Origin of the sequence: Rhizobium leguminosarum, assembly GCF_004123835.1 — a bacterium.
GTDB lineage: Bacteria > Pseudomonadota > Alphaproteobacteria > Rhizobiales > Rhizobiaceae > Rhizobium > Rhizobium leguminosarum_M.
Map to the genome: position 1 here is coordinate 399,466 of NZ_MZMU01000002.1, position 57,088 is coordinate 456,553.

Below are 57,088 nucleotides of genomic sequence, written 5' to 3' on the forward strand. Positions count from 1 at the left end.
CAGTTCCGTGCCGCATTGCTCAATAGCGTAGTGACATCAATCGCTGCCACGCTGCTTTGCGTCGCGATATCCTCTCTTGGGGCTTACGCGTTCACCAGGCTTCAGTTTCCCGGCCGGAAAGCGCTTTTTGTCGCTGTCGTCGCGACCCTGGCCATTCCTGCCTACGCTGTCTTGATCCCGCTCTATCAGATCATGATCACGCTGCATCTCGTCGATACCTATCTGGGTGTTTCGCTTATCTATGTCTCGGCATTTCTGCCCCTGTCGCTCTGGCTGTTGCGGAGCGTGTTCGAAGCTCTTCCGATCGCACTGGAAGAGGCGGCGCAACTCGACGGAGCGGGCCGGCTCTACATTTTCTTCAACATCGTCCTGCCGCTGGCCGGACCGGGTCTGACGGCAGCGGCAATCCTCACCTTTCTTGGCGCCTGGGGACAGTATCTCGTACCGCTCATTTTTTCGCCGCAGGCGACGAAGCCCCTAACGGTTCTGATTCCCGAATTCGTAACGAAGAACTTCATCGACTACGGCCTCATCACAGCGAGCGGCTCGATCGCGATCGTCATTCCCGCCCTCGTCGTCATTTTTCTCAACCGTTACCTCGTCAGCGGCCTGTTGGCTGGTTCTGTCAAATAATCGGAGACTTCATGAGCACGACCGAAAAGGTTATTTTCGAGCAATTTCCCTATTGGGAGAAGGCCATTGAATTGAATTCAGCCGACGACCGCGCGGAGCTGCTCGTCTTTGTCGGTTGCGGCACGTCCTTCAATCTTGCCCTCTCGCTGGCAGCCTATGCCAATATGGCCGGACGCAAGGCAATCGCAGTCCCTGGTGCCGAATGGCAGAACCGACCCTCGGCCTTCTGGCCGGAATGGCGCAACACGCATGTCGTCGCGCTTTCCCGGAGCGGCGAGACGACAGAAACAGTGGCCGCAGCAAAGGCAAGCCGCGCCGCCGGCGCCTTCGTGACGGCGATAACCGTCGAACCGGAAAGCTCTCTGGCGAAAAATTGCGATCGGATGGTCACGGCCGAAACCCATCCGGACGAAGGTATCGTCATGACGGTCTCGGCGAGTCTCATGGTCCTTCTCGGTTTGCAGATGATCGGGCAGAAGGTTCCTGCCTCTGTCGTGAATTCGGCCCGCCAGCTCGCGAGCGCTCTCGATGCGGCACTTCCTGGACTTATCGCCGACCGGTCGCACTTCGTCTTTCTCGGTGGGGGGCCTCTCTTCGGCGTCGCCCTGGAAGGAGCGCTCAAGCTCATGGAAATGAGCCAGATCATGACCCAGGCCTTCCACCCGCTGGAATACCGCCACGGTCCGATCAGCCTCGTTGACGGGAAGACGGTTGCGGTCATGCTGTACAGCTCCGACCAGAGGGAGGCGGAGACGAAACTGGTGCGAGAACTGAGAGAAAAAGGCGCGGTCGTCATCGGTGTGGGTGGTCCAGGCGATCTGGAACTCGCCGTTGATGTCGATCTGTCGCTTGCGGGTCTCGTTGTCCTTCCGGCGCTGCAGGTCCTCGGCGAACGCGCCGCGCAGGCTCGGCAAATCGACACGGTCTCTCCCCGTCACCTGACGAAGGTTGTAACGCTCGCATGACGCCGATCGAAGAGAACCGGCAGATCGCGCTGCGAAAGCTTTTCGATGCCCGAAACCTGCCTTTTCCCCATGGCGTCACTTCGGTCTGCTCGGCTCATCCGCTGGTCATCGAGGCAGCGCTTCGGCGTGCCGGCATAGAGCACCGGGCAGTCCTCATCGAAGCCACCTGCAATCAGGTCAATCAGGAGGGCGGCTATACCGCGATGACGCCGGCGGACTTTCGCAGGTTCATCGAGGCCATCGCCGCAGCGACTGACTTCCCAACTGAACGCGTCATCCTGGGAGGTGATCACCTCGGCCCCAACCCATGGAAAAAATTGGCGGCCGAGGAGGCAATGCTGCGCGCCGCGGCTATGGTGACGGCCTATGTCGAGGCAGGGTTTGAAAAGATTCACCTGGACACGTCAATGGGCTGTGCCGGTGAACCAACCGCGCTCGATGACGAATTGACCGCGGCGCGGGCCGCTCGATTGGCAAAGGCCGCTGAAGAGGCCGCTCTTCGTTCAGGCCGCCGTCCGCCGGTCTATATCATCGGAACCGAAGTGCCGCCTCCAGGTGGTGCAACGCACGCACTCGAAGAAATCGAAATTACGCGGGCCGATGCGGCGATGAAAACGCTGGCAGTTCACCGGGCGTCGTTTGCCGAAGCCGGCTTGGCGTCGGCGATGGAGCGGGTCATTGGAATCGTGGTTCAGCCGGGGGTGGAATTTGGCAACACGGACGTGGCGCTCTACAAGCCTGAACGAGCCAAGAGCCTCATTCGTTCGCTGAGCGACATGCCGGGCTTGGTTTTCGAGGCACATTCCACCGACTACCAACCGGCCGAAGCCTTGTCTGCTCTCGTTGACGGCGGCTTTGCGATCCTCAAGGTCGGACCAGGGCTGACTTTCGCGCTGCGCGAAGCGCTCTACGGTCTCGATGCGATCGCTGACGTGCTTGCGGGGAGGACGCCAGGAACCGGACTGGTGACGACCATGGAAAAAATCATGGTCGAGCAACCGGCAAGCTGGGCGGGCCACTATGGCGGCAGTCCCGATGAGGAGCGACTGCAACGGCATTTCAGCTATAGTGATCGAATTCGATATTACTGGCCGGATCCTCGCGCATCCGCCGCGGTCGGCGAATTGTTCACCCGGCTCCCCGATGAAATTCCCGAAACTCTGATCAGCCAATATCTCGGCCGACTGTATTCTGACGTGGCGTCAAAGCGGGTCGCTCCGAAGGCCCGCGAACTCTGCCTTGCTGCGATCGACGCGGTATTGGCACCCTATTCAGCCGCCACGGCAATCCGATGAGCAATCGACAGCCGTGTCAGACGAGCGGCTGCATCCGAAGATACCAACATTCAGCCGGAGAAAATTATGGCGTCAGTAAGCGTGGCGAATGCCCGCAAGAGCTACGGTCACTTCGAAGTTCTGCATGGGGTGGATATTGATATCCAAGACGGCGAATTCGTTATCCTCGTCGGTCCGTCCGGGTGCGGGAAGTCGACATTGTTGCGGATGATCGCCGGCCTCGAAGAGATTTCAGCTGGCCGGATATCGATCGGCAGCAAGGTCGTGAACAATGTCGCGCCAAAAGAACGCGATATCGCGATGGTTTTCCAGTCCTATGCGCTCTACCCCCATCTGACAGTGGAGGCGAATATGGGTTTTTCGCTGAAGCTGGCGAAAGCACCCAAGGAACAGACCAGGCAGCGTGTTCGAGCAGCCGCTGAAATTCTGGGGCTCGAGCATCTGCTCGATCGATATCCGAAAAACCTGTCGGGTGGCCAACGCCAACGTGTGGCGATGGGCCGTGCCATCGTCAGAAATCCGCAGGTCTTCCTGTTTGACGAACCATTGTCGAACCTGGACGCAAAGCTGCGTGTCCAGATGCGTTCGGAAATCAAGCAACTGCATCAGCGACTGAAGACAACGACCATTTACGTCACCCACGACCAGATCGAGGCCATGACGATGGCCGATCGGATTGTTGTGATGCGGGACGGCTTCGTCGAGCAGATAGGCTCGCCGCTCGATCTCTACGACCGGCCTGCAAACCTTTTCGTGGCGGGCTTCATCGGTTCGCCGGCGATGAACCTTATTCGAGGCCAGGTCAGCACTTCGGGGCCGCTGGAGTTGATCGCGGACGGCGGAGGCAGGTTGCCGCTGCCGGAAGCAGCGTCACTGGAACGCGGCGCGCAGCTTATCTACGGCATTCGCCCTGAACATCTCGCAATCGGACAAGGTCCTGTTGCCGCTGAGGTCGTGCTCGTTGAGCCTACCGGTGCTGAGATCCAGGTCACCACGAAGTTTGGTGAGGATCATCTCGTTGCGACGGTAAGAGAGCGCCTTGATCTGCGCGCCGGCGACCAAATCGTCATTGCCCCAGACCTTAGCAAACTGCATCTGTTCGACGCAAAAACCGAACAACGGTTGAAGTCTGTCTAACGTGACAATTTTTTCGGACTGGCGGAATGTGGAGGTCAAGCTGATGACAGGTCGGAGACGAGTTCGCCAACGCTGGCGAATGGTTCGCTGCAGGTCAGCGTTCAAGGCTGCCGGCGGCGGCGATTATCTCCGCCGCAGTCGGGAAGATGCAAAGGCTGTTCGGTCCGTCCAGCGCCTCAATTTGCGACCAGGCGATGGTGCCGTTCGCATTGACCAGGAAGTGCCCGACGAGCTGGGTAGCGTGGTTCGAGAAGATCGCCAAATCGGCTTCATCAAGCTCGAAGCGGTCCTTGGCGTTGAGTATCATATTAGCTTCCATCGGCTGTAGCAATTCCGGCAACTCGCCCGTGGGGTTGATGCGCGCCGCCTGGAACTGCGCCATCGTCGCGCTATAAGGCCATTCGGGCTGCTTGCTGCTCCCATCGGGCAGGAACTCAGCATGGGGCACACCATAGGCCCGATGTGTGTGGCAGTCGGGATCGCATAGCAGCGTTACTGGCGTCGGACGGTGGCGGAAATACAGGCGAGCGCGTTCCACCGGAGTGTTGATAACAGCCACGGTCTCCACTCCGGAGGCGCGCAGGGTGGGCTGTATGCCAGCAAGCTGTTCGACCTGGCGCCGACAGAACGGGCAGTGCAGCCCGCGAAAGAACCCGATCACGAACGGGCGACCGCTCAAATCGGCAAATGAGACCGTTCCGTCGAAGTTGGCCGTGGCTAGTGCGAAGGCGGGGGCGGTTTCTCCTGGTTGCAGCGGGCGATTCTGGTCTCCCATGGAATGATTCCTTTGTCGTATCGTCCAGGTGGACGACCGAAATTCAACTATATCACTTGTCGCAAGAAGGCCCAGCGCTCGATGTTGAGACCGCCGAATGTGGTTCGGCATGCCATTTGGCCCTCCGACCGGCGTCGAGAGCTTGCCGGTATCGATCGCCGCTCCTATCTTATTTAGAATAGACTGATGGAGAAACGAGATGGCGGAACTTGTGGCCGACACTCTAATCGACACGACGATCGAGATTATTCCACCGGAAGACACAAAGGAACAACCCGATAGTCGTGCTTGCCTTTGCTGTAAGCGCCGGCGTCAGTGGATGGACGATGACGGCTGCGGCATCTGTGAGGAATGCCTAGCCTCGTGATCGACACAAGAAGGGCACAACGCGATGGCAATCCGTAGCGCCGGACTTCTGCTCTACCGGCGTGTTTCCAGGGACATCGAAGTGCTTCTCGTCCATCCGGGCGGTCCTTTCTGGGCTGGGAAAGACGAGGCTGCGTGGTCGATCCCGAAGGGATTGATCGAGTCTGGAGAAGATGAGCTCGCGGCGGCAATAAGGGAGACTGCCGAAGAGCTGGGTGTAGCAGTCGATGGCAGGTTCACACCGTTGGGCGAATACCGACAATCTGGCGGAAAGATAGTTGTCGCGTGGTCGATCGAAGCCGATCCGGTACTGGACGTGAATGCGATACAGAGTTCCGAATTTCAAATGGAATGGCCGCCACGGTCAGGCCGGGTAAAGAGCTTTCCGGAGGTTGATCGCGCGGGGTGGTTTTCCCTGCCCGACGCAGCCGTAAAGCTCTTGAAAGGGCAGCGACCAATGCTTGCCGGCCTCCTGACGCAGCTGGAACAATCGGGCCGAAGTTATTGATTGAGCCGTCCCATCTGGCTGTACTATGCGTCAGGTGCGCGGCAGCCATGAGTTGCTTCTGAACACAGCCATCCTATCTGACAGTCACCGCCATGTGACTGAAATCGAGAAATTGGAGCTGCGATCCACCTTGGGCACGCGCGAGGAGACAATCATGAACGGCATTTCCAAAACCCTGAACGACATGACGCTTGTCGAACGCTCGAGCCTGCTCGACACCGTTGCCGACGCCTTGGAAGCAACGGCCGAGGAGGCGGAAGGTGAGGGCGACGCCCGCTTCGTCGCCAACTCTATCTGCGTCGCCAATACGATTCGCGGACTATCCGGCGATCTCACGCCGCGCGATCTGCAGGCAGCGGAGTTGCTCCTTGAGCAGGGCATCATGCTCGTTCACCAGTTTTCGAACCGGGCGAAAACGAACGGAGTGATCCACTAGCGGGGGCGAGGCGACCCTGTCAGCAATGCGCTCTGTCAGTGTGGACGGCGGCTGATGGATGGAGATAAAGCCGTTAATCCGCGCCGGCATAACGGATGCTGCCGGCCCCTGATGAGAACGAGCGGTCTCAGCCGCGGCAAACCGTTGGGAGCCCGGAGATTAGCAGACACGCCAGGAAGGCTTTATTTCCAATGGAGTGCCGGTTCAACGCGCAGCCGTATCGAATGGCCGATATAGCAGGGTTCACCTTTGTTCGATCAGGAGAAGCGTGATGCAGCCTGGTCGCACAGGCCTTGCGGTAGGCATGATGGTGGCCGCCGCTTTTTTAAATAGTCTCGACGCAGTCATCGTGCGTTTGCTGGCCGGTGACGTGCATCCATTGATGATCGGGTTTTTCCGGTCGTTTTTCGGACTTCTTGTCGTCACGCCCTGGATCGTGTCACGGGTCGACCTGAAAGCCTCTCCCTATCGTGTTCTGCATGTCGTGCGTGCGGGTCTGAAGCTTGCCTCACTGGTTGCTTTGTTCGTTGCTTTTGCGCACGCGCCACTCGCCGATGCCACGGCGATCAATTTCACCATGCCGATGTTTCTCGTTCTCGGTGCGTGGCTAGTGCTCAAGGAACATGTCGGCATCTCCAGTGTGGCTGGCATTGTCGCAGGTTTTGTCGGCGTCATGATCATCATTCGCCCTGGAGCGTCCGGTTTCGACCAATGGCTGCTTTTTGCGCTGGCAGGAGCGGTCTTGACGGCGGCCAGCCAATTGATGCTGCGGCGGATGGCATTGAAGGATAGTGCCGACCGGCTGGTTGCATGGAATCTGATAGCGACGGTGCCGCTTGGCCTGATCGTCATGCTGCCGGTCTGGTCAATGCCAACCTGGAGCCAACTCGGACTGCTTGCCATGCAAGGGGCACTCGGCGCACTCAACATGACGCTGATCACACGCGCCTTCGGTATGGCGGCCGCAAGCGTTCTGGCACCGCTCGACTTTCTCCGACTGCCCGTCGTGGCCCTGATGGCCTTCTCATTTTTCGCGGAAGTTCCGGCCGCACAGACTTGGATCGGCGCGGCGGTGATCATCGGGGCGGCCATTATTGGAACCCGCGGCATGACATGGCGACGCAAGCCGCCGGTTGATAAGCCCTGACGATTTTTGGGGTTCACAAAAATTTTAGATGCACTAATATTTCAGTTATAGCGACGTTCGTCGAGCCGTGCCTGTTGCCGGAGGGGTATGACAGGCAGCACAGACGAAGACGAAACCGGACATCATGGCCCCTATGGGGGTCACTCGGGAGGAGTGGCATGAAGAGTTTCATCGGCAAGCGCGCGATCGCCAGTGGCGTATCGCTCGTGGTGCTTATCGTCATCGTGTTCTTCCTGTCCCGGCTGACGGGCGATCCGACCGACCTCTATCTGCCGATCGATGCGACCACGGAAATGCGCCAGCAATTCCGTGAGATGAACGGTTTCAACGATCCGTTGATCATCCAGTTCGGCCGTTATGTCTCGGATCTTGCCCAAGGCAATTTCGGTCAGTCACTGCGACAGGCCCGTCCGGCCATGAATGTCGTGTTGGAGGCCTTCGTCTGGACCTTCTGGCTGGCTGCCATCACCATGGCGCTGGTCACGGTCGCCGCGATCGTCATCGGTTCGCTGGCGGCCTTTCGCGTCGGCGGCGTCTTCGACCGTCTTGCCACTTTCTTCTCGCTGATCGGCGCTGCGGCGCCGGATTTCTGGCTGGCCATCGTGGCGATCGTCATTTTCGCCGTCAAACTGCATGTCCTGCCGACATCGGGAACGGGAACTTTCTGGCACTGGGTCCTGCCGGTCAGCGTGCTGTTCATCCGGCCCTTCGGCCTGATCCTGCAGGTGGTCCGCGGCTCGATGATCAGTGTTCTGTCTTCCGCCTATGTGAAGACGGCCCGCGCCAAGGGGGTCCGCTCGAACTCGATCATCTTCATTCATGGACTGCGCAACGCCATGCTGCCGGTGATCACAGTCATCGGCGACCAGGCGGCCGCCATCTTGAACGGTGCCGTTGTCGTCGAGACGGTGTTTGGTTTTCCGGGCATCGGCAAGCTGATGATCGATTCCATTTTGCTTCGCGATTTCGCCGTCGTGCTGGCCGTCATCATGGTCTCGGCACTGGCGATCTTTATCATGAACCTGTTGATCGACATCGCCTATGCGCTGCTCGATCCGCGCATCCGGTATTGAGCGATGACGATGGCCGACACACAAATCCTCGCCGAGAAAAAACCAAGCGGCCCGATCGGGCGTTGGCTGACGATGCTGTGGGCGGACAAGCTCGCTTTTTTCGCGGCTTTGTTCCTCTTGATCGTTCTGCTCTGTGCGCTGTTTGGCCCGTTCCTGCTGGAGGCCATCGCCACCAAGCAGAACCTGCGGGGCCGGAACGCGCCGCCGTTCGATATCACCCGCGGAATGCTTTATGTCCTCGGCGCCGATGCGCTGGGCAGGCCGCTTCTTGCCCGCGTCATCGTGGCGTCGCAAAACACCATCCTGGTTGCCGCGGCAGCCGTGTTCGCATCATCCGTCGTCGGGACGGCGCTCGGTCTGGTGGCAGGTTACAGCCGCTCCTCCGCGGCTCAATGGATCATGCGCCTCGGCGACGTCATCATGTCCTTTCCGTCGCTGCTTCTGGCGGTGATCGTGCTCTACATGCTCGAGCCCTCGGTCACCAATATCGTCCTCGTCCTGGCGATCACCCGCATTCCCATCTATCTGCGCACCACGCGCGCCGAAGTGCTGGAAGTGCGCGAGCGGATGTTCGTGCAGGCGGCGAAGGTCATGGGAGCATCGTATTGGCGCATTGTCTTCCATCACATCCTGCCAGTGATCTTCCCCACGCTGGTGACCATCGCGACGCTGGATTTCGCCTTCGTCATGCTGGCGGAATCCTCGCTGTCGTTTCTTGGGATCGGCATTCAGGCGCCGGAGATCACCTGGGGTCTTATGGTTGCTCAAGGACGACCCTATCTCACCAATGCCTGGTGGCTTTCCTTCTGGCCGGGCCTTGCAATCATTCTGACGACGCTGTCGCTGAACCTTCTGTCGAATTGGCTGCGCATCGCGCTCGATCCGACACAACGCTGGCGCCTTGAAATGAGGGGCAGGAAAAATGGCTGAACATCTTTTGGAAGTGCGTGACCTCTCGGTCGAGTTCCACACCGCCAGCGGAACCGTCAAGGCGGTGCAGGATGTCAGCTGGCATCTCGATCGCGGCGAGACGCTGGCGATCCTTGGGGAAAGCGGTTCGGGCAAGTCCGTGTCGGCCTCGGCGATCATGAACCTGATCGACATGCCACCCGGCAGGATCACCAGCGGCACAATTCTCCTCAACGGCCGCGACATGCTGAAAATGACGCCCGAGGAGCGGCGCTCGATCAACGGTGCCAAGATCGCCATGATCTTTCAGGACCCTCTCGCCCACCTCAATCCGGTCTATCCGGTCGGCTGGCAAATCACCGAGATGATGACGACGCATGGTCAGTCGGCGGAACGCGCTGGCGAGAGGGCGCTCGAATTGATCGGGCGCGTCGGCATAAGCGATCCGCAGGCGGCGATGCGAAAATATCCGTTCCAGTTCTCCGGCGGCCAGCGGCAGCGCCTGATGATCGCCATGGCGATCGCCTGCAAGCCCGATATCCTGATCGCGGATGAACCCACCACCGCGCTTGATGTTACGGTGCAGGCGCAGGTGCTCGAACTTCTGCAGGAGCTGCAGCAGGAAACCGGCATGGGCCTGTTGCTGATCACCCACGATTTGGGCGTCGTTGCCGAGATCGCCGACCGGGTCGTGGTGATGAATTCCGGCTGCGTCGTCGAAACCGGCAATGCGGCCGAAGTCTATCGCAACCCGCAGAACGCCTATACGAAGAAGCTGATTGCCGCCGCACCGGGGAAGGGTGCGATGGCCCAGGAGCGTGACCGGCAGGGCGAACCGCTGCTGCGCGCCATTGGCTTGAAAAAGAGTTTTGGCGCATTCCAGGCGCTGAAGGGCGTGGATTTCGTCATCATGCCCGGCGAAACGGTTGCCGTTGTCGGCGAGAGCGGTTCCGGTAAGTCAACTCTTGCCCGGGCGATCGTTCGCCTCGATGATCCGCAGGAGGGCCAGGTTCTCTACCGCGGCAACGATCTGCTTGCGATGACCCCGAGAGAAATATTCGGGCTGCGTCGCGATTTGCAGATGGTCTTTCAGGATCCGACGCAGTCACTGAACCCGCGAATGAGCGTGTTCCGGTTGATTTCGGAGGCCTGGGTCATTCACCCGGATATCCTGCCGAAAGCGAGATGGAAGGAGAGAGTGGCCGAGTTGCTGGTCAAGGTCGGCCTGAAACCGGATATGGCCGATCGGTATCCACATCAGTTTTCCGGCGGCCAGCGCCAGCGCATCGCGATTGCCCGGGCGCTGGCGATGGAGCCGAAACTGATCATCTGCGACGAGGCGGTTTCGGCGCTCGACGTGTCGATCCAGGCACAGGTGATTGCCCTGCTTGAGGGCCTGCGTCGCGAATTCGGCCTGTCCTACCTCTTCATTGCACACGACCTGCCGGTGGTTCGCGATTTCGCCGATCGCGTCATCGTCATGAAGGCCGGCGAGATTGTCGAGGAGGGTCCGGTGGAACAGATCTTCAACGCGCCCTCCCACCCCTACACACAGGCGCTTCTTGCCGCGAGCCTCGATCCCGATCCGGAGATCCAGGCCACTCGACGCGCTGCCCGCCAACGACAGGAAGGACTCGTTTCCGCATGAAGCCCGATGTCATCGTCGCCTATCCGCTCCGGCCCCATCAGATGGCGATGCTGGAGGAGACCTACACGCTGCACCGGCTGGATCTTGTCAAAGGCGAAGATCGGGAGGCTCTCTTGCAGGAAGCCGGCCCGATCTCTTCCGCGCTGGTCTGCAACGGCCATGTGACGATCAACGAAGCCCTGCTTTCGAAGTTGCCGGCATTAAAGCTCGCCGCTTGTTCCTCGGCTGGCTACGACCAGATGGATGTCGAGGCGATGACCCGGCGCGGCATCAAGCTCACCAACACATCCGAAGTGCTGTGCGATGACGTTGCCGACATGGCACTGCTTCTGATGCTGGCGGCACGCCGGCGCCTGCCGGAAGGCGATCGCTATGTGCGCTCCGGCGATTGGGGGCAGAAAGGCATGATGCCGCTGACGACGTCGACCTCGGGCAAGAAGGCCGGGATCGTCGGCCTCGGCCGCATAGGGATGGCCATTGCCAAGCGATGCGAAGCTGTCGGGCTGACGGTCGGCTATTATGGGAGGACGAAGAAAGCCGGCAACGATTTTGCCTATTTCGACGCGCCGGTAAAACTGGCGGACTGGGCCGATATCCTGATCGTCGCGACCCCGGGCGGTCCCTCGACCGAAGGGTTGATTTCGGCCGACGTGCTGAATGCGCTCGGACCGACGGGCAGCTTCATCAACATTGCCCGCGGCACCGTCGTCGACGAACCGGCCTTGATCGAGGCCTTGCAGGAAAGGCGGATCGCCTCGGCCGGCATCGATGTCTACCTCAACGAACCCAATCCCGATCCGCGCTTCGCAGCGCTCGACAACGTTGTGCTCTATCCCCATCACGCCAGCGGTACCGAGGAAACGCGCGACAGGATGGCGCAATTGACGGTCGACAACCTTGCCGCCTTCTTCGCAGGCAGGCCGCTGCTGACGCCGGTCAACTGACCCGAGTGGAACCCACGGCGCCGCAGATCAGACGAAGTAGTCCGGGAACTCCTTCCGCAGGTCTTCCACTTTTGCGACGGTGCGGCTGAGATGCTCGCGGATTGCATCGACTGCACCCTGTTCGTCGCGAGCGGCAATGGCATCGATGATGGCATGGTGCCCATCGAGAATGCTGACGATCTTGCCCTTCTCGGGCAGATGCAGACGACGAATGCGCTCGAGATGGCCGGACCGCTCGCGTATCAATTGGTGGAGGCTACTGCGCTTGGCGCCTGCGAACAATGTCTGGTGAAAGAGCTCGTCGAGCTCCTGGAAGATCGCAATCTGATCGGCGTCGTCGGCGACTGCCGACTGCATCTTGATGATCGACCGGGCGCGGGTAATGACGCTCGGATCAGGATCCGGATCGGTTGCGAGGCGGCGGCAAACCTCCGTTTCCAGTGCAACGCGAAGGAAATGTGCCTCGTAAATCTGCAGGACGTCGATCCTGGTCACCACAGTGCGGGACTGCGGATAAATGCGAACCAGACCCTCCTGTTTGAGAAGCTGCAATGCGTCACGGATGGGAGTCTGGCTGACTTCATAAGTCTCTGTAAGTTCGGTGCGCGACAGCGTGGTGTCCGGCGGCAGCTGAATGGTGATGATGCGCTTTCGCAGATCATCATAGACCCGCTGGACCGTACTGCCGGCGACGACCGGAAAACCGGGTGCAGTCAGGCCGAATGTGGAGGCAAATTGGGAATTCATATGAGGCGTCCTTTTCGACTCCATTCATAGCTTTGCACGACCTAATGCACAAGAACGCAAACTTTCCATTGATATATATGTCAAACTAAAATATCAGTTTGGTCCAAACGCTGAGATAAGCAAGCGAAAAGGTGGGAGAAAGCCGTGACCGCGAGGAAAACCTACGAGCAATTGCGGTCCGCCCGATGGATGTTGCCGGATGATCAGCGCTCGTTCGGCCACCGGTCGCGGACCATGCAGATGGGTTACGCGCCGGAGGATTGGCAGGGAAAGCCTATCATTGCGGTGATCAATACCTGGTCCGATGCGCAGCCGTGCCACATGCATTTCCGTGAACGCGCCGAATGGGTGAAACGGGGAATTCTTCAATCGGGCGGGTTCCCCATGGAACTGCCCGCTCTTTCCCTTTCCGAAAACTTCGTCAAGCCGACCACGATGCTCTATCGCAATATGCTGGCGATGGAGACCGAGGAACTGCTGCGCAGCCATCCTGTCGATGGCGCCGTTCTGATGGGTGGCTGCGACAAGACAACACCCGGCCTTGTCATGGGCGCAGTCAGCATGGGCATTCCCTTCATTTATCTCCCTGCCGGCCCGATGCTTCGCGGCAACTATGCCGGCAAGACGCTGGGCTCCGGTACCGACGGCTTCAAATATTGGGACGAGCGCCGCGCCGGCACGATCTCCCAGGAGGAGTGGCAAGGCATCGAAGGCGGAATCGCCCGCAGTTACGGTCATTGCATGACCATGGGCACGGCATCGACGATGACGGCGATCGCCGAGGCTATGGGATTGACGCTGCCGGGCGCATCCTCGATCCCCGCTGCCGACGCCAACCACCAGCGCATGTCGGCGGCCTGCGGCCGCCGCATCGTCGATATGGTGTGGGAGGATCTGACGCCGGAGCAGATTATCACGTCCGCGGCCGTCGACAATGCGGTCACGGTCGCCATGGCGACCGGCTGCTCCACCAATGCGATCATTCACCTGATCGCCATGGCGCGGCGCGCCGGCGTCCCGCTGGAGCTCGATGATCTCGATCGCATCGGTCGCACGACGCCGGTTCTCGCCAACATCCGGCCTTCCGGTTCGACCTACCTGATGGAGGACTTCTTTTATGCGGGTGGCTTGCGCGCCTTGATGAAGCAGCTCGGCGACAAGCTGGATCCCACTGCGATTACCGTCACGGGCAAACCCTTGGTGGACGGCCTCGACCAGGTGAAGATCTACAATGACGACGTTATCCGGCCATTGTCGAACCCGGTCTATCACGAAGGTTCGCTGGCCGTGCTCAAGGGGAACCTGTGTCCCGACGGCGCGGTCATCAAGCCAGCGGCCTGCGACCCGAAATTCCATCGCCATTGCGGCCCGGCGCTGGTTGCCGATAGTTATGCGGAGATGAAGAAGATCATCGATGATCCCGACTATCCGCTGACGCCGGACACGGTTCTCGTGCTCCGCAATGCCGGCCCCCAGGGCGGACCGGGCATGCCGGAATGGGGCATGATCCCGATGCCGAAGGCGCTGTTGAAGCTCGGCCTGCGCGACATGGTGCGTATCTCGGACGCCCGCATGTCCGGAACCAGTTTCGGCGCCTGCGTGCTGCATGTCGCACCGGAATCTTATATTGGCGGGCCTCTGGCACTGCTGAGGACGGGGGACATGGTCGAGCTTGATATTCCGGCACGCAGCCTCAATATGCTGGTTTCCGAAGAAGAGATCACAGCGCGGCGTGCCGCTTGGGTGGCGCCGACGCGGCATTACGAGCGCGGTTACGGCTTTATGTTCTCCGGCCATATCGAACAGGCCGACAAAGGCTGCGACTTTGATTTCCTGACCACGGAATTCGGTGGCAAGACGCCGGAACCGGCCATCAACTGAGGCACCACGATGTTTGATCCCGATCGACGTACGATTCCCGCACAGCCTCCCAAGGCTGGCTTCGCTGCCGGTCCGTCCAAGCTGGACGCCATCCGATCGGTCACCCTGTCGCTCGTTTACCTGCCTTTGGCGCGGCCGATCAGTGATGCCAAGGTTTTGACGGGCCGGCAGAAGCCGCTGACGCAGGTGGCCTTTCTATTTTGCGAGATCGTCTCCGAGGCCGGCCATAGCGGTCTCGGTTTCAGTTACTCGAAGCGGGCAGGCGGGCCTGCGCTTTATGCACATGCCTGCGAGCTTGCCGACAACCTGATCGGCGAAGATCCCAACGATACCGCGCGCATCTGGGACAAACTCTGCTGGGCCGGGGCCTCGGTCGGCCGCTCCGGCATCGCGACCCAGGCAATCGCCGCCATCGACATCTGCCTCTGGGACCTGAAGGCAAAACGCGCCGGCCTGCCGCTCGCAAAACTGCTTGGCGCTCATCGCGACAGTGTCGCCTGCTACAACACCTCCGGCGGCTTCCTGTCATCGAGCGTCGAGGAAATCCGCGATGCCATCGATCACTCGATCGCCTCCGGCATCGGCGGCATCAAGATCAAGGTTGGACAGCCGGACCCGATGATCGACCTTCGCCGGCTTGATGCGGTGACCTGCCATATCGATGGCCGTGTTCCGCTGATGGTCGATGCAAACCAGCAATGGGACCGCACGACGGCCTTGCGCTTCGGCCGGCTGGTCGAGCCGCTCAATCTCGAATGGATCGAAGAGCCGCTCGATGCCTATGACGCCGAGGGCCATGCGGCACTGGCACGCGAACTCGCCACGCCGATCGCCACCGGCGAAATGCTGGCAAGCGCCGACGAGCACATGGCGCTGATCCGGGCCGATGCGGTCGACTTCATTCAGCCGGATGCGCCGCGTGTCGGCGGCATCACGCCCTTTTTGCGTATCTGCACACACGCCGAGGCGAAACGTATGCGCCTGGCCCCGCATTTCGCCATGGAAATCCATCTGCACTTGGCTGCCGCCTATGCGCATGAGCCGTGGGTAGAGCATTTCGATTGGCTGGCGCCACTGTTTAACGAACAACTCGATATCAAGGACGGTCGGATGATCGTGCCGGCCCGTCCGGGGCTTGGTTGCAGCTTGACGGGCAAAGCCCGTGACTGGACCGCGGAAACGCGCAGCTTCGGCGTCTGAATGAGAACGAGGAGAAGGAAATATGAATCCCGCAACCCGTGAAAAACTGATGGGTGTCTCCGTGGCGACGCTCTGCTCGGCCCTGTTCAAGCGCGGCCTGAGAAACCAGACGATCCAGGATGTTCGGCCGGTCCAGCCGAAGGGCCGCAATATGGTCGGACCGGCCTTCACGCTGCGCTACATGCCGGCGCGCGAGGACCGCAACGCGATGAACGTCTTTCGCAACCCGAAACATCCGCAACGGCTTGCGATCGAGACTTGCCCGGAAGGCGCTGTTCTGGTGATGGACAGCCGCAAGGATCCGCGTGCAGCCTCCGCCGGCGACATCCTGATTACCCGCCTGATGATGCGCGGCGGAGCCGGCGTCGTCACCGATGGCGGCTTCCGGGACGCCATGACGATCGGCGGCCTCGATATCCCCGCCTATCACCATCGTCCCTCCAGCCCGACGAACCTGACGCTGCACGAGGCAATCGACATCAATGTGCCGATAGGCTGTGGCGATGTGGCGGTCTTCCCGGGCGACATCATGGTTGGCGACGATGACAGCGTGATCGTCATCCCGGCTGAGATCGCCGACGAGATCGCCGATGAAGCGGTGGAGATGACCGCTTACGAGGATTTCGTCACCGAGCGCGTCAAGCAAGGTCATACGATCATTGGCCTCTACCCGGCCACCGACGAAAGCAATCTGACGCTCTTTGCCGAATGGCGAAAGGCAAACGGCCGCTAAGGTGACCCAACCTTGGACAACACTTCACGCATCAGGACGGAGTGAGGCTCCGCCGAGGAGAAGAACAATGAGCTGGACCCCTTCAGGCAGGCATTTCATCGCCGGCGAGTGGATTGCCGGAACGACGACATTTCGGTCCGAGCCGGCGCATGGGCAGGCACATGACTTTGCGGTCGGCACAACGGAACTGGTCGACCGCGCCTGCCGCGCTGCCGAAGCTGCTTTTGTAGCGTTTTCGGCAACGACACGCGAGGAGCGCGGCATTTTCCTCGAGGTAATAGCCGAGGAGATCGACAAGCGCGGCGAGGCCGTCACCCTCATAGGAACGCAGGAAACCGGGCTTCCGGAGGGCCGACTTAACGGCGAACGTGCTCGTACCACCGGCCAACTCAGACTGTTTGCCGACCATATCCGCAAGGGCGCGCATCTTGATGCGCGTATCGATGCGGCCCAACCCGATCGGCAACCGGCGCCGCGCCCCGAGATCCGTCTGGTGCAACGGCCGATCGGCCCCGTCGCCGTCTTCGGCGCTTCGAATTTTCCGCTGGCATTCTCGACGGCCGGCGGCGATACGGCAGCCGCGCTTGCCGCGGGCTGCCCGGTCGTGGTGAAGGGACATTCAGCCCATCCCGGCACAGGTGAGATCATTGCCGAGGCGATTGCAGCCGCTATCGAGCGCACTGGAATGCCGGCCGGCGTCTTCAGCCTGATCCAGGGCGGCCGCCGTGATGTCGGAACGGCTCTGGTGACGCATCCGGCCATCAAAGCCGTTGGCTTTACCGGTTCGCTTGCCGGTGGACGGGCGCTCTTCGACCTTTGCGCCCAGCGCCCTGAGCCGATCCCCTTTTTCGGGGAACTCGGCAGCGTTAATCCGATGTTCCTGCTGCCGGCCGCTACCGCTGCCAGGGCGGAGGCAATCGGTTCAGGCTGGGCCGGTTCAGTGACGCTTGGTGCCGGCCAGTTCTGCACCAAGCCCGGCATCGCCGTCGTCGTCGACGGGCCGGAGGCGGACAAGTTCACCAGTGCCGCCAAGGCAGCTCTTGAAAAGGTGGCGCCGCAGACGATGCTGACCAAAGGCATCGCCACGGCCTATCACGAAGGTGTCGACAGGATGCGGGCAAGCAATGCTGTCGCGCCGGTTCTCGCTGCAGAGAATGCCGGCCGCGACGCCGCGCCGAACCTGTTCGAGACCAACGGCTCGGCCTGGCTTGCCGATCACTCGCTCAGCGAAGAGGTGTTCGGTCCTCTCGGCCTCGTGGTGCGCGTCGGCTCGCCTGAAGAGATGCTCGCCCTTGCCGAAAGCTTTCAGGGACAACTGACCGCGACGATCCATATGGACGACGCCGATCTTGGCCTTGCCCGCGACCTGCTGCCGATCCTCGAAAGGAAGGCGGGCAGATTGCTGGTCAATGGCTTCCCAACCGGCGTCGAGGTTGTCGATTCCATGGTGCATGGCGGACCCTACCCGGCCTCGACCAATTTCGGCGCGACCAGCGTCGGGACCATGTCGATCCGCAGGTTTCTGCGCCCCGTTGCCTACCAGAATTTCCCCGCCGACCTGTTGCCCCAAGACCTGCGCAACTGAAACCGAGGAGTGCCAAATTGATTGCCCCGACGGAACTTCGCGAGATCATTCGCAACGGCCTGCTGTCCTTTCCCGTCACCCCTTTCGATGCCGAGGACCGGTTTGCCCCCAGGCCGTTTTCAGCGCATCTGGAATGGCTGTCATCCTACCCCGTTGCCGGCCTGATCGTTGCCGGCGGCACCGGCGAGCTGTTCTCGCTGACACCGGGTGAGGTGGTTGAGGTGGTAAAAGCCGCCCGCGCCGTGTCCGGCGATGCGCCCGTTATTGCCGGATGCGGCTACGGCACGCGCATTGCCTGCGACATGGCGCGCGACATCGAGGCGGCCGGCGGCGACGGCATTCTTCTGCTGCCGCATTATCTGACCGAGGCGCCGGCAGATGGCATCGCCGCGCGTGTACGGGCCGTTTGCAAGGCCACCAATATGGGCGTCATCGTTTATAATCGTGGCCAGGCGCGGGTGTCGGCCGAGCAGCTTGCACAGCTTGCCGACGAATGCCCAAATCTGATCGGCTTCAAGGACGGTACCGGCGACATCGATACGGTGCGCCGTGTCACGATCGCGCTCGGTGACCGGCTTTCCTATATCGGTGGCATGCCGACACATGAACTGTTTGCCCAGGCCTATCGCGGAGCCGGCATGCCGACCTATTCCTCGGCGGTCTTCAATTTCGTGCCTGAAACGGCATTGAAATTCCACAAGGCATTCCTTGCCGGTGACGACGCGGCCTGTGAGCAGATGCTGCGCGATTTCTACTATCCCTTTGCCCGTATTCGCGATCGCAAAGCCGGTTATGCGGTTTCCGCCGTCAAGGCAGGCGTTCGGTTGCGCGGCTTTGAGGCAGGACCAGTGCGGGCGCCGCTGACGGATCTCACCGACGAGGAAGTCGAGATGATGCGCGAACTGATGGCTTCGGCCAGGTAAAATGAAGCGTTCCAGACACGGTTGAGAGCTCCGCTCATCGGAGCGCCAGGGTTGAAGGTCGTCGCTAACTAGTATATTAGTGCACTTGTGCTTTGTAGAACTATGAGGAGCTAGATGCCGGAGCACCGGAAACGGGACGCAGATTCACTGTGAGGAGCGCCAATGGCGCATGGGAGGAGAACGAAATGAAACTGCATTTGTTAGCTGCCTGCTTTTCAACAACGGTGCTCGCGCTGAGCGGCTGTACGGCGCACGCTCAGGATGCCAAGAGCAACGTCACTATTGTGCTTGCCGAAACCGTCGATGTCGTCGAACCCTGTATGGCAGCGCGCCAGGACGTAGGCCGGGTCATTTCTGAAAACGTCAACGAGATGCTGGTGGAATTCGACTACGTCAATGGCGGCCTCAAACCTCGCCTGGCCACGGAATGGTCGAAGATCGATGACGACACCTGGGAGTTCAAGCTGCGCCCGAATGTCAAATGGCACGACGGCAAGCCGTTCACCGCCAAAGATGTCCAGTTCACCATCGAGCGCAACAAGAACAAGAAGCTCAGCTGTGAGACCGGCGGCAAATATTTCGGCGGCACCGAGTTCAACTTCGAGACGCCGGATGCCAACACGATCCGGATTACGACAAAGCCGGCGCAGCCGATTCTTCCGCTTCTGATGACCGTTATGGCCGTGGAATCGGCCGAGGCGACGCCAGCAGACGAATTCACCCGCAGGCCGATTGGCACCGGCCCTTATACGTTCGACAAATGGGAAATCGGCCAGTCGATCGTGCTGAAGCGCAATCCGGAATATTGGGGGGAAAAGCCGCAGGTGGAACAGGCGACCTATCTGTTCCGCTCCGACAGTGCCGTTGCTGCCGCCATGGTCGATGCCGGCGAAGCCGACATCGTTCCGGCCGTATCCGTACAGGATGCCACCAACAAGGAAACCGATTTCGCCTATCCGAATTCGGAGACGACATCGCTGCGCATCGATACGCGCGCAGCACCCCTCAACGACCGGCGCATCCGTGAAGCGATGAACCTCGCCATCGATCGTCAGGCGATGCTCGGAACGCTGTTCCCCGAACAGGCGAAGATCGCGACACAGCTCGTCGTGCCGACCACGATCGGCTACAATGCCGATATCCCCGCCTGGCCCTATGATCCCGAAAAAGCGAAGGGACTGGTCGAAGCGGCGAAAGCGGACGGTGTCCCGGTCGATCGTGAGATCCGCATCATCGGTCGCAATGGGCAATATCCCAATGCCACTGAAGCGATGGAAGCGATGATGGCGATGCTTCAGGAAGTCGGCTTGAACGTAAAGCTCGACATGTATGACGTCTCCGTGTGGAACGGCTATTTCGTTGCACCCTTTGTCGCCGATTCCGGTCCGACGCTGACCCAGTCGCAGCACGATAATGCGACCGGCGATCCCGTCTTCACCGCTTTTGTGAAATATGCGACCGACGGCTCCCACTCCATGGTTCGCGATCCCGCTGTCGACGCCCTGATCGCCAAAGCGACCTCTGCCACCGGCGACGAGCGCACAAAACTCTGGAAGGAGCTTTTCGCCAAGGTTAACACCGAGATCATCGCGGATATCCCGATGTTTCACATGGTCGGTTTCACCCGCGTTTCGCCGCGTCTCGACTTCAAGCCGACGATCGCGACGAATTCCGAACTGCAGCTGGCGCAGATCCGCTTCAAGTAAGCTGGTCTGTCGAACTTAGGCACGGGCGGCCGCCAACGGCGGCCCGTGCTTTCCATGACATGACGGATAGATGCCTATGCCTCTGATTGATCGCGTTGCCCTAACTCAATTCGCCGAGCAGATATTGACCCGCGCCGGCATGGAGCCCGACAAGGCGGAAACTACTGCCGCCGTGCTGGTGGAGGGCGACATGATCGGCCACGAAACCCATGGCGTCAGCCTTTTGAACTGGTATGTCGAGGCGTTGGAAGACGGCTCTCTGGCGAAGTCGGGTAGCTATGAGGTCGTCAATGACCGCGGCGCAGCCTTTGTTTGGGACGGCAAATCCTTGCCCGGTGCATGGCTGCTGACCAAGGCGATCGAGCAGGCCTGCGAACGCGTAGGCGATCATGGCGTCGTCACCGCCGCGATCCGCAACTGCCACCATACCTGCGCGCTTTCGGCCTTCATGCGGCAGGTGACCGAACGGGGTTTGATCGTGCAGCTGTCGGTCTCGCATCCCGCGGCGAGCCGTGTCGCGCCCTATGGCGGCACGAAGCCGCTCCTGACGCCCAACCCGATGGCCGCCGGCTTCCCGACGTCTAAGGATCCGATCCTGATCGATGTCTCGGCCTCGATCACCACCACGACCATGACGCAAAACCTGGCGAAGGCCGGCAAGAAATTTCCTGAGGCCTGGGCTCTCACCGCCGCAGGCGAGCCGACCGATGATCCACGCGAAGTGACCGAACGGGGCGGGACAATGATGCCTCTTGGCGGCCAGCTGAAGGGGCACAAGGGTTTTGGGCTCGGGCTGATCGTCGAATTGCTGGGGCAGGGGCTTTCCGGCAAGGGACGGGCCAACACCTCGTCCGGTGTGTTTTCGCAAAGCGCTTTTCTTCAGGTCATCGATCCCGCCTTTTTTGCCGGGCTGGATGCCTTTACGGCGCAGTCTGACTTTCTCGCGTCCGCATGCCGCAGCAATCCTCCGGCGCCCTGGAACAATGGCCCCGTTCGCATGCCGGGCGACAGCGCCGCACGAAAGCGCCGCTCGGCGTTGGAAGAGGGCGTGCCGGTCGGTGATGCAGCTTGGCAGAAGCTTTGCAAGCATGCCGAGATCCTGGGATTGCCTATTCCCGACGTCGCCGCGTGAGGAACACATGTCTGCTTCGAAACTTTTTTATCGGTCGCCGCAATGCCCGGTGTCGGTTGCAAATCAGATCGGCCAGACCAATAGCAGGATCGGCACACTGACGACCACCACAATGAGCGAGAGCGGCAGACCCAATCGGGCGTAGTCACCAAATCGATATCCGCCCGGTCCCATCACGAGCGTGTTGCACTGGTGTCCGATGGGCGTGAGGAAGTCACAGCCGGCTCCAATTGCCACCGCCATCAGAAAAGCATCGGGTCTAAAGCCCAGCTTCTCGGCAAAGGTCGCGGCGATCGGGGCCATGACCAGAACCGTCGCTGCGTTGTTCAAAAACGGGGTTACGGCCATGGCCGCAACCAAGATGAGAGCCAAAGCACCGAAGGGCGGGAGCATTTCGGCGGTTCGCGAGAGGAGGTCCGCGATGATGTCGGTGGTTCCTGTGGTCCTGAGCGAGTCGCTGATCGGAATGAGAGCGGCCAGCATAATCAGAATGGGCGCATCGAGATGCTGATAAATTTCCCGCAAAGGAACGGATCCGGTGACCACCATCAGAAAAGCGGCGGCGAAAAACGCTGTCGCGACGGGAATGCCCCCGAAGGCTGTCGCCCCCATCGTTGCCATCAGGATAATGACGGGGATCATGCCATTGCGGGCGTTGCCGAGCTTCATATCTCGTTCGACCAGCGGCAAACATCCCCATTCGCGTAGAAGATCCGGTAGTTTCTGCAAGTCGCCCTGCAAGACCACGACGTCGCCATTGCGGATCTTGATCTCGCCCAGGCGCTCGGTGAAGCGCCTGTCGCGGCGGCTGACGGCAAGAAGGTTGAGCCCGGTATTGTGGAAGAGAGAAACGTCTTTTGCGCTGACGCCGATCAATCGGGAATGTTCGCCAACGATAGCTTCAACAGAACTGATGTCTTGGCGTGTCTCGGGCTGGTGTTTACGGTCGGACAGTTGAAGCTTGGCTTCACTGACGATCTTGTCGAGGGCGCTCTGCTCCCCCTCGATAATAAGAAGGTCGCCATCCTTGAGCACCGTGTCGGGAAGGGGCGTTCGTCTTTGGCCATTGCCACCGATAATCGCAGTCACCATCGCATCGCCGCCCGCTGGCTTCTGCAGCCAGCTGACGGACCGCCCGATCGCCCCTGATGGCGTGGTGACCTTGGCCTCGGTCGTGTAGTTTTTGATCGCCACCGCCTCATCCATCGACGTTTCGACCCGTGATCTTTCAGGAAGCAGCTTGTAGAACAGCGCCAGAAAGACAACGCCGGCGACCGAGAGCGCCAGGCCGACAGGCGTATAGTCGAACATCATGAACGGCTGCCCGGTGATCTCCTCGCGCACCCGGGAAACGATGATGTTTGGCGATGTGCCGATCTGCGTCATAAGCCCTCCGAGCAGAGAGGCGAAAGACATCGGCATCAGGAACATCGACGGTGATACGCGTGATTTCCGGGCCATTTGCACAGCGACCGGGATCATGATCGCCAGCGCACCAATGTTTTTGATGAAAGCCGACAGGGCTGCGACAATGGCAACCAGAATGATCAGCTGCATCCGTGGCCCGCGTCGTTCGGGAGAAAATCGGCGCAAGGCGACATCCATGATCCCCGATCTGGATATCGCCGCACTGACGATGAGCGCGCTGCCAACGATGATGACAATGTCATCGGAAAAGCCGGAAAAAGCATTTTTGGCAGGGACGATGCCGACAATGATTGCAGCGAGAAGGGAGCTCACGGCGACTATATCGTATCGATAACGACCCCACAGGAAGGCGCCCATCATCAGCGCGATGATGAGAAGAGAAAGCCATTGATCAGCGCGCATGTTTGCATCCCGGTGGTAGCAATTAACGTTTCAAGCAAGAGAACGATGCGGCGAGGCGGAGAAAATTTTTCTCGTCTATCCCCAGCCATTTTATCCGCTGAGGGCTGGGGGAACACCCTGATGGAACTTCCAGCCGCCAGACGGCATTTCGCTGTCGGGGTTGCTTTCGGGAACGGCCATGGCCAGTGACAAACTATCGACCTATCGGTCGAAGCGCGACTTTCAAAAGACGGGGGAGCCGAGCGGCGATACGCAACTCGCCCGCAGCAATCGCCGTCGCTTCGTGATTCAGAAACATGATGCCACCCGGCTGCACTACGACCTGCGGCTCGAGTTGGATGGCGTCTTCAAATCCTGGGCGGTCACCAAAGGCCCGTCTCTCGACCCGCACGACAAGCGGTTGGCCGTCGAGGTGGAGGACCACCCGCTGGACTACGGTGATTTCGAAGGCACCATTCCGAAAGGCCAGTATGGCGGCGGCACGGTTATGCTTTGGGATCGGGGCTATTGGGAACCGGAAGGAAAGAAGAGCCCGGAGCAGGCGCTGGCGAAAGGCGATTTCAAGTTTACGCTGCAAGGCAAACGCCTGCACGGCAGCTTCGTGCTGGTGCGCATGCGCAATGATCGCAACGGCGGCAACCGGACAAATTGGCTGCTCATCAAACACCATGATGAATTCTCCGTCGAAAACAATGGCGAGGCGATCCTCGAGGAGAACGACACCTCTGTCGCCTCCGGCCGAACCATGGAGATGATTGCCGCCGGCAAGGGACGAAAGCCCAAGCCTTTCATGGTCGAGGATGGCGTCGTTCAGGCTGATGCCGTCTGGGACAGCAATCACGGACTGGCTGCCGAAGAGCGAAAAGAGAACGCCGGAGGCGGTCGGAAATCGAAACCGGCCACAAAAGTCGATCTGCCGGATTTCATTGCGCCGCAGCTCTGCCGGACCCTAGAACGCCCTCCGGCCGGGACCGGCTGGATTCACGAGATCAAGTTCGACGGCTACCGGATCCAGATGCGGGTGCTGGATGGCGAGGCGACGCTGAAGACCAGGAAAGGGCTCGACTGGACGGCAAAATATCCCGAGATCGCCGAGGCGGCATCGACACTGCCCGATGCGATCATCGACGGCGAGATCTGCGCCCTCGACGATAATGGCGTTCCTGATTTCGCGGCCCTGCAGGCGGCCCTTTCGGAAGGCAAGACCGGCGAGCTCGTCTATTTCGCCTTCGATCTTCTCTATAAGGGTGGCGAGGACTTGCGATCTCTGCCGCTCGTCGAGCGCAAGACGCGGCTTCAAAGCCTTCTGTCCGACGCCGGCAATGATCCGCGCATCCGTTTCGTCGAGCATTTCGACACCGGCGGTGATGCAGTTCTCCGGTCTGCCTGCAAGCTCTCACTGGAAGGCATCATCTCGAAAGAGGCGGATGCCCCCTATCAATCCGGCCGTACCGAAAGCTGGGCGAAGTCCAAATGCCGCGCCGGCCACGAGGTGGTGATCGGCGCCTATGCCAAGACCAACGGGAAATTCCGATCCCTGCTGGTCGGCGTCTACCGCGGCGACCACTTCGTCTATGTCGGCCGCGTCGGCACAGGATATGGCGCGAAGAAGGTTGAAACGCTGCTTCCGAAGTTGAAAGCGCTCGAGACGGCAAAATCGCCTTTCACCGGCATCGGCGCGCCGAAAAAGGAGGCCGAGGTCACGTGGCTGAAGCCCACGCTCGTGGCGGAAATCGAATTCGCAGGCTGGACCGCCGACGGTATTGTCCGGCAGGCGGCCTTCAAGGGCTTGCGGGACGACAAGCCGGCCAAAGAGGTCAAGGCCGAACGGCCGGCAAAGCCCTCGCAAACTGACGTGCCACAGCCGGCCATGGAGGTGAAGGCCAGCCCTACCCGCAAAAAAGGCGCCAAGGCGGAGGTCATGGGGGTGCTGATCTCCAACCCGGACAAGCCGCTGTGGCCGGATGCCAATGACGGCAAACCCGTCACCAAGGAAGAGCTGGCCCGTTACTACGAAGCCGTCGGCTCCTGGCTAATCGAGCACATCAAGGGGCGCCCATGTTCGATCATCCGCGCACCCGACGGGATCGGCGGCGAGCAATTTTTCCAGCGCCATGCGATGCCCGGCACCTCGAACCTTCTCGAACTGGTCAAGGTCTTCGGCGATAAAAAGCCCTATCTGCAAATCGACCGGGTCGAAGGCTTGGCTGCCGTCGCGCAGATCGGCGCCGTCGAGCTGCATCCCTGGAATTGCGAACCGCATCAGCCTGAGGTGCCCGGCCGGCTCGTCTTCGACCTCGATCCAGGTCCGGACGTGCCATTCTCCGCGGTCGTTTCGGCGGCCCGCGAAATGCGCGATCGTCTCGACGCGCTCGGTCTGATCAGCTTTTGCAAGACGACCGGCGGCAAGGGTCTGCACGTCGTCACGCCACTCGCAATCAACAAGCGCAAGCCACTTTCATGGGCGGAAGCGAAGAGCTTCGCACACGACGTCTGCCAGCAGATGGCGCGCGACAATCCCGATCTCTATCTGATCAAGATGACGAAGAGCCTGCGGAACGGCCGGATCTTCCTCGACTATCTGCGCAATGACCGCATGGCGACGGCCGTGGCGCCTTTGTCACCGCGCGCCCGATCGGGAGCCACCGTCTCAATGCCGCTGAGCTGGACGCAGGTCAAATCAGATCTGGACCCCAAGCGCTTCACCATCCGGACCGTTCCTGCGCTTCTGGCGAAATCGTCGGCCTGGGAAGACTATTGCGACGGCCAACGGCCACTGGAACAGGCGATTAAGCGCCTCGCTAAGGCGCGGGTCGCGGCTTGATTGAGGGGCTTACCGCGGACCGGTTCGAGGTGATAGTTAGCCCGAACCGGAATTGCTTTGGGAGTTCGGGTCCCGGCCGGCGATCCACCGTGGCGACAGCCGGGCCAGGCGTCGGATTAATGCCGTGCTGTTCAAGTTGGATTTGTTGCAGGCAACGACACTCGCCTGGCCACGATCGACAGTTTCCGTGGAGCAGTCCGAAAAGTCCATCGGTCGGAGGCTTTCGACGCTGATTGCTTTATCGAATCGTCGAGAGGTCACTCGCCTATCGGGCCGCTGCCTCGTGGTACAACTTCATCGCGTCTGACGCGGAACGCGCCATGCGTACCCCTTCCCTCGGAGGCGGGTTTACCGCCAATCGAACCACGGTGTCAGCAAGCCCGTCTTGCGCCGATAGGCTTCATATTCGGATGCCAGCGGTGATAGGGAGAACTTCCTCTCCTCATTGCGGGCTGCAATCACGTAGACAACCGTAAAAAATAAGACCGGCAGGATCGACCATATCGACCAAGATGCCAGCGCCCACCCCGACCAGAAGAGCAGGTAGGACGTGTAAAAAGGGTGCCGCAGGTAGCGATAGGGACCGTCGGTGACAAGACTATCTGGGTGATCGGGGTCGAACACAAAGCGCAACCTGGCCTCTCGCGACGCCGACACCGCCCACCAGAACAAGCTCGCCGCCCCGATTTCAAATCCCAGTCCTACTACCTGTACCCATAGCATCTGCGTCCCGGACCAAACCAGGTACAGGAAAAACGCCGAAGTCGCGATGACGACGACGGTGATCAGCTTTGCTCCGGCTTCCATCTTCGGCGAGTTGAAGTGGCCTCGCAACGACCACGCCCAGAACCCGACGATAGTCAGGCTGGTGATCGAAATAATAAAGTCCAGAAGAAATTGCATCTCGATGCCCACTTGAAAGGTTGGTTACAATTGCTGCTGCGACAGACCTAACCCGTATACAACGCCAAGGCAAATGATTGATGTATATACGTAACCGCACTGAAACGTGCCGTGATTGCACGACCTGGTTTAGATCTGGTTTACGATGATCATGCACCTGCCGTAGATATTTTCGTGCAAGACTTTGGCTGCGCTTTAGGGGTCGCAGCTTATGGACGTATTTCACTGTACAATCGACACCAGCCACGGCGCTGTGCGCATCAGTGACACTATTGATGGCGCTGCACCACTGGTTATGATACACGGTTCCGGCAGCTCACGGACGGTCTTTTCACAGCAACTACACAGCCCTTTGTCCCGGAATTGGCGTCTGATTGCACTCGATCTTCCGGGACATGGCGAATCGAGCGACGCTCGAGATCCGCAGTCAACTTACACCGTCACCGGTCTTGCCGACTGCATAGGAGAGGTGGCAGCCCGCCTGGGGCTTCATCGCTTTCCCGTGCTGGGATGGTCGCTTGGCGGTCACGTCGCGATTGAGATGGCGGGCAGCGGCAACGGCATTTCGGGCCTGATGTTGTGCGGCACGCCACCGGTCCCCAGCGGTCTCCTCGGAATGCTGCGGGGATTCCATCCGTCATTTGATATTCTTCTGGCATCAAAAGAGAACTTTACATCGCGTGACGTGGAGCGGTTTCAGTCTCTTTGCTTTGGAGACACGAGCAACCCCTCCTTTCGCGATGCTATAGCGCGCGCAGACGGGAGACTAAGGAGCGTTTTTTCTCGCGCAATGTTGCGGGGGCAGGGGGTGGATCAGCGCCGCACCGTCGAACAGGCTGATATACCCATTGCTTTTGTAAATGGATTTTATGACCCCTTTGTCAAACTCAGCTATTTTTCGGGCCTGAACATCCAGTTGCTCTTCGAAGGCAAAGCGCATGTAATGGAAGGTGCTGGTCACGCGCCCTTCTGGGAAAAGCCGGAGAGCTTCAACTCGATGCTCGACCGTTTCCTGAACACAGTCGCCGCTCATGAAGCCAATATCGATCTGAAAAATCATCACTTTCTTTCGAACAGATCAGTGTTCTAAGAGCGATCCGCGGAGCTGCGGTCTCCTGTGCTTACAGTTTCCGAAACATGTCGCGGGAAGATCGACGAGTGGCTCGAAAGACGACACAGGATCTTTCAGGGCAGGTAATCGGATCGGAATGCGAGGGATGTGGCTCGCCATTCGCCGCGGCCACGAGCTCGTACTGCAAACGACGTAGTTTCCATCGGTCGTAAAACAATATTTGACGTCTAAGTTCATTGTGCGACGGTCATGGTCGGGCAACCGTCATTGCCTTTCCCGCAGACCGATCCCGCCCTATCATTCAGAGGCGCCTGCATGAAATCCAGGGAGATGGGAGAGCGATGCGGAATTGTTTAGGCCTGCTAGCGGCAGGAGTCTCTCTCCTCCAGCTATGCTCCTTCGCCAACGCACAGGCACCGAATGCCCTGGAGAGGGCCATCGGAGATGCGCAGCCATGCAGGTCGTTGAAGACCAAGGTATCGAGCTTCGGCATCAGTGTGGAGGTAGGCGTCGACAAGCTCGATTCCGTGAAGATCGAAAACCTGCAATTGTCGGTGAATGGCAACACCGCGGAGGCGAGCGCCCGCGGCACGCTTGCTTGCAAGACCTCGGACGAAGCGCTGGTAGAAGGAGGGTTTTCAGCGACCGCTGAGGTTCGGCTGAAGGTCGACCTTACGACCTGCAAGATGACCGAGACCTCCATCGAGATCGTGAAGACCGGTGGCAGGTTCGGCGACATCGTCAAAGGACTTGAGACTGAAATCTCTGGCGCCCTCCGGCGAAGTCTGGAGAAGAACTTGGCCAAGCTTTGCGAGAAGTGATCAGCGGATCGACACCATTAGACAGAGTTGCGGATTGAAGCCGCCAAAAAGTGTCTCCAGCCTTAGGACAAAGGACATCGGTGAGACGAGGGATGGAATCACGCATTTTGTCTCGTCCTCCTCGCGAAGGAGAAATTCCGGAGAGCTCTATTGCAGCATGCCTCCACGTCTGTGATGCCGACCCGATCTTCAAGGTCGCCGAAATGCCTTCGGCGACTATTGGGAAGGGATCGAAGACTGCGTTGCAGAGGTTCCGCCGCCTTAGCGGAGCAACCCATCGCGACTGAACTCTTCCCAGCCGAGAGGTTTCGAACGTGACGCATCGTCGGGGTCGGCATCAGGTTTCGAAGGGGTCTTGGCCTTGGTCTTCAGCGAACGCGTCAACTTCGCTTTCAAGGCTGCCCGTCGTCGTTTCTCGGCCGTAGCTTCAGCATCCTCTTCGCGCCAGACTGTCACCAGGTCTCGGTCGAGGATGTCCTCCACCACGCGCGGGTCGAATACGTGGAAGGTAATTTTCCTCGCCCGCCCACGCAGCTTCACCGTGCGGGTTCCTGCACTGGGCAAGCGCCCGTCGCTGAGCCAGCGATGTCTCTCGGTAGTAGAGATCGTCAGGATATCCTGGATTTCACGGGGGATCACAGGCAGGCTTTCGATGTCTTCGAGCGCGTTGGAAACGACTGACGAAGCAGCACGGAACGCACTCTTAGCCGTTTCAGCCATCGCCAATGTCAGAGCACCCGCCTCGATTTCGAGCGACTTTCTCACCGCCAAAGGCAGACGTGCGCGAATTTCCAGCAGAATCCCCTTCGCGCGAACGGATGATCCGAGCGTGGCTGCGGTCGATAGGGGCCACTCCTTGATCAGCTCCGCATCGTCAGTGGTCTTGGGTTTTGCCATGTACGAGTAGATGGGCCTTCCGCTCTGCAGCGTCAACGACTACGCCAGGACGGAAGGCATCATGTGATTACGCTCAGTCGCGGTGCTCGGGCATCTGCTTGAGCTCGTCCTCGGTCCAGCTCGTAACGGCATGAACGTCGCCGTCTTCATCGCGCATGAACTCAAGATCCGAGATCGGAACTGCAACAGGCTTCGCGCCGATACCCAGAAAGCCTCCGACGTCGATGACCGCGGAGCCGCCGGCGCCCGCGCCATGGATATGATCGACCTTGCCGACTTTGTGATCGTCGGCTCCATAGATGGTGGCACCTTCGAGGAAGGCAGGGGTAAGTTCTGAAGTCGTCAAGCGTACGTGGTTGGTGTGATCCATGATCGTTTCCTCCTTTGTGGAGGAGGGGTAATCGAAGCGCAAACTGAATGTTCCGGCGACTACAGTCCGTCCGGCGCTGTGATCAGCTGGTCTTCTCGGTGTGCTGATATTGCCATTCACAAAACTGCTCCAAATAACGGTTGGGTAGATCGCGTGCCATCATGCGTTGACAATCCTCTTTTGCTCAGGTCTACTGGTCCACTTACCGGACCAGTAGACCTGAGCGCGGGGAGGGAAAAGCAATGGACGTTCGAGCGATGCTCGAAGACGACGTTGCGGCGCTCGGTGGAGCGCCGAAGAAGTCGATGAGAGACTTCGTCGTCCAGAAGATTGCGACCTTCATTGCCACCGGCATCCTCAATGGGCGATCCGCTGCCCAGCGAACGTGAACTCGCCTCCGCACTCTCGGTCAGCCGCGAGACCGTCCGTGGGGCGATCCTTATCCTTTCCACCCATGGCATTCTCTCGGTTGCGCACGGAACGCGCACGGTGGTGGCATCAGAGGATGTGGGCGAATTGGCCGTCCAGGCTGCGCGGTATCGCGACATCGCGGCCTACAGTCTCGACAATGTTCATGAGGCGAGGCTTCTTATCGAAGCACAGGTCGTCAGGGCTGCCGCGCTCAAGATGGAGCCTTCAACTCTTGATTATCTCCGCAAGTCGATTGCAGCACAGGAAGCCGCCTGTGACGATCCTGTTCGTTTTTTGATATGTGACCGGGAATTTCACACCGCCATCTACCGTTCCAGCGGCAATGCGGTGCTGGCTGATATGGCCGCCGACCTCTATTCCTATCTGCTGAGCCACCGAAGGCGCGTCGTATCGCAGCCCGGAAGTATCGCCACCAGCATCGCCGATCATCGGATGATCCTTGCCGGCTTGGAGACGCGGGATCCGGATGCCGCGTCCGCTGCCTTCGCGATCCACGAAACCCGTATTTATACGACGACCAAGCTGCTCTTTTCGTAGCTCGCAGGGAGGCGAAACACGATGCATATTCTCATTATCGGGGCGGGAGGAATGATCGGCCGGAAGCTCGCCGCCACACTGGGGCGCACCGGCTCCCTCGGCGGCCATGCGATCACGCGCATGACGCTCGCCGATATCGCGCCGCCGCCGGTACCCGCAGGTGTCTCCTGGCCGGTGGAAGCGCTGGCTGCTGATATTTCCGAAAGCGGTGCGGCGGAAGCCCTGGCGGCTCACCGGCCCGATGTGATCTTCCATCTCGCCGCGATCGTTTCCGGCGAAGCCGAGCGCAATTTCGAACTCGGCTATCGGGTCAATCTCGATGGCACGCGATCGCTGTTGGAAGCGATCCGCCGGGAAGGAAGCCGCCAAGCCTATGTTCCCCGGTTCGTATTCTCCTCGTCGATCGCGGTCTATGGCTCGCCGTTTCCGGATCCGATTCCCGATGATTACGTCCTCGCACCTCTTACCAGCTACGGAGTCCAGAAGGCGATTTCCGAGCTTCTGCTTGCCGACTATTCGCGGCGCGGCTTTATCGACGGCGTCGGAATTCGGTTGCCGACCATCGTGATCCGGCCGGGTGCGCCGAATGCCGCCGCATCGGGTTTCTTTTCCGGAATCCTGCGGGAACCGCTTGCAGGCCAGCGGGCTATTCTCCCGGTCGAAGAAACGGTCAAGCACTGGCTGGCAAGCCCGCGCTCCGCCATCAAGTTCCTGATCCATGCTGCGACGCTCGACACGGCGGCGTTGGGTGTTCGGCGCACGCTTACCATGCCGGGCGTCGCCGCCACCGTTGCCGACCAGATTGCCGCCTTACGCCGTGCTGCCGGTCCCGAGGCGGCGGACTTGATCGATCGTCGCCGCGACGAGGTCATTGAAGGGATCGTCGCCGGATGGCCGAAGTCCTTTGCGCCCGAACGCGCGACGCAACTGGGTTTCGTCGCCGAAACCACGGTGGACGAGCTGATCGAGGTCTACCTCGCCGAAGACGCTCCGGGTGCGTCCGGATGAGATTGGGCTGGGCTAAAACCGCCCCATAGGAGGAGAGTATCGCCCGGGCACACCCGCATATGCGGGATTGCAGCGGCAGAAGGACTTGAGAAGATAAGGCCGCAGGCAAGATATACGAAAATACGAATACATAGCATGTAGCGCTCGATTTCTGGGAGGAGTGGGTATGGCAGGCGTTCAATTCGCGGATGTGCGGAAATCATTCGGGGCATTTCCGGTCATTAAAGGCGTGGATATCGACATTGCCGACGGCGAGTTCGTGATCCTGGTCGGCCCGTCGGGTTGTGGAAAGTCCACTCTTCTGCGGATGCTGGCGGGACTTGAGAACATTTCCGGCGGCGAGATCAAGATCGGCGGGCGTGTGGTCAACACTCTGCCGCCCAAGGACCGCGACATCGCCATGGTGTTTCAGAACTATGCGCTCTATCCGCATATGACGGTGCAGCAGAACATGGGCTTCTCGCTGATGCTCAACAAGGCGCCGAAGGCGGAAGCCGAGAAGCGGGTGAAATATGCCGCCGGCATCCTCGGTCTCGACAAATTGCTCGACCGTTATCCGCGCCAACTTTCCGGCGGCCAGCGCCAGCGTGTCGCCATGGGGCGGGCGATCGTGCGCGATCCGGAAGTCTTCCTGTTCGACGAACCGCTATCCAACCTCGATGCGAAGCTGCGCGTTGCCATGCGCGCCGAAATCAAGGAACTGCACCAGCGGCTGAAAACGACGACGGTCTACGTCACCCATGACCAGATCGAGGCGATGACCATGGCCGACAAGATCGTCGTCATGCATGACGGCGTCGTCGAGCAGATCGGCACGCCGCTCGAGCTTTACGACAAGCCAGCCAATCTCTTCGTTGGCGGCTTCATCGGCTCGCCGGCGATGAACATGATCAAGGGCAGGCTCGATCCCGAAAACCCGACAAGTTTCAGGGCATCCGACGGCACTGCGCTCCCGGTCGCCAATCCGCCAGCCGACGCCATCGGCCGCGACCTCGTCTACGGGCTGCGCCCGGAATACATTTTACTCGATGCCAACGGGCTGCCCGGCGAAATCGTGGTGATCGAGCCGACCGGCTACGAGACGCATCTTATCCTCAGGCTCGGCGGCAGCGACCTCAGCTGCGTCTTCCGCGAACGCGTCAGCGCGCGGCCAGGCGAAACCTTGCGCGTTTCGATCGACGCCGCGCATGTTCATCTCTTCGACACCGAAACCGGGCGGAGATTGACAGACTGAGGCCGGCCGGCGGCGGCGCGGGGCGGAGGAGCCCTCTCGTCGCCTGCAGGCAGGCACGCATCCCCTCTCAGGGATGCAAGGACCGTCGTTCACCAAGCGGGGAAGTGAACGGCGGGGAGTTCGCACCCGCTTTTTGATGAGGAGGAATCTCATGAGGATCAGAAGACGTGACTTTCTTGCCGCCTCGGCTGCCGTCGCCGGCGCCGCCGGTCTTGGCATCCGGCCGACCTTCGCGCAGGCCGAACCGACCTACACACCGGAAAGCGGCGCCAGCCTGCGGCTGCTGCGCTGGACACCCTTCGTCAAGGGCGACGAGGAGGCATGGCTTGCCAACACCAAGAAGTTCATCGAGGCGACCGGCGTCGAGGTGCGCATCGACAAGGAAAGCTGGGAAGATATCCGCCCGAAGGCTGCCGTTGCGGCCAATGTCGGCTCCGGCCCGGACCTCATCATGTGCTGGTTCGACGACGCTCACCAGTATCCCGACAAGCTGGTCGACCTGACCGAACTCGCCAACTATCTCGGCAACAAGTATGGCGGCTGGTATGACGGTGTGAAGGGCTATGCCGCGCGCGGCGACACCTTCATCGCCATGCCGCTGGCGGCAATCGGCAATGCGGTGGTCTATCGCGACACTCACGTGAAGGCAGCCGGCTTCAGCGAGTTCCCGAAAGACACGGCAGGCTTCCTCGAGCTTTGCAAGGCGATGAAAGCCAAGGGCACGCCGGCCGGCTTCCCGCACGGCAAGGCCGTCGGCGACGGTAACAACTACGCCCATTGGCTGCTTTGGAGCCACGGCGGCAAGATGGTCGACGAAGGCGGCAAGGTGACGATCAACAGCCCGGAAACGCTGGCTTCGATCAACTATGCCAAGGAGCTCTATGCGACCTTCATTCCGGGCACGGAAAGCTGGCAGGACGTCAACAACAACCGCGCCTTCCTCGCAGGCCAAGTGTCGCTGATCGCCAACGGCGTCTCGGTTTATTACACAGCCAAGAACGACCCGAAGCTCGCCGAGATCGCCAAGGACATCCGCACGACGAATTTCCCGGTCGGCCCGGTTGGCCAGAGCGTCGAGCTTTTCCAGACGAGCTCACTGCTTCTCTTCAAGCATACGAAGTATCCGGAGGCGGCGAAGGCCTACATCAAGTTCATGATGGAAGCCGACCAGATGAATGCCTGGATCCAGGGCTCAAGCGCCTATTGCTGCCAGCCGCTCAAGGCTTTCGCCAAGAACCCGATCTGGACATCCGATCCGATCCACGCGCCTTATGCACGTGCCTCGGAAAAGCTGCGCCCGAACGGCTATGCCGGCCCACTCGGTTATGCCTCGGCTGCGACCATGGCCGACTACGTTCTGGTCGACATGTATGCGGCCGCCGTCACCGGCCAGATGTCGCCCGAAGATGCGATGAAGGAAGCTGAACGCCGGGCAAACCGCTACTATCGCGTTTGAGCCGCGCTTCAAAGCAAGCGGCATGCCGGCTTCGGCATGCCGCAAGCACTCTGCGAGTTCAAAACGTAATCTGGAGATAAGCAATGTCGATGGTGAATCCGGAGGATAGACGCGGGCCGATCTCTTCGCTCCTGCAGAACAACAACGTGCTCGGCTTCCTGTTCATGCTGCCGGCGGCGGTGTTCCTCGTCTGCTTTCTCACCTATCCGCTGGGGCTCGGCGTCTGGCTCGGCTTCACCGATACGAGGATTGGGCGCGACGGCATCTTCATCGGCCTGGAGAACTACCAGTTCCTGATGGACGACAGCGTCTTCTGGCTGTCGGTCTTCAACACTATTCTCTATACCTCCGTTGCCTCGGTGCTGAAATTCGCGCTCGGCCTCTGGCTGGCGATGCTGCTCAATCAGCACCTGCCGTTCAAGTCCTTCTTCCGGGCCATCGTGCTGCTTCCCTGGGTCGTGCCGACGGTGCTTTCGGCGCTGGCCTTCTGGTGGATCTACGATTCCCAATTTTCGATCATCTCCTGGTCGCTGATGCAGCTCGGGCTGATCAGCGGACCGATCAACTTCCTCGGCGATCCCATAAATGCGCGCATATCCGTCATCGTCGCCAATGTCTGGCGCGGCATTCCCTTTGTGGCGATCTCGCTGCTTGCGGGGCTGCAGACCATTCCGGCGTCGCTGCAGGAGGCCGCCTCGCTCGACGGCGCCACGAGCTGGCAGCGTTTCCGCTACGTGACGCTGCCGATGCTGACGCCGATCATCGCCGTGGTGATGACCTTCTCGGTGCTCTTCACCTTCACCGATTTCCAGCTCATCTACGTGCTGACCAAGGGTGGACCTGTCAACGCAACGCATCTGATGGCGACGCTATCGTTCCAGCGCGGCATTCCAGGGGGTCAGCTCGGTGAAGGTGCGGCGATCGCAGTCGCCATGGTGCCCTTCCTGCTCGGCGCCATCATGTTCAGCTTCTTCGGCCTGCAACGGCGCAAATGGCAACAGGGCGGCCAGGATTAGGGTCAGGGTTAGGGAGAGTGACGATGTCGATAAATTCAAACGCCGCCGATCAGGTCGTGACCGACAATGCCGAAGGTATGAGCTATCTGAACCGCCTGCCGCGGCGGATCGTGATGCTCTACCTGCCGATGGCCGTCTTCGTCTTCGTGCTGCTCTTCCCGTTCTACTGGATGGCGATCACCGCGGTGAAGCCGAACGACCAGCTGACCGACTATAACAACTACAGCCCCTTCTGGGTGGTGGGAGCGACACTCGAGCACATCAAATACCTGTTCTTTGAGACATCCTATCCGGGCTGGCTGTGGAACACGATGCTGGTCGCGGTCTGCTCTACCTTTCTCTCGCTGGTAGCCTCAGTCTTCGGCGCCTATGCGATCGAGCGCGTCCGCTTCACAGGCTCCCGTTCGGTTGGCCTCGTCATCTTCCTCGCCTATCTCGTGCCGCCGTCGATCCTCTTCATTCCGCTTGCCTTCATCGTCTTCAAGCTCGGGATCTACGACTCGCGGCTGGCGCTGATCTTCACCTACCCGACCTTCCTCATTCCCTTCTGCACCTGGCTGCTGATGGGCTATTTCCGGTCGATCCCATTCGAGCTGGAGGAAAGCGCGCTGGTGGACGGCGCCAACAGATGGCAGATTCTCACCAAGATCATTCTGCCGCTCGCCGTGCCGGGGCTGATTTCGGCTGGCATCTTCGCCTTCACGCTGTCCTGGAACGAATTCATCTATGCGCTGACTTTCATCCAGTCCTCGGAAAACAAAACCATCCCGGTCGGCGTGCTGACCGAACTGGTGCGCGGCGACGTCTTCGAATGGGGGGCACTGATGGCGGGCGCATTGTTCGGCTCGCTCCCGGTGGTCATCCTCTACTCGTTCTTCGTGGACTACTACGTCTCATCGATGACCGGGGCGGTGAAGGAGTGACATGTACCGCGGACACGCCTTGCTTCCTGCAGCATGCGACTGCTTGTTATCGCAGGAGGCGTGTCCGCAAAAATGGGATCAGGTGCCTGCCCCTCATGTATCTAAACCTCGTCTTGCCGAGATCGAATAATTGTAAATTGCCGCGTAGCTCGTCGATACGAGCAGCGGAAATGCGATGGTCTTGAGTATTTCCGGTGTGCCGGTTGCTGCATGGATTGCCACGAGAATGCTGGCTGAGCCGAGACAAGCAATGGGAGGCGGCGCCCAAAATCGTGCGGATCCGACGAAGCGCTTTGAAAGCCAGTCGATCACAGATTTCAGGAAAAGCGTCAGGCAGGCGGATATCGTACCCTGCACAAGGCCGGCATAGAGCGGCAATGGCATGGCGTGCGCGCGATTGGCGAAAACCGCCCAGCTGCCCATTGCCAAAAAGGCGAAGAGAACATGGACAACGCCGCTGCGGAGAAGCCGGTACAGTGCATTCGGCATCACAGCGACCACCCGTGGCGGACAAGATGGTGCAACAGGGTCAGAGCCTGTTCTTCATCGCGGCGCGCAATATATCGTTGATCCGATCCTGCCAGCCGGGGCCATCTTCCTGGAAAAAGGCAAGCACATCACTGTCGATCTTGAGCGAAACAAGCTCCTTGATATTCGGCAGCGCCGGCCGCTCGACAGCTTGTTCCGGCTTCTTCTTCGCGGGTTTGAACAACGCTTCGGCAGCATCCATTGGATTGACAGATCTGCGGGGCGGGTTTGCCATAGGTGTCACTTTCTATTGCCTGTCGGAGCGACATATGAGCGGCATACGTGATGTCGGCAGCTTCGTCGACTATTTATCGTGTTTACGACAGGGGGACTTAGCCGATCTGCTCGATCGCCAGCGTGCCGGCGGCAGGAACCACTTGTCCTTGCGCTTCCGGTCTTTCGCCTCGGTGGCCGCGTAAAAGCCGTCGGCGATGATCAGGCATTGACTTCACGAAGTTTGCATTGCCGGCAGGTTCTGGATGCGAGACCTGCCGACAATCTGGCCGTCAATCAGCCTTTTTGCGATACAGCAATGTCATGAGTGCGAGGACGCATCCTACGGCTCCGACTGATGCGAAGATGTAGAAGTTCCACTGCGGAGCCAGGCCTGCACCCAGAACCGCACCGCCGATGGCCGGTCCTATCATGCCGCCGATACGGCCGATGCCGAGCGAGAAGCCAAGGCCGGTTCCACGGATTTCGACCGGATAGAGGTTTCCAACGAGAACGTTAGCGAGGATCTGCGTGCCGATCGTTCCCGTACCTGCAAGTGCGACGAGACCATAGACCTGGAGGCCCTGATCCACCTGCGTCAGCAACCAGATCGAGCAGGCTCCGAGAAGAAACATACCTGCCACGACTATTTTGACGTTTCCGCGGTCGGCAATCCTCGCGCCGATCAGGAGGCCGATTGCGGCTCCGAGATTGAGCGTTACGGAGAAGAGCAGGGCAGAACCGAGGTCATAGCCCATCTTGTTCATGATGGTCGGAAGCCAATTGACCATACCGAATGTGAGCAGGAGCGAACAGAAGTGAATGCCCCATGCGTTCAATGTCGGCAGCAGGCGACCTTCGGAGAACAGTGACCGGATGCCGACCTGGCGTGACGCAACAGGCCTGGCTACGGGATTGGGCAGACCGTACTGGTTTGCGATCTGATTGGCTTCGGTCTGGCGGTTTTTCGTTGCCAGCCATTCGGGGGATTCGGGGATGAGGCGGATGAAGAAAGGCAGCAGCAGGATCGGTGCACCGCCGATGATCATCAGCGGCCGCCATCCGTATTTCTGCACCAGCAGCATTCCGAGGATACCCGAGATGATGCCGCCGGCCAGATAACCGAGAAGAGCAATCGAATAGGCCATTGCCTTCCGCTTCGGCGGAGAAAACTCGATGATCAAAGCGGTTACCGTAGGAAAAAGAGCGCCAAGGCCCAGACCGGCAAGGAAGCGTGTTCCCTCGAAAACGAGAAAGTTCGGCGCAAGACCGCTGCCGATCATCATCACGGAGAAGCTCAGCAGACTGGCTATGATGACCTTGCGACGACCTATCCTGTCAGCAAGTGTTCCGGCAACGAGAGCGCCCAGCAGCATACCGAACAGGGTGATGGAGGCAGCGCGTCCGACCATGCCCGGCGTCAGGCCCCAGCTGGCTTCACCGAGCAACGCCGGCGCGACTGCGCCATAAACGATCAGGTCATAGCCGTCGAACAGGATCAGCAGACCGCAAAGGGCGATGATGATATTCGGGCTGCGAACGCGTTCGTTGATAATAGCGAGATCTTGTATGGCCAATTTTCCCTCCCCATACATTTGCGTACAGGAAGTACGCTCCTGCCAGCGGCAGGTCCGCGTCGATCCGTGTACAAATCCTCCTGGATCGTTGCCGGCGTGGTTCCTCCCAGCGCCAGACTCACCCGCAAACGGGCTATGTCAAGACAACGATGACACGCTATTAAATACTTGCGAATAAAATATTTGCAACTGCAAACTTTTCAGCCCGCAACTTTTCCCTTTCCGGATATTGCCGGCAGGTTGCTGTGCATGCGGCGCAGCGCCTTCTTCAGTGCTGCGACCTCCTCGGCTGACATGTCCTGAACCGCGGTGCGTTCAAGCTCGACGGCAAGCGGCATGAGCCTTTCCGTCAGCGCCTCGCCCTGCGGGGTCAGTCTTACGATGACGATGCGGCCATTATCTTCCGGACGTGTTCTCGACACCAGTTTGCGCTTGGCCAGTGTGCCGACGAGGCGCGAAAGCGTCGAAATCTCGACAGAGACGACGTCGGCGAGATCCCCCAGGGTGCTCTCCCGGCGCTCCTTGAGCATGGCCAGAACCCGGTACATCGCCACGCTGAGATTGTCTTCGGCGATTCTCTGCGCGAACACTTCGGCTATCCGCACGCCGGCGCGATTGAGAAGATACGGAACGGAATCGGTAAGTTTGTACATGTCTCTGTCTGCTGACGGGATTCGGCTTGCTGAGGGCTCTCTCCGACATGCACCTAAATTACCGGGATGACAACACGATTGGCTTTCAGTCGCCGAGAACGGCTGGGTAGATCAAGCATTTTCCCGCTGACTTTTAAATTTGCGTTGACAACAGTTGCAAACGCAATAATCTAGATGCCAAGGAGACACGGGAGGAAATCATGTCTGCCACTGCTGCCCTCGGCATAGCGCCGGCCCCCGCACCCATCAGCGATGCGTTTCGATCGACCATGCGCCGTTTCCCGGCGACGGTGACGGTCATTTCCGCCTGTCGCAACGGTGCGGATCATGGAATGACGGCGACCGCCGTCACATCACTTTCGATGGATCCGCCATCTCTCATCATCTGCCTGAACAATCGCACCTATCTGCATGACATGCTGCTTGAGGTGCCGGAATTCGCAGTCAGCGTTCTGACCGACAGGCAGGCAGCCGTATCGGAAGGTTTCAGCGGCAAGATTGCGCCTGAGCGTCGGTTCGACGCTGCCGATTGGGTTCGCCATGAGCGCGGCATGATGGTGCTGGGCTCCGCTCATGCCTCGGTTGTCTGCCGCCGCATGGGCGCAGTTCCCTATGGAACGCACACGATCTTCATCGGGCAGGTGGTGGATACGCGCCATTCCGACGACACGATCGCACTGATGTACGAAAACTCGAAATATTGCGCGCCACAACACGCGCTTCCTGCATCCCAGAACTGAAGGTAGTTCCATGAACAATACAGCTGCCCTGTTTCCCGCCTCGGCGCGGGTTGAGAACGCATGTCTTGCAGATCGTATCGCCCCGGTGCTGGACGAAATCCGTGCCGGCGCGCGCGATACCGAAAAATCCGGCCGTGTGCCGGCGCGCAATATCGATCTGCTGCGCTCCGCCGGCTATTTCGATATCGTCAAGCCTGCCCGTTTCGGCGGCGACGAAGCATCCTTTGCCGAGCTTGTCGATGCAAATATCGAACTGTCGTCGGCCTGTGCCTCCACCGGCTGGGTTGCCGGCCTCCTTTCCGCGCATCAATGGCTCCTCGCCATGTTCGATGAAAGGGTTCAGCAGGAAGTGTGGGGCAGCAATCCGGATGCGCTGCTCTGCGGCTCCTATGCGCCGGTCCGCATAGCCGAACGCGTCGAGGGTGGTTTTCGGCTATCCGGCGATTGGGCCTTTGCGAGCGGATGCGAAAATGCCCAGTGGGCGCTCTGTGCGGCAATCATTCCGCCAAGCGGCGAGGGGGAGCGTCCTGTGCCGGCGTTCCTTCTGGTTCCCGCCAGCGACTATACCATCGCCGAGACCTGGGACGTGGTCGGCCTCGCGGGCACCGGCTCAAAAAGCCTGATCCTCAAAGACGTCTTCGTTCCGGAATACCGTATGCTGAGCTTTCCGGATGCGACCTCCGGCAGAACGCCGGGCGGACGTGGCTACAAGGGTATCGGCCTTTTCAACATTCCGCTGCTCATGGGGGTGCCGTTCTGCCTCGGCAGCACAGCCGTCGGTGCGGCGAAGGGCGCACTGGATAGCTATATCGACCACATGGGGGCCCGCGTGACACGTGGTGCGGTTGCCGGCGGCAACAACAAGATCGCAGAGTTTCCGACGATCCAGCTTCGCGTGGCGGAAGCCTCGGCATCCGTGGATGCGGCCCGCGAAATCATCCTGCGCGATATTGCCCGCGCGCAGCAACTGGCCCAGGCCCGCGAGGATGGCACCGGCGAGATCACCGAGGAAGATCGGATTCTTGCCCGCCGCAGCCAGTCCTTTGCGGTCAGCCTGGCCCTTCGGGCCGTCGAAGCACTCAATGCATCGACAGGCGGCCTCGGCCTCCAGATGTCCAACCCCGTCCAGCGGGCATGGCGCGATGCAAATGCTGTCGGGCGCCACATTTCCATGAACTGGGATGCCGTAGGCACCATGGTCGGCCAGCAGCTGCTCGGTCTTCCGCCCAAGGGACAATTCTAATCCGCCGTCCTTAGTATTTCGATTCAAGACAGGAAAGAGAGCATATCGTGCAAGGCAAGATCGCGCTTGAAGAACATTTCGCCATTCCCGAGACGCTGCAGGATTCGGCTGGATTCGTGCCGGGCGACTACTGGACAGAACTGTCCGCCCGTCTTCTGGATATCCAGGACAAGCGTTTGCGGCTGATGGATGCCCACGGCATCGAGAAAATGATCCTGTCACTGAACGCTCCAGCCGTGCAGGCGATCCCTGACAAGGCAAAGGCCCTGGAGATTTCCCGACGCGCCAACGACTTTCTGGCGGAGCAATGCGTTAAGAACCCGGACCGTTTCCTGGGATTTGCAGCTTTGCCCCTGCAGGATCCGGATGCGGCTGCGCAGGAACTGCAGCGCTGCGTGACGACACTGGGTTTCGTCGGCGCACTGGTCAATGGTTTTTCGCAGGAAGGCGACGGAACGACGCCGCTCTACTACGACCTGCCGCAATACCGTCCGTTCTGGGCCGAAGTCGAAAAACTCAACGTTCCCTTCTATCTGCATCCGCGCAACCCGCTGCCGCAGGATAGCCGGATCTATGCTGGCCATTCCTGGCTGATGGGTCCGACATGGGCGTTCGCGCAGGAGACCGCTGTTCATGCGCTGCGCTTGATGGGATCCGGCCTGTTTGACGAACATCCGGCTTTGCGGATCATCGTTGGTCACATGGGCGAGGGACTGCCATACATGATGTGGCGCATCGACAACCGGAATGCGTGGGTCAAGGTGAAAAAGAACTATCCGGCCAAACGCCCGATTGCCGATTATTTCAACGAGAATTTCTACATCACGACGTCGGGGAACTTCCGCACGCAATCGCTTATCGATGCTATGCTGGAAATCGGCGCGGACCGAATTCTGTTCTCGACGGACTGGCCATTCGAGAACATCGACCATGCTGCAAACTGGTTCGACAGCACGACCATCTCCGAAGCCGACCGGCTGAAGATCGGTCGCACCAACGCGGTTTCACTCTTCAAACTCGATCGATAGCATGGTTGCACCTTTCAGATACACGGTCAGCGCGGCCCAGGTGATATTCGGGAGCGGCTCGTTGAACCGTCTCGCCGAGGCGACTGCAGGGCAGGGCGGCAAACGCGCCCTGATCCTTTCGACCCCGCACCAGAAAGCGGAGGCTGAACGCATCGCCGCATCCCTCGGCCCGCTTGCGGCGGGACTGTTCCACGATGCGACGATGCATACGCCGGTCGATGTGACCGAGCGCGCGATGGCGGCATATAACGCAGCCGGCGCCGATTGCGTCGTCGCGATCGGCGGCGGATCGACGATCGGTCTCGGCAAGGCAATCGCCTATCGCAACGACGCGCTGCAAATCGTGGTGGCGACGACCTATGCGGGATCGGAGGTTACACCGATCCTCGGCCAGACAGAGAACGGGCAGAAGACGACGGTCCGCGGGCCTGGTATCCTGCCCGAAGTGGTGATCTACGACCCTGAATTGACATTGGGATTGCCGGTCAACATCAGCGTCAGCAGCGGGCTCAATGCAATGGCGCACGCCGTCGAAGGTCTCTACGCGCAGGATCGCAACCCCATTTCGTCAATGATGGCGGTCGAGGGTTTGCGTGCGCTGAAGCAGGCTTTGCCTCAAATCGTCAATGCACCTAGGGATATCGAGCCGCGAAGCGAAGCGCTTTACGGTTCCTGGCTGTGCGGCACGGTGCTCGGAGCGGTTGGCATGGCCCTGCACCACAAGCTTTGCCATACGCTGGGCGGCAGTTTCGATCTGCCGCATGCGGAAACCCATGCGGTCATTCTTCCCCATTCTGCTGCCTACAATGCCGCAGCCGCAGCGGATGCGCTAAAGCCCGCGGCCGATCTTTTTGGCGGCTCGCTGGGCAGCGGTCTTTATGATTTTGCCGCTTCGATCGGCGCCCCCATGGCGCTGCGAGATCTGGGTATGAAGGAAGCCGATCTGGATCATGCGGCGGAACTCGCCGCCCGGAACCCCTACTGGAACCCGCGCCCGATCGAACGGAAAGCGATCCGGGCTTTGTTGCAGAGCGCCTGGGAGGGCGCGCGGCCGCGTTAATGCTAGGAGGATGGCCAAGTGCCTGAATATTTCACTGAAGAGAGATCCGTGGAAGCCGTCAACTCGCGGATGGGGCAGGGCGTTGATCCGCGTCTGGCCGAAGTCATGGCGTCGCTTGTCAAGCACCTGCATGCCTTTGCCAAGGACATCAGCCTGACCCAGGAGGAATGGGAGCTGGCCATCGGCTTCCTGACCCGTACCGGCCATCTCTGTCATGAGGAGCGACAGGAGTTCATCCTGCTCAGCGACACGCTGGGTTTGTCGATGCTGGTGGATGCAATCAACAACCGTCGTCCGCCAGGCGCCACGGAAAATACGGTGTTTGGACCTTTCCATGTCGAAGGCGCGCCCGTACGGCAGATGGGTGAAAACATCTCGCTCGACGGCAAGGGCGAGAGCTGTCTCTTCATCGGGCGAGTGCTGGATCTTAACGGCAATCCGATCGAGGGAGCCCGGATCGATGTATGGTCGGATAATTCCGACGGCTTCTACGACGTTCAGCAGCCGGATATCCAGCCGAAATGGAACAACCGGGGCATTTTCGTCACCGGCGCAGATGGCGCCTATAGTTTCGTCGGCATAAAGCCGGTTTCCTATCCGATCCCGGATGACGGCCCGGTCGGCCAGATGTTGAGGTCCCTCGGCCGCCATCCCTACCGTCCTGCCCATACCCATTACCTGATCACGGCTTCAGGTTATCAAAAGCTCGTAACCCACACTTTTGTGGGCGACGATCCCTATCTGCAATCCGATACGGTGTTTGGCGTCAAAAACAGCCTGGTCGCGCCTTTCGAGCGTGTCGATCATCCGACGATCTGGCGCTCCGATTTCGATTTCGTGCTGACGCCGGTGGAGAATAGACAATGATCGTAGCCCGCTACGCGATATCCGACCCCGGCAAGGCTGCCGAACGCTCCCGATTGCTCGATGAGCACAAGGCCTATCTGCATGGCGCGGCGATCCGCATCCTGCTGTCCGGACCTTCCGCGCCGCCGGCGGAGGGCAAGGGTTCCACCGCAATCGTGATCGCGCAAGTCGAAACGCTCGCCGAGTTCGAGGCGTTCAGCGCAGGAGACCCCTTCGTCCGTTCCGGTGTTTACGCGAGCGTCGATATATTCGAATGGCGGCCCAGTTTTGGGCTTCTTCTGGAGAGTCTCTGATCGGTGAAAGCGATCAAATCTAGAGCACGATGCCGAAAAGTGTCAGCGGCTTTCGGACGACATCATGCTCTAACTCTTTAATTTAGAACAGGATTCAGGCTTTAGGTCATATCGAAGACCGCGGCGTTGTCCTGAACCTCGCGCAGCCCCTTGTACGAGGCATGGCGGAGATTGCCGTCATCCGTCCAGCCGCGAAACTCGATCTCGGCGATCAGCGTCGGCTGGACGAGGACGAGGCGCTTGCCATTCAGCGGAACGACCGGCCGGCTCGTCTTCAACCGGTCCAGCGTCTTTTTCAAGTATTCAGCATCCCTGGCACCGAAACCGGTTCCGACGGAGCCAACGTAGATCCAGTCAAGCCCTCGTCTGCCGGCCAGCAGCAGCCTGCCGATGCCGCCGCGAGCGGATGCCGACTGCTCATAACCGACGATCATGAAGCTCTCGCTCTGGACGCATTTGATCTTCAGCCAGTCGCCCGTGCGGCCACTGCCGTAGGGCCGGTCGCGGTGCTTGGCGATGATACCTTCCAGATGATGATGGCAGGCGTGCTCGAGGAGTTCTTCGGCCGGCAGCTCTATCTCCTCGGAGAGGCGGATCGTCTGATCGTCGCCGTCCGGTATCAGGTCTTCAAGCAGGTGTCGGCGTACGTCAAGCTCGGTGCCGGTCAGATCGTGTCCATCGAGATAGAGAAGGTCGAAGGCGACGAGGATCGACTCGGTCGATACTCGCTTACCGCCCCGCCCGCCGAGCGAGCGCTGCAGTGCGCCAAAATCCGATCGGCCATGATCATCGAGTACAACGGCCTCGCCATCGAGAATGGCGGTCGTTACCCCAAGCTCTTTCGCTGCCGTGGCGATGGTGGGGAAGCGATGGGTCCAGTCATGGCCGCCGCGGGTGATGACCCGCACGCCCTTCGGCTCAACGTGGATTGCCAATCGATAGCCATCCAGCTTCACCTCGTAGAGCCAGTCCGGTCCCACGGGCACGGTCGGCTTCAGCAGCGCAAGGCAGGGCTCGACGCGCGACGGCATTGGATCGAAGGGCAGACTGGGCTGGTCGGGGTCGCGCTTGCGGATCGGACGAGACTGCAGCGTTGAGCGAGATTCGTCGAGCAAGGGCAGAATGGGGCGGCGCGGGCGCTTCATGAGTATGTCCGACGCCTCCCCGGCTGGATTTCGGCGTCGACCGAGTTGCGCAGAATATTCATGGTTCTGATGACATTGCTCGGTGCCGGCCCTTGCTTTTCCCTGCTCTTGGGCTTTGCCCTGTACGGCCTTTTCATCTGCTTCTTCTTCGCTTCGATGGCAACAACGCGACTCAACCGAATCATTCGGCCGATTGTTCCGAGTCGAAACGAATCTCAATTCAACGACTTAACGTGTCGGTGCCTCCGGCCCGAAATCGCTGCCGGATCTGGATCCGGCCGAGCAGTCGTCCATTCTTCAACGGGCGCTGTACTTCGCGTCAAGATCATCCATGGCCTTGACGTTACCGGCAGAGCGGCCGTTCTCGTCGAAGGTCTGGGCAAGAAATGCGTCAGCGATCGACTTTGCAAGCTCCGTTCCGATGACGCGGGCTCCCATGGTGATGATCTGCGCATTGTTGGAAAGCGCGGCACGCTCGGCAGAATAGGTGTCGTGCGTCAGGGCGGCACGGATGCCCGGAACTTTGTTGGCCGAGATGCAGACGCCGATGCCGGTGCCGCAAACGAGGATCGCCTTGTCGTAGGTGCCGTCGATGACTCCCGAGGCTACGCGGTCCGAGAGGTTGGCGTAGAATGGATCGGCACCGGCGCTGGTGCGCGAGACTTCGTACACGTCGAAGCGCTCCTTCAGATGGTCGGCCAGGATCTTGGCGAGTCCTTCGCCGGCGCTGTCTCCTGCAATGGCAAGCTTCATTGTCTTTCTCCTCAGAGTTTGGCGGCGCATTTGGCCAGGATGTCGAGGTAACCTTCGACATTCCAGGCCGAACGGCCGATGAAGAGCCCGTCGATATGCGGGCTCGAGATCAGTTCTTCGCAGTTCTGCGGGTTGACCGACCCGCCGTAGAGGCAGGGGATCTTCCGGCCCAGCGCGTCTTCGGCAACGGCGATGATTTCAGACTGGCGGGCATCCGCATAATCCGCAGTCGCCGGAATGCCCTTCTCGCCGATCGCCCAGACCGGCTCGTAGGCGAGCAGGATCTCGGCGCTTTTCTGGGCGCCCGAAAGTTTCGAAAGCGCACCGCGCACCTGGGTTGCGAGGATGTCGGCAGCCTTTCCGCTTTCGCGGTCGGAAAGCGTCTCGCCAATGCAGATCAACGGGATGAGACCGTGGCGAACGGCCGCTTCGGTCTTCAGACCCACAGTCTCGTCGGTCTCTCCAAAATGTTCGCGCCGCTCGGAATGGCCGAGCTCGACGAGATCGAGATTGCAGTCCTTCAGCATCACCGGTGAGACTTCGCCGGTCCAGGCGCCCTGGTCGGCCCAATGCATGTTCTGGGCGCCGACCTTCACCGAGGTCTTGGCAAGCATCGCCTTGACCTCGCGCACCGCCGTGAAGGGCGGAATCACGAAGCGCTGGATGCGCGGGTCACGCGCGGCATCGGCAGCTTCGAGACCGCTGGCGAAATGCTCGGCTTCAGCAAGCGTCTTGTTCATCTTCCAACTGGTGCCCATCCAGAAACGCGGCTTTTCGGTCATGTCGGGTCCTGCGTTGATGCAATGGTGAGCGTAATGCCCGCCTGCTCGAATTCCTCGAGGACAGCAGCATCCGGTGCGCTGTCGGTGATAATCGCGTCGAAGTCGGCCAGATCCGCCATGACGTGCAGAGCGGTGTGGCCGATGCGCTGATGGTTGACCAGAAGGCAGGTCCTGGTCGACGACGCGATCATCGCCCGTTTGGCGCGCACGACGTTATCGTCCATGTGATAGGCGCGCCCGCCGCTGACGGCAGGCGTCGAAATAAAGGCGATGTCGGCTCTCAGCCGCGACAATGCCTCCTCGGTAACAACGCCGAGATAGGCGTTGAATTTGGCCGAGTAGATGCCGCCGAGCGCGATCAGCGTGATGCCGGCTTCACCTTTCAGCCGCTCCATGATCGCCGCGTTGTTGGTGATCAAGGTCAGCGGTCGCTTCTGCAGCAGCATTTCGCCGAGCACGGCCGCCATCGAGCCGTCGTTTACCATCACCGTCATCCCCGGCTCGACCAGTTCCAGTGCGGTCTCAGCCATTGCCAGCTTGGCCTCGTTGCCCTGGCGTTCTCGAATGCGGAAGTCGCTTTCGAACTGCGTTCCGGCGTCAATGGTCGCGCCACCGCGAACCTTGCGCAGGACGCCCGCCTGCTCGAGATCGTCGAGATCGCGATGGATCGTCATCTTTGACACGGTGAAGCGATCGGCAAGGTCGTCGAGATCGACGGTCTTGTTTTCGACGAGCAGGTTGACGATCAACTGCTGCCGCTCTTCTCGCCTCATTCCGGTCTCCCACCATCGTTGATGTTAAGATAACGGAGCGTACGTGATAATCAACATTTATTGTGTTATTTTGCGATCAAATGTTGTTGTCTTCCCTTAGCTACTTCAGCAGTGCCTGCGCGGTTCGTTCGTCGGTGATCAGCCCGAAAAGGCGGCGGCTATTCAGAATTGCCCGGATGGCCGGCACTTTCGACTGTCCGCCCGCCAGCGCCACGAGCCGCTCCTTCTTGGTTTTGGGAAAAGACGCAGACAGCGTGCGCGCCGTCAGAGCGGTGTCGAGGATGTGGCCGTCGGCGTCGAAAAAATGTCCGAGGATTTCGCCGACGCCGCCTGCGGCAGCGATGTCGTCGATTTCACCGGGCTCGACCATGCCGGACAAAACCAGCTGCGCCTCGGCATCGACAGTGCCCAGGCCGACGAGCTTCAGATCGGCATTATTGGCAAGATCGAAGACTTCTTTGACGGCACGCTGCGCCTTCAGCACTTCGCGGTCCTCGCCGGTATTGGCGAAAAAGGGAACCGGCATCACATAGGCATGAGTGCCGGTCTTTTCGGCGATGCGATGCATCACGTCATAGGGATTGGCGCCGTAGTTTCGTGTCAGCCCGCCAAGCAACGAGACGAAGCGCAGGTTCTTCGCGCTTACCCTCGGCATATATTGGACGGCGGCGGAAAGCGTGCGGCCATGACCAAGGCCGATGACCGTATTGTCGCCGCGCTCGATCTCGCGCTTGAGATAGCCGGCGCCGGCATGGCCGAGTGCGCGAAGCGGCAAGCCTTCTTCGCCGAGATCGGGTGCGACCTCGCAATATTGAAGCCCGAACCGTTCCGAAAGCCGCATCTCCAGCTCGACGCATTCGACGATATCCCCGTCGATGGTGACTTTGACGACGCCATCGGCGACCGCTCTGGCGATCAGGCGATGGGCCTTTACCGACGGCACGCCGAGGCGGCGAGCAACGTCGGACTGCGTCAGGCCACCGGCATAGTGAAGCCAGGCAGCTCGCACGGCAAGCGTATCATCGGCGTCCGTCATCACGGCTCCCTTTCGAACGTCACACACGGCGATTCCGCCGTATCGCAATGTTGCCTTTTAAAGATCCCCGCCTCAGATGTTCAAGTCGGCGACGCCGGTGTCGATATGCGGCGCCCAGAAGGCGACGCTTTCGGCGATCTGCGGAATGACCTGGCGATCATTCGGCTCGCGTTCCTTGAAGGAGAGTTCGAGGCAGATTTCATTGTCCTTCGCCCCACCTTCGGCCAGCGCCTGGAGCAGAGGTGCCGGCTGTATGCGGCCCTTGGCGTTGAATTCGGCGGTAAAGGGCCGGTGCCCGCCCTTGTCCATCAAGCTCTGTTTGATGTGGATGATCGGCGATACCGGCGGGACGGCGCGCGCCCAGGCATAGGGGTCGTAGTCGTCGGGATCGGCGGAGGTGATGTCGCCATGATCGATGTCGGCCATCATCCACATCGGGATGGCCATTCCGGCGGATGTCAGCCGCTCCTGCAGCAACAGGCAGGCGCCGATCGTCTCGCCGAACTCGCGGCCGATGCTCATCGGCTCCCAGAACATGTAGGAAAGGCCGGCGGTGCGCGCGTGCTCGGCGACATCGGCCCAACAATCGATCGCGATCTTGATCAGTTCCTCGCGTCTGGCCGGATCGTCGAAATCCTTATAGGTGAAGATCGCAAATTGCGTGCCGATCGAATGGCCGCCGAGATCGGCGGTGATGTCGGCAAAATTCTTGAACCAGTCGATGTAGTAGCGGCGCACATCGGCATCCGGATGTCCGAAATGGTTGAGGCGCCCATAGGGGCCAGTCATGCCCGAGGTGACCCGCACACCGGTGCGCTTCAGCGCAGCGCTCATCGTGCGCGTCAGGCGGCGGATGACGGGCGCCGGCCAGCTCGGATTGATGAACTCGTGGGTCAGTTGGAGGTCGCGGATCCGCAAATCATGCGCAACCGTGTCGATGAGGTCGTCTGGGTCGGCGAAGCGGTTCACCAGCGGATTGGTATTCAGCGAAAGGGTCAGCGGCATGACGGCATCCTTCAGGCGGCGGCAAGGCGGGTTGAAGCAAACCACTCGCCAAAGGCCACGCGCTCCGCTTCATTCAGATGGAGATAGTGTTTGGTGCGGCGATAGAGGATGTCCTCGGCCGTTTCGGCCCATTCCGTGACGACGAGATAGCGGGCCTCGGCCTCATAGAGCTGTCCGCCGAAATGCCGCCCAAGCCCTTCTAAGCCCGTCGCGCCGGCAACCACATTCCTGGTGCGGGCGCCATAGAGACGGCCGTAGTGATGCACGAGCTCGCGCGGCATCCAGGGATAGATATCGCGCAGGCTGTTGGCGAAAGTTTCATAGTCGGCGTTCGGAATTTCGCCGCCCGGCAGCGGCGCTTTCTCCGTCCAGTCGCCTCCCATGTTCGGGAAGATGTGCTTCAGGCGCTGCATCCCGCGTTCGGCGAGCTCGCGGAATGTGGTGATCTTGCCGCCGAAGACATTGAGCAGCGGAGCGCCGCCTGTCTCGTCGAGATCGAAGACATAGTCGCGGGTAACGGCCGACGGATTGCCCTTGCCATCGTCAAACAGCGGGCGCACGCCGGAGAAGCTGTGCAGCACGTCGTGGCGACGCAGCTTTTCCTTGAAATAGCGATTGACCGCCTTGAGCAGGTAATCGATCTCCGTCTCGTCGGCGGCAACATCCTCGGCCCGGCCTTCGTAAGCGATATCGGTCGTCCCGATCAGCGCCTTGTCGCCCTCATAGGGATTGATGAAAATGACGCGTTTGTCGTGGTTCTGCACCAGATAGGCATTGGCGCCCGCCCAGAACTTCGGCACGATGATGTGGCTGCCCTTGACGAGGCGGACGTTGCGGCCGGAGTTCGAACCGGCGACGCGATTGATGATGTCCATCACCCAGGGGCCGGCGCAGTTCACCAGACATTTGGCACGGAAGGTTCGCGTCTCCCCCGTGGCGTTGCTTTTCGTGACCACGATCCAACCGCCATTCTCGCGACGGGCCGACACGGCCGGCGAGCGGGTCAGCACCAGAGCGCCGTTTTCCGCTGCGCTGACCGCATTCAAGGTCACGAGGCGGGCGTCGTCGACCCAGCAATCGGAATATTCAAAGCCGCGTCTGTATTGATCGAGGATCGGCGTGCCTTCCGGGTCGCGGAGCAGGTTGAGCGTGCGCGTCCCGGGCAGCTTCTTCCGGCCGCCGAGATGATCGTAGAGGAAGAGGCCAAGCCGCACGAGCCATGCGGGGCGATCCTCAGGGCTGTGCGGCAGGACAAAGCGCATCGGCCAGATGATATGCGGCGCGGCGTTGAGCAGCACTTCACGCTCGATCAGCGCTTCGCGCACCAGGCGGAATTCATAATATTCGAGGTAACGCAGACCGCCATGCACCAGCTTGCCCGAGCGCGACGAGGTTCCCTGGGCCAGATCGTCCTTTTCGCACAGCACGACCTTCAGGCCGCGGCCGGCAGCATCGCGTGCTATCCCGGCGCCGTTGATGCCTCCGCCGATGACGAAGAGATCCAGGAGTTCGGGTTCGGTCATGTCATGCTCCTTCGATGCCTGCTGCATCAGAATTACGCGCCCAGCGGCGACGTCGTTGCGGCTTCGGCAAGCTTGTCCCAGGCGGGCGCCATTGCCTGGCGTACATCGGTGTAGGCAGAAAAGAGCCGGTCGAACCGGTGGGCCTCGCTGGCATCCGGTGTCTCCGGATCGCCGAGCAGCGGCGTCACCCAGTCGGCAATGCAATCGTCCATCCTGGAATAGACGCCGACAGCCACCGCGGCCATCATCGCCACGCCGGCCGCTCCCGTCTCCTCGCGGCGCGACTGGCGGATCGGTGCGTTAACGGCCGCCGAAAGTGAACGGCGAAGGGCGACGGAGCGTGTTGCCCCGCCGGTGACCCGCAACTCTTCGGGCATCGCGCCCATCGCCGCGTAGCAGTCGCGGGTGGCAAGCCCCAACCCTTCGACCACGCTGCGCAGCAGGTCGGGGAAGCCGTGACGCATCGAAAGCCCGGTGAAGCCCGCTCGCGCATTGGCGTTGACGAAAGGACCACGTTCGCCCGCTTCGGAAATATAGGGATGGTAAAGCACCGACCCCGGTCGGCTTTCTGCAAACCAGCCGTCGATGCGCGCAATGAGGTCTGCATGCGAAGCAGGCTTGCCTGCCTCGGCCATGAGATAGGCGGCGACACCGAGGATCCAGTCGATGTTGATCGTGGCGCCCATATTCGTCTGGACCTGAGTGACGATGCCGGGGATGGGCAGGGCGATCACATAGCCGGTGCCCTCACGATTGAGCTGAACGTCGGCAACGGACTTGGCGCGCAAGTGCACGCCGGTCGAGCCGATCGTCGAGCAGGCCGCGTTGCGAGCGCCGCTGCGCACGCCTGCACCAAGCGCCGTCATCACCATGTCGACATAACCGAGACAGACCGGCGTTCCGGCAAGAAGCCCGCAGGCCTTCGCCGCCTCCGATGTCAGCGGGTGGCTGATCTCGCTGCCGTCGATGATTTCGGGCAGGAGCCCGCGTCTGTGGTCGAGGCCGAGCGCGTCGATCACCACTGCATCATACTGGCGCGTTCTGAAATTACCGAAGGTGAAACTTGCCTCCGATGGATCGGTTGCCCGCGCGCCCGTGAGGTTGAGATAGAGCCAGTCCTTGCAGTGCAGCGCCGTCTCCGCCCGGTCGAGAAGATCCGGCGTGAAGCGGTCCATATGGGCGAGTTGCGCGCCCTGCTGGCACGTGTTGAGACCGGTGCCTGTTGCCTCGAAGCGGGCACGATTCTGCGTTCCGCCGGCGAGCGATGTGACTGTCGGCGCGGCGCGCGCGTCGAGCCACAGCCAGGCATCGGCAACCGGCCTATTGCCGCGGCCGACGAGCCAGGTGCCGTCGCCCTGTCCGGTGACGGCGATGGCTGCGGTGCGTGATGCAAGAGCGGGGACTTTTTCGCCGAGGCCACGCAACGCGCTGGCGCAATCGACCCAGGTCTGATCCAGCGACTGCGTTGCCGAGCCATCGTCTCCGGTGGTGTATCTGTTGCGAACGGAGGCCGTGGCGATCTGGCGTCCGGACAGATCGAAGGCGACAGCCTTGATGACCGAGGTGCCGGCGTCTATCCCAATGATGATCTTCTGGGTCGATGTCATCGCAGGCCTATCTCGCCACCATGGCAAGTGCCGCGGCGGGCAATACGCGCATCAAATTCATCCGAAGTCCTCCCGATCCCTAAACTCTCTGGGATGATGCATCCGGCTGCCAACGTCGGTCCTTTCACGGGTAACGGCAAGCGCGCCGCCGTTGGCAAATCCCGGATCTGGCGTGCAGCCGAAACCTCCCTAGCTTCACTCGAAAACATAACATAAAGATACCATAATGCCAGTAAGATTTTTCTAGCGATGTAATTTTTTTCATCTAAAATAGAAGAGTAAGAAGTTTGCTTCCGCGCCGCCGCGCCATCAGCGGGCGGCATCAAAAGCCGCAGTGTGCGCAATGTTCCATCTGTGAGATATTGCATTAAAAACAGACGGATGGCGCCAGTACACGTTTGAATGACAAGTGTGAAAACGTCTGCATTTGCCGTCACTTTTTGCTGCACCGCAGCGTGATGAACAAGATGTGAGGTCGTGCATTTCCGTCGAATTGCCGCGAAAGTGCCGTTGACAGCTTATAAAATATATAACATCATTTACGGCATAAGTAACATACTTCTATCACGGAAGTGCGCTTCCTGATGGAGAATTTGCAGGCCCAGGCGGTTGGAGGAGACAGCCGCCGGTCTTGTTGAGGAGGGAGGCTTCCAATGCGAATTTTCGTCCAGAGTTGCGCTCTTGCGGGCGGCCCGCCGGCTTCTGTTCCGGTGCGACGCAATGCTTCAGCCCGTCTGCGATCATCGTCGCGCTAGCCTTCTCCATCTCGCTATTCCAAGCCAAAGGCCGCCCGGACATGAGTACATCGCCCGATTATGCAGCATCAAAGCCGAGCAGCGGCAATCGCACGCTCCTTGTCAGTGCGGCGTTGGCGGTCATCGTCGTTGCAGCGATCGCGTTCGATACGACGGTCGTCAGGATCGGCTCCGAAAACGATGTCCGGCAGCAGGCATTCTCTCCGGAAACCTTCGGCGCCGAGCAGTTCCCGAAGATCAAGGCGAATGTCGAGGAGCGGGCCGTTGCGGCCGCCGATCTCGCGGCCGCCATTGCCGCCGACAAGAAGGCGGCGGCCGAGAAATACGGCACCGCAACGAGCACCGGCCCGGTTATTCCCGTCACGCTGACCGGCGTTTTCGGGGCCCGCAAGTCGAACACCAACGAAATGAAGATCGATGGGTTGCCTCCCGAGACGGTGGTCCGTGTCCAGACCGGCCCTGCGGTCAACGGCACGGACCTCCGCGATGCAACCGGCACCATCGAATTCGGCCAGTTTACCAACCAGATCCAGTATCAGGATGCCGGCTCGGCCATCAATAACGAGATGAAGAAGGCGGTTTTTGCAGGCCTGGATGCTGACGCCCTGGACGGAAAGCAGGCGACCGTGGTCGGCGTTTTCAAGCTCATCAACCCGAAGAACTGGCTCGTCACGCCGGTGAAGGTCGAGCTCAAATGAACCAGCCGCAACGCAGCAACGGGGCGAAAGGCGAGGTCGTCCTCGCTGCCCGCAACATCGCAAAATCCTACGGCAGCGTTCACGCCCTCAAGGGGGTGAACTTCGACATCCATCACGGCCAGGTCACAACGCTGTTCGGGGAGAACGGCGCGGGCAAGTCGACCTTGATGAAGATCCTTTCGGGTGTCGCGCAGCCAAGCTCCGGCGAGATCATTCTCGACGGCTCGGCGATCAGTTTTACCTCGTCGACCCATGCGCGCGAGTGCGGGATCTCGATCATCCACCAAGAGCTCAGCCTCGCGCCCAATCTCAGTGTGCGCGACAATATTTTCATGGGCCGGGAGATCATCAAGGGCGGTGTCGTCGACTTCGCTGAAGAGGCGCGTCAGACCCGCGCGCTGATGGAGGAGCTCGAGGAAGACATCGATCCGCTAACGCGCGTCGAGGATCTCCGCCTCGGCCAGCAGCAGATTGTCGAGATTGCGCGGGCACTCTCCGTCAATTCGCGCATCCTGATCATGGACGAGCCGACCTCGGCGCTGAGCGCGACCGAGGTGGAAGTGCTCTTCAAGGTCATCCACGACCTGACGAGCCGAGGCGTGTCGATCGTCTACATCTCGCATCATCTGGAAGAGGCGCTGCAGATCACTAATCACGCCGTCGTTCTGCGCGACGGAAACATGACGGCCTATGCCGAGCGCAAGGATATCGATCTCGAATGGATCGTCCGCAACATGGTCGGCGAGAATTTCGACCTCGGCAGCCCGCCGGAAGGTCACCAGTTCGGAAACGTCTCGCTTTCCATCGAAAACCTCAGTGTCCCCGGTCCCTCCGGCGCTGCCTATAATGCGGTCGATCGTCTGTCTCTCAAGGTGCGTGCCGGTGAGATCGTCTGCATCTACGGGCTGATGGGCGCCGGGCGCACGGAACTGCTCGAGTGCATTGCCGGACGTCTGCGCGCAAGTGGCGGACAGGTTCTGCTCGAAGGACAGGACGTCAGTGGACTCAGCATCGCCGGGCGCATTGCCAGCGGTCTCGTGCTCGTGCCCGAAGATCGCCAGCGCGACGGTCTCGTCCAGACGATGACGGTCGGCTCCAATCTGTCGCTAGCGAGTATCCGCGCCTTCACCAAGGGGCTTTTCACCTCCGGCCACCGCGAGCGCGATCTCGTCAATGACGCGATCCGGCGGGTGCATGTGAAAACCGACGGCGGTGCAGCTTCGATCGGCTCGCTCTCCGGCGGCAACCAGCAGAAGGTCGTCATCGGCAAGATGCTGGCAACCCAGCCGAAGGTCATCCTGCTCGATGAGCCAAGCCGCGGCATCGACATCGGGGCCAAGGCGGAAGTTTTCAAGTTGCTCGCGGAGCGCGCCAAGCAGGGATTGGCGGTCATCTATTCGACGTCCGAAGTCAATGAATGCCTGAGCATCGCGCACCGCATCATCGTCATGCATCGCGGCAGGATATCGGCCGAGTTCGGCTCGGATGTCACCAAGGAAAAGATCATGGCCGCCTCCGGCGAAGCCGTGGTCGCGCACTAGCCTGGATTATGGAGCACTGATTATGTCAGTCACGAACATCACCGAAAAGAAATCAGTTTCCAGCGGGCCGAAGCGCAATACCAATATCGTGCGTCTCATCCTGGAGGGCCGGGCCTTCTTCGCGCTGATCGTCATCATCGCGGTTTTCTCGTTCCTGTCGCCCTATTACTTCACGCTGAACAACTTCCTGATCATGGCCTCG

At 60.2% G+C, this 57,088-nt stretch carries 54 protein-coding genes and 1 pseudogene (2 of these 55 running past the window's edge); 36 read left to right on the top strand and 19 right to left on the bottom strand.

Annotated elements, in window-relative coordinates; genetic code table 11:
- The 4 genes from B5P46_RS03290 to B5P46_RS03305 form a co-directional block, all read left to right on the top strand.
- A protein-coding gene (locus B5P46_RS03290; RefSeq protein WP_206735306.1) for a carbohydrate ABC transporter permease crosses the window boundary here: on the top strand, positions 1–633 show its 3' portion. Its footprint begins 201 nt before the window's first position; the window shows 633 of its 834 coding nt (coding positions 202–834); its start codon lies beyond the left edge, outside the window; the stop codon is at positions 631–633.
- Between the two features lie 11 nt (positions 634–644).
- Complete coding sequence (locus B5P46_RS03295) at positions 645–1,598, top strand: SIS domain-containing protein (RefSeq protein WP_129417453.1); 954 nt, start codon at positions 645–647, stop codon at positions 1,596–1,598.
- Positions 1,595–2,893, top strand: a complete 1,299-nt coding sequence (locus B5P46_RS03300) for a D-tagatose-bisphosphate aldolase, class II, non-catalytic subunit (protein ID WP_129417454.1) — start codon at positions 1,595–1,597, stop codon at positions 2,891–2,893. Before B5P46_RS03295 ends, B5P46_RS03300 begins: the two co-directional genes overlap by 4 nt.
- A gap of 66 nt (positions 2,894–2,959) precedes the next feature.
- Positions 2,960–4,030, top strand: coding sequence for an ABC transporter ATP-binding protein (locus B5P46_RS03305; protein ID WP_129417455.1), 1,071 nt, complete (start codon positions 2,960–2,962; stop codon positions 4,028–4,030).
- A 94-nt stretch (positions 4,031–4,124) separates the two neighbouring features.
- Here the strand turns inward: B5P46_RS03305 and B5P46_RS03310 are convergent, their stop codons facing one another.
- Entirely contained in the window at positions 4,125–4,805 is a 681-nt protein-coding gene (locus B5P46_RS03310) for a redoxin domain-containing protein (protein WP_129417456.1), read from the bottom strand.
- A gap of 391 nt (positions 4,806–5,196) precedes the next feature.
- Between B5P46_RS03310 and B5P46_RS03315 the strand changes: the two genes are divergently transcribed.
- The 7 genes from B5P46_RS03315 (at position 5,197) to B5P46_RS03345 (ending at position 11,836) form a co-directional block, all read left to right on the top strand.
- The gene (locus tag B5P46_RS03315) at positions 5,197–5,679 is read left to right on the top strand and encodes an NUDIX domain-containing protein (protein WP_129417457.1); all 483 of its coding nucleotides are present in this window, start codon (positions 5,197–5,199) and stop codon (positions 5,677–5,679) included.
- Positions 5,680–5,833: 154 nt separating this feature from the next.
- Complete coding sequence (locus tag B5P46_RS03320) at positions 5,834–6,115, top strand: hypothetical protein (protein ID WP_020487077.1); 282 nt, start codon at positions 5,834–5,836, stop codon at positions 6,113–6,115.
- A 271-nt stretch (positions 6,116–6,386) separates the two neighbouring features.
- Entirely contained in the window at positions 6,387–7,262 is an 876-nt protein-coding gene (locus tag B5P46_RS03325; protein ID WP_129417458.1) for a DMT family transporter, read from the top strand.
- A 158-nt stretch (positions 7,263–7,420) separates the two neighbouring features.
- A complete protein-coding gene (locus B5P46_RS03330) occupies positions 7,421–8,335 on the top strand; it encodes an ABC transporter permease (protein WP_129417459.1) in 915 nt (304 codons plus the stop codon).
- 3 nt (positions 8,336–8,338) lie between these two features.
- Entirely contained in the window at positions 8,339–9,265 is a 927-nt protein-coding gene (locus B5P46_RS03335; RefSeq protein WP_206735301.1) for an ABC transporter permease, read from the top strand.
- On the top strand, positions 9,258–10,892 hold the full coding sequence (locus tag B5P46_RS03340) for an ABC transporter ATP-binding protein (protein WP_129417461.1): 1,635 nt from the start codon (positions 9,258–9,260) through the stop codon (positions 10,890–10,892). Before B5P46_RS03335 ends, B5P46_RS03340 begins: the two co-directional genes overlap by 8 nt.
- The gene (locus tag B5P46_RS03345; protein WP_129417462.1) at positions 10,889–11,836 is read left to right on the top strand and encodes a 2-hydroxyacid dehydrogenase; all 948 of its coding nucleotides are present in this window, start codon (positions 10,889–10,891) and stop codon (positions 11,834–11,836) included. The genes B5P46_RS03340 and B5P46_RS03345 overlap by 4 nt, the downstream gene beginning before the upstream one ends.
- 27 nt (positions 11,837–11,863) lie before the next feature.
- On the opposite strand, the gene B5P46_RS03350 is transcribed toward B5P46_RS03345, so the two are convergent.
- Positions 11,864–12,583, bottom strand: coding sequence for a GntR family transcriptional regulator (locus B5P46_RS03350; protein ID WP_128403317.1), 720 nt, complete (start codon positions 12,581–12,583; stop codon positions 11,864–11,866).
- Between the two features lie 144 nt (positions 12,584–12,727).
- On the opposite strand from B5P46_RS03350, the gene araD reads away from it, so the two are divergent.
- The 7 genes from araD to B5P46_RS03385 all read left to right on the top strand — a co-directional run bounded on the left by araD (position 12,728) and on the right by B5P46_RS03385 (position 21,743).
- Entirely contained in the window at positions 12,728–14,464 is a 1,737-nt protein-coding gene (gene araD / locus B5P46_RS03355) for an L-arabinonate dehydratase (RefSeq protein WP_129417463.1), read from the top strand.
- Positions 14,465–14,473: 9 nt separating this feature from the next.
- Entirely contained in the window at positions 14,474–15,664 is a 1,191-nt protein-coding gene (locus B5P46_RS03360; RefSeq protein ID WP_129417464.1) for an L-talarate/galactarate dehydratase, read from the top strand.
- Between the two features lie 22 nt (positions 15,665–15,686).
- Positions 15,687–16,397: a ribonuclease activity regulator RraA gene (locus tag B5P46_RS03365; RefSeq protein ID WP_025397389.1), complete on the top strand. Its 711-nt coding sequence runs from the start codon at positions 15,687–15,689 to the stop codon at positions 16,395–16,397.
- 67 nt (positions 16,398–16,464) lie between these two features.
- Positions 16,465–17,982 carry an aldehyde dehydrogenase (NADP(+)) gene (locus B5P46_RS03370; protein ID WP_129417465.1) on the top strand — a complete coding sequence of 506 codons (1,518 nt, stop codon included), beginning with the start codon at positions 16,465–16,467 and terminating at the stop codon, positions 17,980–17,982.
- A 17-nt stretch (positions 17,983–17,999) separates the two neighbouring features.
- Entirely contained in the window at positions 18,000–18,905 is a 906-nt protein-coding gene (locus B5P46_RS03375) for a 5-dehydro-4-deoxyglucarate dehydratase (RefSeq protein ID WP_129417466.1), read from the top strand.
- A 185-nt stretch (positions 18,906–19,090) separates the two neighbouring features.
- The gene (locus B5P46_RS03380) at positions 19,091–20,611 is read left to right on the top strand and encodes an ABC transporter substrate-binding protein (RefSeq protein ID WP_129417467.1); all 1,521 of its coding nucleotides are present in this window, start codon (positions 19,091–19,093) and stop codon (positions 20,609–20,611) included.
- Positions 20,612–20,681: 70 nt separating this feature from the next.
- Positions 20,682–21,743 carry an Ldh family oxidoreductase gene (locus B5P46_RS03385; RefSeq protein WP_129417468.1) on the top strand — a complete coding sequence of 354 codons (1,062 nt, stop codon included), beginning with the start codon at positions 20,682–20,684 and terminating at the stop codon, positions 21,741–21,743.
- 63 nt (positions 21,744–21,806) lie between these two features.
- Here the strand turns inward: B5P46_RS03385 and B5P46_RS03390 are convergent, their stop codons facing one another.
- Positions 21,807–23,573 (bottom strand): SLC13 family permease, encoded by a 1,767-nt coding sequence (locus B5P46_RS03390; protein WP_129417469.1) that lies wholly within the window; start codon positions 23,571–23,573, stop codon positions 21,807–21,809.
- Positions 23,574–23,751: 178 nt separating this feature from the next.
- Here B5P46_RS03390 and ligD (B5P46_RS03395) point away from each other — a divergent pair, with 178 nt between their 5' ends.
- The gene (gene ligD, locus B5P46_RS03395) at positions 23,752–26,397 is read left to right on the top strand and encodes a DNA ligase D (protein WP_129417470.1); all 2,646 of its coding nucleotides are present in this window, start codon (positions 23,752–23,754) and stop codon (positions 26,395–26,397) included.
- 348 nt (positions 26,398–26,745) lie between these two features.
- Here ligD (B5P46_RS03395) and B5P46_RS03400 read toward each other — a convergent pair whose 3' ends face one another.
- The gene (locus B5P46_RS03400; protein ID WP_129417471.1) at positions 26,746–27,300 is read right to left on the bottom strand and encodes a methyltransferase family protein; all 555 of its coding nucleotides are present in this window, start codon (positions 27,298–27,300) and stop codon (positions 26,746–26,748) included.
- A gap of 211 nt (positions 27,301–27,511) precedes the next feature.
- On the opposite strand from B5P46_RS03400, the gene B5P46_RS03405 reads away from it, so the two are divergent.
- Together B5P46_RS03405 and B5P46_RS03410 are read left to right on the top strand one after the other, a co-directional pair.
- Positions 27,512–28,390 (top strand): alpha/beta fold hydrolase, encoded by an 879-nt coding sequence (locus B5P46_RS03405; RefSeq protein WP_129417472.1) that lies wholly within the window; start codon positions 27,512–27,514, stop codon positions 28,388–28,390.
- A 323-nt stretch (positions 28,391–28,713) separates the two neighbouring features.
- Entirely contained in the window at positions 28,714–29,193 is a 480-nt protein-coding gene (locus B5P46_RS03410) for a hypothetical protein (protein ID WP_129417473.1), read from the top strand.
- A 261-nt stretch (positions 29,194–29,454) separates the two neighbouring features.
- Here B5P46_RS03410 and B5P46_RS03415 read toward each other — a convergent pair whose 3' ends face one another.
- A complete protein-coding gene (locus B5P46_RS03415) occupies positions 29,455–30,090 on the bottom strand; it encodes a hypothetical protein (protein ID WP_129417533.1) in 636 nt (211 codons plus the stop codon).
- A 73-nt stretch (positions 30,091–30,163) separates the two neighbouring features.
- Complete coding sequence (locus B5P46_RS03420; protein WP_129417474.1) at positions 30,164–30,460, bottom strand: PRC-barrel domain-containing protein; 297 nt, start codon at positions 30,458–30,460, stop codon at positions 30,164–30,166.
- A 242-nt stretch (positions 30,461–30,702) separates the two neighbouring features.
- Here B5P46_RS03420 and B5P46_RS03425 point away from each other — a divergent pair.
- The 6 genes and pseudogenes from B5P46_RS03425 to B5P46_RS03450 all read left to right on the top strand — a co-directional run bounded on the left by B5P46_RS03425 (position 30,703) and on the right by B5P46_RS03450 (position 37,066).
- Positions 30,703–31,429: pseudogene (locus B5P46_RS03425) on the top strand (FadR/GntR family transcriptional regulator).
- Between the two features lie 21 nt (positions 31,430–31,450).
- Entirely contained in the window at positions 31,451–32,437 is a 987-nt protein-coding gene (denD, locus tag B5P46_RS03430; protein ID WP_129417475.1) for a D-erythronate dehydrogenase, read from the top strand.
- Positions 32,438–32,603: 166 nt separating this feature from the next.
- Positions 32,604–33,671, top strand: a complete 1,068-nt coding sequence (locus B5P46_RS03435) for an ABC transporter ATP-binding protein (RefSeq protein WP_129417476.1) — start codon at positions 32,604–32,606, stop codon at positions 33,669–33,671.
- 151 nt (positions 33,672–33,822) lie between these two features.
- Positions 33,823–35,127 carry an ABC transporter substrate-binding protein gene (locus tag B5P46_RS03440; RefSeq protein ID WP_129417477.1) on the top strand — a complete coding sequence of 435 codons (1,305 nt, stop codon included), beginning with the start codon at positions 33,823–33,825 and terminating at the stop codon, positions 35,125–35,127.
- Between the two features lie 83 nt (positions 35,128–35,210).
- A complete protein-coding gene (locus B5P46_RS03445) occupies positions 35,211–36,143 on the top strand; it encodes a carbohydrate ABC transporter permease (protein ID WP_129417478.1) in 933 nt (310 codons plus the stop codon).
- A gap of 23 nt (positions 36,144–36,166) precedes the next feature.
- Entirely contained in the window at positions 36,167–37,066 is a 900-nt protein-coding gene (locus B5P46_RS03450; RefSeq protein ID WP_129417479.1) for a carbohydrate ABC transporter permease, read from the top strand.
- Between the two features lie 93 nt (positions 37,067–37,159).
- On the opposite strand, the gene B5P46_RS03455 is transcribed toward B5P46_RS03450, so the two are convergent.
- The 4 genes from B5P46_RS03455 to B5P46_RS03470 form a co-directional block, all read right to left on the bottom strand.
- Positions 37,160–37,555, bottom strand: coding sequence for a hypothetical protein (locus tag B5P46_RS03455; RefSeq protein ID WP_129417480.1), 396 nt, complete (start codon positions 37,553–37,555; stop codon positions 37,160–37,162).
- Between the two features lie 40 nt (positions 37,556–37,595).
- On the bottom strand, positions 37,596–37,829 hold the full coding sequence (locus tag B5P46_RS03460) for a BrnA antitoxin family protein (protein ID WP_129417481.1): 234 nt from the start codon (positions 37,827–37,829) through the stop codon (positions 37,596–37,598).
- Positions 37,830–38,100: 271 nt separating this feature from the next.
- Positions 38,101–39,402 (bottom strand): MFS transporter, encoded by a 1,302-nt coding sequence (locus B5P46_RS03465; protein WP_206735302.1) that lies wholly within the window; start codon positions 39,400–39,402, stop codon positions 38,101–38,103.
- Positions 39,403–39,584: 182 nt separating this feature from the next.
- The gene (locus B5P46_RS03470; RefSeq protein WP_129417483.1) at positions 39,585–40,037 is read right to left on the bottom strand and encodes a MarR family winged helix-turn-helix transcriptional regulator; all 453 of its coding nucleotides are present in this window, start codon (positions 40,035–40,037) and stop codon (positions 39,585–39,587) included.
- 200 nt (positions 40,038–40,237) lie between these two features.
- Here B5P46_RS03470 and B5P46_RS03475 point away from each other — a divergent pair, with 200 nt between their 5' ends.
- Genes B5P46_RS03475 through B5P46_RS03500 form a run of 6 tightly spaced genes read left to right on the top strand, consistent with a single transcriptional unit; the run spans position 40,238 to position 45,268 of the window.
- Positions 40,238–40,777 (top strand): flavin reductase family protein, encoded by a 540-nt coding sequence (locus tag B5P46_RS03475; protein ID WP_129417484.1) that lies wholly within the window; start codon positions 40,238–40,240, stop codon positions 40,775–40,777.
- A 10-nt stretch (positions 40,778–40,787) separates the two neighbouring features.
- The gene (locus B5P46_RS03480; protein ID WP_129417485.1) at positions 40,788–42,020 is read left to right on the top strand and encodes a flavin-dependent monooxygenase; all 1,233 of its coding nucleotides are present in this window, start codon (positions 40,788–40,790) and stop codon (positions 42,018–42,020) included.
- A gap of 47 nt (positions 42,021–42,067) precedes the next feature.
- The gene (tsdA, locus tag B5P46_RS03485) at positions 42,068–43,048 is read left to right on the top strand and encodes a gamma-resorcylate decarboxylase (RefSeq protein WP_129417486.1); all 981 of its coding nucleotides are present in this window, start codon (positions 42,068–42,070) and stop codon (positions 43,046–43,048) included.
- Position 43,049: 1 nt separating this feature from the next.
- On the top strand, positions 43,050–44,108 hold the full coding sequence (locus B5P46_RS03490; RefSeq protein ID WP_129417487.1) for a maleylacetate reductase: 1,059 nt from the start codon (positions 43,050–43,052) through the stop codon (positions 44,106–44,108).
- Positions 44,109–44,126: 18 nt separating this feature from the next.
- Positions 44,127–44,975: an intradiol ring-cleavage dioxygenase gene (locus B5P46_RS03495; protein WP_129417488.1), complete on the top strand. Its 849-nt coding sequence runs from the start codon at positions 44,127–44,129 to the stop codon at positions 44,973–44,975.
- Positions 44,972–45,268 carry a YciI family protein gene (locus B5P46_RS03500; protein ID WP_129417489.1) on the top strand — a complete coding sequence of 99 codons (297 nt, stop codon included), beginning with the start codon at positions 44,972–44,974 and terminating at the stop codon, positions 45,266–45,268. Before B5P46_RS03495 ends, B5P46_RS03500 begins: the two co-directional genes overlap by 4 nt.
- 101 nt (positions 45,269–45,369) lie before the next feature.
- Here B5P46_RS03500 and ligD (B5P46_RS03505) read toward each other — a convergent pair whose 3' ends face one another.
- The 9 genes from ligD (B5P46_RS03505) to B5P46_RS34265 all read right to left on the bottom strand — a co-directional run bounded on the left by ligD (B5P46_RS03505) (position 45,370) and on the right by B5P46_RS34265 (position 54,329).
- Positions 45,370–46,413 (bottom strand): non-homologous end-joining DNA ligase, encoded by a 1,044-nt coding sequence (ligD, locus tag B5P46_RS03505; RefSeq protein WP_129417490.1) that lies wholly within the window; start codon positions 46,411–46,413, stop codon positions 45,370–45,372.
- A gap of 297 nt (positions 46,414–46,710) precedes the next feature.
- On the bottom strand, positions 46,711–47,166 hold the full coding sequence (locus B5P46_RS03515; RefSeq protein WP_017996196.1) for an RpiB/LacA/LacB family sugar-phosphate isomerase: 456 nt from the start codon (positions 47,164–47,166) through the stop codon (positions 46,711–46,713).
- 11 nt (positions 47,167–47,177) lie between these two features.
- A complete protein-coding gene (locus B5P46_RS03520; protein ID WP_129417492.1) occupies positions 47,178–47,948 on the bottom strand; it encodes a triose-phosphate isomerase in 771 nt (256 codons plus the stop codon).
- On the bottom strand, positions 47,945–48,721 hold the full coding sequence (locus B5P46_RS03525; protein WP_003562480.1) for a DeoR/GlpR family DNA-binding transcription regulator: 777 nt from the start codon (positions 48,719–48,721) through the stop codon (positions 47,945–47,947). Before B5P46_RS03525 ends, B5P46_RS03520 begins: the two co-directional genes overlap by 4 nt.
- Positions 48,722–48,821: 100 nt before the next feature.
- Positions 48,822–49,757, bottom strand: a complete 936-nt coding sequence (locus tag B5P46_RS03530; RefSeq protein ID WP_129417493.1) for a sugar-binding transcriptional regulator — start codon at positions 49,755–49,757, stop codon at positions 48,822–48,824.
- A 72-nt stretch (positions 49,758–49,829) separates the two neighbouring features.
- Complete coding sequence (locus B5P46_RS03535; RefSeq protein ID WP_129417494.1) at positions 49,830–50,762, bottom strand: sugar phosphate isomerase/epimerase family protein; 933 nt, start codon at positions 50,760–50,762, stop codon at positions 49,830–49,832.
- Positions 50,763–50,773: 11 nt separating this feature from the next.
- The gene (locus B5P46_RS03540; protein WP_129417495.1) at positions 50,774–52,285 is read right to left on the bottom strand and encodes a glycerol-3-phosphate dehydrogenase; all 1,512 of its coding nucleotides are present in this window, start codon (positions 52,283–52,285) and stop codon (positions 50,774–50,776) included.
- Positions 52,286–52,317: 32 nt separating this feature from the next.
- Entirely contained in the window at positions 52,318–53,892 is a 1,575-nt protein-coding gene (locus tag B5P46_RS03545) for an FGGY-family carbohydrate kinase (protein ID WP_245456097.1), read from the bottom strand.
- Complete coding sequence (locus B5P46_RS34265; protein WP_164986442.1) at positions 53,889–54,329, bottom strand: hypothetical protein; 441 nt, start codon at positions 54,327–54,329, stop codon at positions 53,889–53,891. Before B5P46_RS34265 ends, B5P46_RS03545 begins: the two co-directional genes overlap by 4 nt.
- A 359-nt stretch (positions 54,330–54,688) precedes the next feature.
- Here B5P46_RS34265 and B5P46_RS03555 point away from each other — a divergent pair, with 359 nt between their 5' ends.
- The 3 genes in view from B5P46_RS03555 to B5P46_RS03565 are tightly spaced (at most 22 nt apart) and all read left to right on the top strand, a layout consistent with a single transcriptional unit that may run on beyond the window.
- A complete protein-coding gene (locus tag B5P46_RS03555; protein ID WP_129417497.1) occupies positions 54,689–55,345 on the top strand; it encodes a DUF2291 domain-containing protein in 657 nt (218 codons plus the stop codon).
- Complete coding sequence (locus tag B5P46_RS03560; protein ID WP_129417498.1) at positions 55,342–56,886, top strand: sugar ABC transporter ATP-binding protein; 1,545 nt, start codon at positions 55,342–55,344, stop codon at positions 56,884–56,886. Before B5P46_RS03555 ends, B5P46_RS03560 begins: the two co-directional genes overlap by 4 nt.
- A gap of 22 nt (positions 56,887–56,908) precedes the next feature.
- Positions 56,909–57,088 carry the 5' end (the start) of an ABC transporter permease gene (locus B5P46_RS03565; protein WP_129417499.1) on the top strand. 873 nt of this gene lie beyond the right edge of the window, so only the first 180 of its 1,053 coding nucleotides appear in the window; the start codon lies at positions 56,909–56,911; its stop codon lies off the right edge, out of view.

Excerpts from the sequence above, each read along its gene's own strand:
- B5P46_RS03295 (WP_129417453.1), top strand. The coding sequence starts at position 645 with ATGAGCACGACCGAAAAGGTTATTTTCGAGCAATTTCCCTATTGGGAG.
- B5P46_RS03300 (WP_129417454.1), top strand. The coding sequence starts at position 1,595 with ATGACGCCGATCGAAGAGAACCGGCAGATCGCGCTGCGAAAGCTTTTC.
- B5P46_RS03305 (WP_129417455.1), top strand. The coding sequence starts at position 2,960 with ATGGCGTCAGTAAGCGTGGCGAATGCCCGCAAGAGCTACGGTCACTTC.
- B5P46_RS03310 (WP_129417456.1), bottom strand. The coding sequence starts at position 4,805 with ATGGGAGACCAGAATCGCCCGCTGCAACCAGGAGAAACCGCCCCCGCC.
- B5P46_RS03315 (WP_129417457.1), top strand. The coding sequence starts at position 5,197 with ATGGCAATCCGTAGCGCCGGACTTCTGCTCTACCGGCGTGTTTCCAGG.
- B5P46_RS03320 (WP_020487077.1), top strand. The coding sequence starts at position 5,834 with ATGAACGGCATTTCCAAAACCCTGAACGACATGACGCTTGTCGAACGC.
- B5P46_RS03325 (WP_129417458.1), top strand. The coding sequence starts at position 6,387 with ATGCAGCCTGGTCGCACAGGCCTTGCGGTAGGCATGATGGTGGCCGCC.
- B5P46_RS03330 (WP_129417459.1), top strand. The coding sequence starts at position 7,421 with ATGAAGAGTTTCATCGGCAAGCGCGCGATCGCCAGTGGCGTATCGCTC.
- B5P46_RS03335 (WP_206735301.1), top strand. The coding sequence starts at position 8,339 with ATGACGATGGCCGACACACAAATCCTCGCCGAGAAAAAACCAAGCGGC.
- B5P46_RS03340 (WP_129417461.1), top strand. The coding sequence starts at position 9,258 with ATGGCTGAACATCTTTTGGAAGTGCGTGACCTCTCGGTCGAGTTCCAC.
- B5P46_RS03345 (WP_129417462.1), top strand. The coding sequence starts at position 10,889 with ATGAAGCCCGATGTCATCGTCGCCTATCCGCTCCGGCCCCATCAGATG.
- B5P46_RS03350 (WP_128403317.1), bottom strand. The coding sequence starts at position 12,583 with ATGAATTCCCAATTTGCCTCCACATTCGGCCTGACTGCACCCGGTTTT.
- B5P46_RS03360 (WP_129417464.1), top strand. The coding sequence starts at position 14,474 with ATGTTTGATCCCGATCGACGTACGATTCCCGCACAGCCTCCCAAGGCT.
- B5P46_RS03365 (WP_025397389.1), top strand. The coding sequence starts at position 15,687 with ATGAATCCCGCAACCCGTGAAAAACTGATGGGTGTCTCCGTGGCGACG.
- B5P46_RS03370 (WP_129417465.1), top strand. The coding sequence starts at position 16,465 with ATGAGCTGGACCCCTTCAGGCAGGCATTTCATCGCCGGCGAGTGGATT.
- B5P46_RS03380 (WP_129417467.1), top strand. The coding sequence starts at position 19,091 with ATGAAACTGCATTTGTTAGCTGCCTGCTTTTCAACAACGGTGCTCGCG.
- B5P46_RS03385 (WP_129417468.1), top strand. The coding sequence starts at position 20,682 with ATGCCTATGCCTCTGATTGATCGCGTTGCCCTAACTCAATTCGCCGAG.
- B5P46_RS03390 (WP_129417469.1), bottom strand. The coding sequence starts at position 23,573 with ATGCGCGCTGATCAATGGCTTTCTCTTCTCATCATCGCGCTGATGATG.
- ligD (WP_129417470.1), top strand. The coding sequence starts at position 23,752 with ATGGCCAGTGACAAACTATCGACCTATCGGTCGAAGCGCGACTTTCAA.
- B5P46_RS03400 (WP_129417471.1), bottom strand. The coding sequence starts at position 27,300 with ATGCAATTTCTTCTGGACTTTATTATTTCGATCACCAGCCTGACTATC.
- B5P46_RS03405 (WP_129417472.1), top strand. The coding sequence starts at position 27,512 with ATGGACGTATTTCACTGTACAATCGACACCAGCCACGGCGCTGTGCGC.
- B5P46_RS03410 (WP_129417473.1), top strand. The coding sequence starts at position 28,714 with ATGCGGAATTGTTTAGGCCTGCTAGCGGCAGGAGTCTCTCTCCTCCAG.
- B5P46_RS03415 (WP_129417533.1), bottom strand. The coding sequence starts at position 30,090 with ATGGCAAAACCCAAGACCACTGACGATGCGGAGCTGATCAAGGAGTGG.
- B5P46_RS03420 (WP_129417474.1), bottom strand. The coding sequence starts at position 30,460 with ATGGATCACACCAACCACGTACGCTTGACGACTTCAGAACTTACCCCT.
- denD (WP_129417475.1), top strand. The coding sequence starts at position 31,451 with ATGCATATTCTCATTATCGGGGCGGGAGGAATGATCGGCCGGAAGCTC.
- B5P46_RS03435 (WP_129417476.1), top strand. The coding sequence starts at position 32,604 with ATGGCAGGCGTTCAATTCGCGGATGTGCGGAAATCATTCGGGGCATTT.
- B5P46_RS03440 (WP_129417477.1), top strand. The coding sequence starts at position 33,823 with ATGAGGATCAGAAGACGTGACTTTCTTGCCGCCTCGGCTGCCGTCGCC.
- B5P46_RS03445 (WP_129417478.1), top strand. The coding sequence starts at position 35,211 with ATGTCGATGGTGAATCCGGAGGATAGACGCGGGCCGATCTCTTCGCTC.
- B5P46_RS03450 (WP_129417479.1), top strand. The coding sequence starts at position 36,167 with ATGTCGATAAATTCAAACGCCGCCGATCAGGTCGTGACCGACAATGCC.
- B5P46_RS03455 (WP_129417480.1), bottom strand. The coding sequence starts at position 37,555 with ATGCCGAATGCACTGTACCGGCTTCTCCGCAGCGGCGTTGTCCATGTT.
- B5P46_RS03460 (WP_129417481.1), bottom strand. The coding sequence starts at position 37,829 with ATGGCAAACCCGCCCCGCAGATCTGTCAATCCAATGGATGCTGCCGAA.
- B5P46_RS03465 (WP_206735302.1), bottom strand. The coding sequence starts at position 39,402 with ATGTATGGGGAGGGAAAATTGGCCATACAAGATCTCGCTATTATCAAC.
- B5P46_RS03470 (WP_129417483.1), bottom strand. The coding sequence starts at position 40,037 with ATGTACAAACTTACCGATTCCGTTCCGTATCTTCTCAATCGCGCCGGC.
- B5P46_RS03475 (WP_129417484.1), top strand. The coding sequence starts at position 40,238 with ATGTCTGCCACTGCTGCCCTCGGCATAGCGCCGGCCCCCGCACCCATC.
- B5P46_RS03480 (WP_129417485.1), top strand. The coding sequence starts at position 40,788 with ATGAACAATACAGCTGCCCTGTTTCCCGCCTCGGCGCGGGTTGAGAAC.
- B5P46_RS03490 (WP_129417487.1), top strand. The coding sequence starts at position 43,050 with ATGGTTGCACCTTTCAGATACACGGTCAGCGCGGCCCAGGTGATATTC.
- B5P46_RS03500 (WP_129417489.1), top strand. The coding sequence starts at position 44,972 with ATGATCGTAGCCCGCTACGCGATATCCGACCCCGGCAAGGCTGCCGAA.
- ligD (WP_129417490.1), bottom strand. The coding sequence starts at position 46,413 with ATGAAGCGCCCGCGCCGCCCCATTCTGCCCTTGCTCGACGAATCTCGC.
- B5P46_RS03515 (WP_017996196.1), bottom strand. The coding sequence starts at position 47,166 with ATGAAGCTTGCCATTGCAGGAGACAGCGCCGGCGAAGGACTCGCCAAG.
- B5P46_RS03520 (WP_129417492.1), bottom strand. The coding sequence starts at position 47,948 with ATGACCGAAAAGCCGCGTTTCTGGATGGGCACCAGTTGGAAGATGAAC.
- B5P46_RS03525 (WP_003562480.1), bottom strand. The coding sequence starts at position 48,721 with ATGAGGCGAGAAGAGCGGCAGCAGTTGATCGTCAACCTGCTCGTCGAA.
- B5P46_RS03530 (WP_129417493.1), bottom strand. The coding sequence starts at position 49,757 with ATGACGGACGCCGATGATACGCTTGCCGTGCGAGCTGCCTGGCTTCAC.
- B5P46_RS03535 (WP_129417494.1), bottom strand. The coding sequence starts at position 50,762 with ATGCCGCTGACCCTTTCGCTGAATACCAATCCGCTGGTGAACCGCTTC.
- B5P46_RS03540 (WP_129417495.1), bottom strand. The coding sequence starts at position 52,285 with ATGACCGAACCCGAACTCCTGGATCTCTTCGTCATCGGCGGAGGCATC.
- B5P46_RS03545 (WP_245456097.1), bottom strand. The coding sequence starts at position 53,892 with ATGACATCGACCCAGAAGATCATCATTGGGATAGACGCCGGCACCTCG.
- B5P46_RS03555 (WP_129417497.1), top strand. The coding sequence starts at position 54,689 with ATGAGTACATCGCCCGATTATGCAGCATCAAAGCCGAGCAGCGGCAAT.
- B5P46_RS03560 (WP_129417498.1), top strand. The coding sequence starts at position 55,342 with ATGAACCAGCCGCAACGCAGCAACGGGGCGAAAGGCGAGGTCGTCCTC.